A 41110-nucleotide genomic window follows, 5' to 3' on the forward strand; every position below is an offset into this window, starting at 1 on the left:
GCTGGTTTGGCGGGTGCGGATCGCGCGCGGCTCGTCGCACGGTTCCCCGCCCCCCTTGGGCATGCTGTCCTCCGGCGCGTTCTAGCGTTGCCGTATGTCCTACTTCGACGCCGCTTCCAGCGCCCCTCTCCATCCCGTCGCCCGTCAGGCCCTGTTGGCCTCTTTGGATGAAGGGTGGGCCGATCCCGCCCGGCTGTACCGGGAGGGGCGGCGCGCGCGCATGCTGCTGGACGCCGCGCGGGAGGCAGCCGCGGAGGCGATCGGGTGCCGGCCCGACGAACTGGCCTTCACCCCCTCGGGGACGCGGGCCCTGCACATGGGTGCGGCAGGGGCGTTGGCCGGGCGGCGGCGCGTCGGACGCCACCTGATCGTGTCATCGGTCGAACATTCCGCCGTGCTCCATTCGGCAGAGACGCACGAGCGGGAGGGCGGCACGGTCACCCATGTGGGTGTCGGCCGATCGGGGCGGGTGACCCCGTCGGCCTACGCCGCCGCGCTCCGGGAGGACACCGCGCTGGCGTGTCTTCAGTCCGCCAACCACGAGGTGGGGACCGTGCAGCCGGTCGCGGAGGTGGCCGAGGTCTGCCGGGCGGCGGGGGTGCCGCTGCTGGTGGACGCCGCGCAGTCGCTGGGGTGGGGGCCGGTGGAGGGCGACTGGTCCCTGTTGGCGGGGAGCGCCCACAAATGGGGCGGTCCGTCCGGTGTGGGGCTGCTCGTGGTGCGCAAGGGCGTGCGGTTCGCGCCCCAAGGGCCGGTGGACGAGAGGGAGTCGGGGCGGTCCGCCGGTTTCGAGAACATCCCCGCGATCGTGGCGGCCGTCGCGTCCCTGCGGGCGGTGCGGGCCGAGGCGGCTCAGGAGGCCGTGCGGCTGCGGGAGCTGACGGACCGGATCCGGGCCCGGGTGCCGCGGCTCGTGCCGGACGTGGAGGTGGTCGGCGACCCGGCCGGCCGGCTGCCCGGGATCGTCACCTTCTCCTGCCTCTACGTCGACGGCGAGGCCCTGCTGCACGAGCTGGACCGGGCCGGTTTCTCGGTCTCGTCCGGGTCGTCCTGCACGAGCAGCACCCTGACACCGAGCCATGTGCTGAAGGCGATGGGGGTGCTGACGGAGGGCAACGTGCGGGTCTCCCTGCCGATGGGCGCGGTGTCCGAGGACGTCGAGGGATTCCTGGACGTCCTGCCGGAGGCGGTGGCCGCGGTGCGGGAGAAGCTCGGGGCGCAGACGCCTGTGGCGGTCCTGCGCGAGGACGAACTGGTCGTCGACGCCCTGGGCAAGCGCTGCCCGATCCCGGTCATCGAACTGGCCAAGGTGATCGGGGACGTTCCCGTGGGCGGCCGGGTGCGCGTCCTGTCCGACGACGCGGCGGCCCGGCTGGACATCCCGGCGTGGTGCGAGATGCGGGAGCAGGAGTACCTGGGCGAGGAGCCGGCGGACGGGGGAACCGCGTACCTGGTCCGCCGGCTCTCCTGAGTCAGCCCAGGTGGGCCTTGACCTCGTCGGCCGCCTCATGGCCGTACGCCTTGGTGAACCGGTCCATGAAGTGGGCCCGCCGCAGCTGGTACTCCTGGGTGCCCACCGTCTCGATGACGAGGGTCGCCAGCATGCAGCCCACCTGCGCGGCACGCTCCAGCGAGACGCCCCAGGCCAGGCCCGACAGGAAGCCGGCGCGGAAGGCGTCGCCGACACCCGTCGGGTCCGCCTTGCGCTCCTCCTCCGCGCAGCCGACCTCGATCGGGTCCTCGCCGGCCCGCTCGATGCGGACGCCGCGGGCGCCGAGCGTGGTGACGCGGTGGCCGACCTTGCCGAGGATCTCCTGGTCGGTCCAGCCGGTCTTGGACTCGATGAGGCCCTTCTCGTACTCGTTGGAGAAGAGGTAGGTCGCGCCGTCGAGCAGTATCCGGATCTCGTCGCCGTCCATACGGGCGATCTGCTGGGAGAAGTCCGCGGCGAAGGGGATGGACCGGGAGCGGCACTCCTCGGTGTGACGGAGCATCGCCTCGGGGTCGTCGGCGCCGATGGAGACGAGGTCGAGGCCGCCCACGCGGTCTGCGACGGTCTTCAGCTCGATCAGCCGGGCCTCGCTCATGGCGCCGGTGTAGAAGGAGCCGATCTGGTTGTGGTCGGCGTCCGTGGTGCACACGAAGCGGGCGGTGTGCAGGGTCTCGGAGATACGGACCGAGTCGGTGTCGACGCCGTGCCGGTCCAGCCAGGCCCGGTAGTCGTCGAAGTCGAAGCCGGCCGCGCCGACGAGGATCGGTTCCGTGCCGAGCTGGCCCATGCCGAACGCGATGTTCGCGCCGACACCGCCCCTCCGTACGTCGAGGTTGTCGACCAGGAAGGAGAGGGAGACCGTGTGCAGCTGGTCCGCGACGAACTGTTCGGCGAACCGGCCGGGGAAGGTCATGAGGTGATCGGTGGCGATGGAGCCGGTGACTGCGATGCGCACGGCGTAGGACTCCTGAGTGGAGGGGTAATGACAGTCCACGCTACCCGTTGGGCGGGGTTGGCTTGAAGCAGCCGAAACTACCCGATAGTAGATCTTTCTTCGTGAGTGGCATCGTGCATACGGTGCGTCTATGACGAACCTCAAGGCTTCCGTCCCCGCCCCGGCCGATCTGGAGGGCGATCTGGCGTCGCTGCGCGGCGACTGCGCCCGGATGGCCCCCCACTGGGCGGCCCCCGACCGGATCGACTCCCGCCCGGTCTCCCCCTCCAGCATTCACGGAGTACAGGTGCCGCCGGCCTCGGCGCGGCTGCTGGACGCCATGTCGGACTACGGCGACTGAGCCCCGCTCCCCTCCGTCCGGCTCACCCCTCGGGGTGAGCCGGCGCGTCCGAGGGAACCGTGCGCTCCCCCGCTGCGTCTCATCGCCGTCCCCCGAGGTGGGGATGCGGGATACGACCCTCCACAGCAGCAGGAGCGATGCGGTGAACACCGAGCGATCCGACAACCCCGATCGCGACGAGCCCGAGCGCGAGCGCGACGACGACGTCGTCGCGGGTGCGGCCGACGCCGACGCCGAGAACACGGGTGCCGCCGACGGCGCCGATGCCGGTACGGATGCGGATGCCGGTACGGATGCGGATGCCGGTACCGGTACGGATGCGGATGCGGATGCCGGTACCGATGCCGATGCCGGTACCGATGCCGGTACCGATGCCGATGCCGGTACCGATGCCGATGCCGGTACCGATGCCGATGCCGGTATCGGTACCGCTACGGATGCCGGTACCGATGCCGGTACCGATGCCGGTACCGATGCCGTCGGCAGCGTGGGTGCCGGCGGCGGTGCCGATGCCGCCGGCAGCGCAGGCGAGAGCGTGGGCGCGGTCGCCGGTGCCTCCGAGCGGGCCGGTGCCCCGGCCGACGAGGAGCGGCCGGGGCGGCGCCGGCCGTCCCTCGCCGTCGCCTCCGTCGCCGCCGCCGTGCTGCTGGTCGCGGGCGGCGGCGCCTACCTCGCCGCCGCGGCGGCCGGCGGCTCGGACGGCGGCACGTCCTCCGGCGTGCCCGGCGACGACTCCACTCCCCCGCCGCTGACGCTGGACGGCCCCTCCGAGGGCGCCGGGATCGCCCCGGGCGAGCCCGACCCGAACGGTGTCGTCTACAAGGCTTCGGGCACGCTGCCCGACGGCCCGGACTCGGCGCCCGTCCACCGGGCGGAGGGCGAGGTCACCCGGGCCGAGGTGACGAGGCTGGCGGCGGCGCTGGGCATGGAGGGGACGCCGGTGCTCCAGGGACAGTCCTGGCACGTCGGCGCGAAGGACGGCTTCGGCCCGAGCCTCCAGGTGACCCGGCAGGCGCCCGGCACCTGGACCTTCCACCGGTACGCGCCCGGCACGGACAACTGCAAGGACACCCGCGAGTGCCCCCACCGCGGCCCCATGGCCCCGGCCGCCGACGCGGTGAGCGAGGAGGCGGCGAAGAAGGCCGCGGCGCCGGTGCTGAAGGCGGTCGGCCAGGACGACGCGAAGATCGACGCGAGCCAGGTCATGGGCGCTCAGCGGGTGGTGAACGCCGACCCGGTGATCGGCGGGCTGCCGACCTACGGCTGGGCGACCGGCATCGCGGTGGGCGCGGACGGCGAGGTCGTCGGCGGCAACGGCCTGCTCAAGGAACCGGTGAAGGGCGACACCTATCCCGTGCTGGGCGCGCGCGAGACGCTGGACCGGATGAACGCGGACACGGTCGGCCGCGGTTCGGGGGTCGGCGGGTGCGCGAGCCCGGTGCCGCTGGAGGGCGACGAGGGCTCAGGACAGGTGGCGCCGTGCGAGCCGGAGCCGGCCCAGAGGCAGACCGTCCAGGTGCGCGAGGCGGTCTTCGGGCTGGCCTCCCACCAGGTGGACGGGCGGCAGGCACTGGTGCCCTCGTGGCTGTTCGAGGTGCGGACGCCGGGTGCGCAGGACACCTTCACGGTGACGAGTCCGGCGGTCGCACCGCAGTATCTGGCCACGCCCACGGCGGCCGTCCCGCCGCCCGGGGAGCCGACCGCGCCGCCGAGCCCGCGGCCGACCGGGCCGGGCCCGGACGAACCGACCTCCGCGCCGAGCACGCGCGACGTCCAGGTCGAGGCGTACGCCGCCGAGGGCCGGGAGCTGACCGTGCGGTTCACGGGCGGGGTGTGCGCGGACTACGAGGTGAAGGCCGCCGAGAGCGCTGACCGGGTGACGGTGACGGTGACCGAGAAGCCCTGGCCCGACAAGGTCTGCATCCTCATCGCCAAGGTCTTCCACCGGACGGTGCAGCTGGACGAGCCGCTCGGCGGCCGCCCGGTGACCGGCTCGGACGGCCGGGCCGTACCGCTGGAGAAGGCGGGCGCCCGGCTGCCGGAGGCGTCCACGGCGCGCTAGCGGACACGAGGACGGCGGCGGCCCCGATCCGATCGGGGCCGCCGCCGTCCTCGTGTCGCCTCGCTGGGCTGCGGCTCTAGTTGAAGGAGTCGCCGCAGGCGCAGGAGCCGGTCGCGTTCGGGTTGTCGATCGTGAAGCCCTGCTTCTCGATCGTGTCCACGAAGTCGACCGTGGCGCCGCCCAGGTACGGGGCGCTCATGCGGTCCGTGACGACCTTCACACCGCCGAAGTCCTTCACGACGTCGCCGTCGAGCGAACGCTCGTCGAAGAAGAGCTGGTAGCGCAGGCCGGAGCAGCCGCCGGGCTGGACGGCGACGCGCAGGGCGAGGTCGTCACGGCCTTCCTGGTCGAGCAGGGTCTTGACCTTGGACGCGGCGGCGTCGGTCAGGATGATGCCGTCGGTGACGGTGCTGGTCTCGTCCGATACGGACATCTACATCTCTCCCGGTTTGTACGGAGACTGCTTGCCGACGGTTGCAACCGGCGGGGCCTCGGATTCATTCCGGGCCGGTCCTCCTTTTCATGCTCGCACACGCCGCCGCGGGCGGAAAACGACGCATGGGGATTCACGTCACATCGACACAATGGCCATCGTCAAACTGACGTGAAGCGGTTATGATAGATAACGTCATTTCGACGAAAAGGTCGAAGAGTTTGTCCCGCATGTCCCGCCGGTCCGGCCTGCACGGCCCGGCGAGCCGCAGAACAGAAGGTGCGTGTCGTGACCACCGCCCAGTCCCAGGAGCTCGACGTACAGCCGACGCCCCTCGCCCTGCTCCTGCTCGGCCGCGAGGCCGACCCGCGGAGCGAGCGCGGCGTCGAGTGTCCCGGTGACCTCCCCTCGCCGTCCGACCCGGACCTGGTCGAGCGGGCCCGCGCGGCCAAGGAGAAGCTCGGCGACAAGGTCTTCGTGCTCGGCCACCACTACCAGCGCGACGAGGTCATCCAGTTCGCGGACGTCACAGGAGACTCCTTCAAGCTGGCCCGGGACGCGGCCGCGCGCCCGGAGGCGGAGTACATCGTCTTCTGCGGCGTCCACTTCATGGCCGAGTCGGCGGACATCCTGACCTCCGACGACCAGAAGGTCGTGCTGCCCGACCTCGCGGCCGGCTGCTCCATGGCCGACATGGCCACGGCCGAGCAGGTGGCCGAGTGCTGGGACGTGCTGACCGAGGCCGGCATAGCCGGGCAGGTCGTCCCCGTCTCGTACATGAACTCCTCGGCGGACATCAAGGCGTTCACCGGCAAGCACGGCGGCACCATCTGCACCTCCTCCAACGCCCAGCGGGCCCTGGAGTGGGCCTTCGAGCAGGGCGAGAAGGTGCTGTTCCTGCCCGACCAGCACCTGGGCCGCAACACCGCCGTCCGCGACATGGGCATGTCCCTGGAGGACTGCGTCGTCTACAACCCGCACAAGCCCGGCGGCGGACTGACCGCCGAGGAGCTGCGCGCGGCCAAGATGATCCTGTGGCGCGGCCACTGCTCGGTCCACGGCCGCTTCAGCCTGGACTCCGTCGACGACGTGCGCGAGCGCATCCCCGGCGTGAACGTGCTCGTGCACCCCGAGTGCCGGCACGAGGTCGTCGCCGCGGCGGACTACGTCGGCTCGACCGAGTACATCATCAAGGCCCTGGAGGCCGCCCCGGCCGGCTCCAAGTGGGCCATCGGCACGGAGCTGAACCTGGTCCGCCGTCTGGCGAACCGGTTCGCCCCCGAGGGCAAGGAGATCGTCTTCCTCGACAAGACGGTCTGCTTCTGCTCGACCATGAACCGCATCGACCTCCCCCACCTGGTCTGGACCCTGGAGTCCCTCGCCGAGGGCAACCTGGTCAACCGCATCGAGGTCGACAAGGAGACCGAGGCGTTCGCCAAGCTGGCCCTGGAGCGCATGCTCGCGCTGCCGTGACCGGCGGCTCCCGCCCCGCGGACGACAGCGGCCGGGCCGCGCACCTCGAAGGTGCGCGGCCCGGCCGTCCGTCTTCTCCGCTCAGACGCCCGCGGGCTCGGGCTGGGCCGGCACCTCGGCCTTCCTCTCCCGCTTCGCCGCCCGCTTCTTCGCACGGCGCTCCTTGCGGAGCTCCAGCATCGCGTAGAGCGTCGGGACGAGGAGCAGGGTCAGCAGGGTCGAGGAGATCAGACCGCCGATGACGACGACCGCGAGGGGCTGCGCGATGAAGCCGCCCTCCCCGGTGACGCCCAGGGCCATCGGCAGCAGGGCGAAGACGGTCGCCAGGGCGGTCATCAGGATCGGGCGCAGCCGGTGGCGGCCGCCCTCGATCACGGCTTCCACCACACCGTGGCCCTGCCTGCGGTACTGGTTGATCAGGTCGATCAGCACGATCGCGTTGGTGACCACGATGCCGATCAGCATCAGCATGCCGATCATCGCGGGAACGCCCATCGGGGTGCCGGTGACCACCAGCAGGCCGATCGCGCCGGTCGCGGCGAACGGGACGGACACCAGCAGGATCAGCGGCTGGACGAGCGAGCGGAAGGTCGCCACCAGCAGCATGAAGACGATCGCGATCGCGGCGAGCATCGCCAGGCCCAGGTTGGCGAACGCCTCGTCCTGGTCCTGGGAGACACCGCCGATCTCGGCCGTGGCGCCCGCCGGGAGCTTCAGCCCGTCGATCGCGGTCTGGAGGTCGGCGCCGACGGCACCGGTGTTGTCACCGGTCGGGCGGGCCGTGACGGTGGCAGCGCGCTGACCGTCGATCCGGGTCATGGAGACCGGCCCGTCGACCAGCTCCACCGTCGCGATGTCACCGAGCTTCACCGCGCCCAGCGGGAGCGCCCGCAGCTCGGCGAGGGTCTCGGCCGGCTTCGCCGAGCGGATCACGATGTCGCGCTCGGTGTCGTCCAGCGTGGCCCGGGCGGCGGTGGTGCCGCGCACCGCCTGGGTGACGGCGAGGCCCAGCGTCTGGTCGGTGAACCCGGCCGCGGCGGCCTTGTCGCCGGCCTTCACGGAGATGCGCGGGACGCTCTGGGCGAGGTCGCTGGTGACGTCGGTGACGTCGTCGAGCTTCGCGACGGTGGCGCGGACCTGTTCGGCGGCGTCGCGCAGGGCGCCGGCGTCGGCGGCCTTCACGACCACGCTGAGGTCCTGGCTGCCGAAGCCGTCACCGGCCGCGACGGTGGTGGTGCCGATGCCGGAGAGCTTCTTCAGACCGGCCTCGATGCGGTCGGTGACGTCCTCGGAGGAGGCGGACTCCTCCAGCATCACGTTGTACTGCGCCTGGTTGGTGTCCGTGCCGCCGCCGAAGGCCGCCATGAACCCGGACGAGCCGACGGTGACCTGGTAGTCCTTGACGCCCTCGGTGCCGGCGAGCAGCTGCTCGACCTTCTTCGCCTGGACGTCGGTCGCGGCGAGGCTGGTGCCGGGCGCCAGCTCCTGGCGGACGGTGAGCACCTCCTGCTCGCCCTGGTCGAAGAAGTTCGTCTTCAGCAGGGGCGCCATGCCGAAGGTGCCGAACAGGACCACGATCGCGAGGGCCACGCTGGTGAGCCGGCGGCGGGTGGCGAACCGCAGGACGGGGACGTAGAGCCGCTGGAGACGGCTGTTCGCCTCCTTCTCCTCGGCCTTGCGGCGGGCCTCCCCGGCGTCCTCGGGCGTGCCCTTCGGGGCGCGCAGGAACCAGTACGACAGCACCGGCACGACCGTCAGCGACACCAGCAGGGACGCCAGCAGCGCCGCCGTCACGGTGAGGCTGAAGGAGCCGAACAGTTCACCGACCATGCCGCCCACCAGGCCGATGGGCAGGAACACGGCGACCGTGGTGAGGGTGGAGGAGGTGACGGCGCCCGAGACCTCGCGGACGGCGGTCAGGATGGCGGCCTCGCGCTCCTCGCCGTAGCCGAGGTGCCGCTTGATGTTCTCCAGGACGACGATCGAGTCGTCCACGACCCGGCCGATGGCGATGGTGAGCGCGCCCAGCGTGAGCATGTTCAGCGACAGGTCGCGCGTCCACAGCACGATCAGGGCGAGGATCACCGACAGCGGGATGCTGACCGCGGTGACCAGCGTCGAGCGGACGGACGCGAGGAACACCAGGATGATCAGCACGGCGAAGAGCAGACCGAGGGCGCCCTCGGTGGTCAGGCCCTCGATGGACTTCTTCACCGCCGGTCCCTGGTCGCTGACGACCGTGACGGTCGCGCCGGAGCCGAGGTCCTCACGCATCTGCGGCAGCTTGTCCTTCACCGCGTCGGAGATGGCGACCGCGCTGCCGTCGTGGTCCATGGTGACCATCACGGCGAGGCTGGGCCGGCCGTCGGTGCGGGTGAGGGCGTCGGCGCGGGCCTGCTCCTGCTTCACGGCCGCCACGTCGCCGAGGCGCACCGGCCTGCCGCCGCGCTCGCCGGTGATCCTCAGGTCCTCGATCTGCTGCAGCGAGGTGAAGCCGCCGCCGACCTGGACGGTGCGGTTGGCGCCGTCCTCGTCGAAGGAACCGGCCGGGACGGTGGCGCCGCCCGCCTGGAGGGCCTGGGCCAGGGACTGGGTGGTGAGGCCGGCGCGGGCGAGCTTGCGGTCGTCGGGCGTGACGGTGACCTGGAGGTCGCGCACGCCGTCGACGGTGACCTGGCCGACACCGTCGATGTCCTTCAGGTCCGCCACGACCGTGGTGTCGAGCTGGTCGGCGAGGGCCTGCTGGTCCTTGCCGGAGGTGACGGCCAGGACGACGGTGGGCATGTCGTCCGTGGAACCGGCCACGACCTGCGGGTCGACGGAGTCCGGGAGCTGGACGCGGGCCCGGTTGACGGCCTGCTGGACGTCGGCGACGAGCTGCTCGGTGTCGTTGCCGTAGTCGAAGGACGCCATGATCACGGCGTTGCCCTCGCTCGCGGTGGAGGTGACGCCCGTGATGCCGTCGACGGCCTCCAGGTTGTCCTCGATGGGCTCGACGACCTGCTTCTCGACCACATCGGGGGACGCGCCCTGGTACGGCGCGATCACCGAGACCATGGGCAGTTCGATGGTGGGCAGCAGCTGCTGCTTGAGCTGGGGTATGGCGATCGCCCCGAAGGCGAGCGCAATGATCGACATCAGCCCGATCAGGGCCCTCTGGGCGAGGCTGAACCTGGACAGCCAGGACATGGGTCGGGGTCTCTTTCGGTGGCCGGAGCGGGGGGAGCGGCGCATGCGAGCGCCCACCCCACCACCCTGGGCCATCCGCGGGCCGTGGCCCGTAGCCCCCAGGTCCATTTCCTTATCCCGCGCATACTGCGGGTGGAGTAGTGACCTTCTGAGGTCAGTCCACCCTCGGACGTACCAGTCCGGTCTCGTACGCGATCACCACCAGCTGGGCGCGGTCGCGTGCGCCCAGTTTGGCCATGGCCCGGTTGACGTGCGTCTTCACGGTCAGCGGGCTGACGGAGAGGCGCTCGGCGATCTCGTCGTTGGAGTGTCCGCCCGCGACCTGCACCAGCACCTCGCGCTCGCGCACGGTGAGCGCGTCCAGCCGCTCGGAGCGAGCCGGGTCGGTGTCGTCGCCGTCGTCGCCCCGGGCGAGGAAGCGGGCGATCAGTCCTTTGGTGGCCGCCGGGGACAGCAGGGCCTCGCCGCCCGCCGCGACCCGGATCGCGTTCAGCAGCTCCTCCGGTTCGGAGCCCTTGCCGAGGAAGCCGGAGGCGCCGGCGCGCAGCGACTGCACGACGTAGTCGTCGACCTCGAAGGTCGTCAGGATCACCACGCGTACCCGGGCGAGGTCCGGGTCGGCGCTGATCATGCGGGTGGCGGCGAGGCCGTCGGTGCCGGGCATGCGGATGTCCATCAGGACGACGTCGGCCCGCTGTTCCCCGGCGAGGCGTACCGCCTCGGCGCCGTCGGACGCCTCTCCCACGACCTCCATGTCGGGCTCGGAGTCGACGAGCACCCTGAAGGCGCTGCGCAGCAGGGCCTGGTCGTCGGCGAGCAGGACACGGATCGTCATACGGAGTCCTCTGCTGGGCTGGTACGGGTCCTGGCGGGCAGGATCGCATGCACCCGGAAACCGCCTCCGTAGCGGGGGCCGGTGGTCAGGGTGCCGCGTACGGCGGTGACGCGTTCGCGCATGCCGAGCAGGCCGTGTCCGCCCCCGTCGGCGGGGGCGGCGTCGCCGGGGCCGTCGTCGAGGACGCTGATCTCTATGCTCGGCCCGACCCGGACGACGCTGACCTCGGCCCTGGCCCGCTGTCCGGCGTGCTTCTGCACATTGGTGAGGGCTTCCTGGATGACGCGGTAGGCGGCGAGGTCGATCGCGGCGGGCAGGCTGACGCCCTGGTCGGTGCGGGCGACCTCCACATGGAGGCCGGCTGCGCGGAAGGTGCCGACCAGTTCGTCGAGCCGGTCGAGGCCGGGGGCGGGTTCGGTGGGGGCCTCGGGGTCGCCGGACTGGCGCAGCAGGCCGACGGTGGCGCGCAGTTCGTTGAGCGCGGACCGGCTGGCCTCGCGGACGTGCGCGAGGGCCTCCTTGGCCTGGTCGGGACGCTTGTCCATGACGTGGGCGGCGACGCCGGCCTGCACATTGACCAGGGCGATGTGGTGGGCGACCACGTCGTGCAGGTCGCGGGCGATGCGCAGCCGCTCCTCGGCGACGCGGCGCCGGGCCTCCTCCTCGCGGGTGCGTTCCGCCCTCTCGGCGCGCTCCCTGATGGCCTGCACGAAGGCGCGGCGGCTGCGGACAGCGTCGCCGCCGGCCGCGGCCATGCCGGTCCAGGCGAAGATGCCGAGGTTCTCCTGGGCGTACCAGGGCAGGGGCCCGGCGAGCATGGCGGCGCCGGTCAGCACGGTCATGGTGAGCACGCCGACCCGCCAGGTGGTGTGCCGGTCGGTGGTGGCGGCGACGGTGTACAGCGCGATGACCGCGGCCATGGCGACGGGGGCGCGCGGGTCGCCTGTGACGCACTCCACGAGCGAGAAGCCGCCGGTGACGGCGAGGACGGTCCTGGGGGTGCGGCGGCGGAACACGAGCGCGGCCGCGCCGAACGCCATCAGGACCAGGCTGAGGGGGTCGGGGGTGCGCAGGCCCCAGGTGACGCCGTTCTCGCCGCGGGGGTCGACGAAGGAGCCGGCCACCATGCAGACGAGGACGCCGGCCGCCAGGGCCGCGTCCAGCGCCATGGGATGCGCCTTCATGCGGGCGCGGGCACGGTCGATGGGGCTCACGGGTGATTACGGTAACCGGGGCGCACCCCGGCCTGTGACCGCCCGCCCCCGACCTGGGGGCGCACCGGGGGGCGCACGACGGACCGGAAGCGGAGCGCACGACGCGGCCCGCCGGGGCGGCGGGAGCCCGACGGCGCGGACCGCGGGCCGCGGTGAGCCACCCGCCCGGCCGCACACCGGTCCCCGAGGGGGAACGGACCTCCCGCGCACCGGGCCCCGGGGACACGAGGGGCGAGCCCCGGCCGGGAGACAGGAGACAGGAGGCCGGAGGGCGCCGGGGAGCGGGCCACCGGCCGGGAGCGGAGGGCGGACGGGGACGCCGGGGAGCGTGCGCTGCGGAAGGCGCAGCCTGCCGGGACACGGGGCTCGGAGACGCGAGAGGAAGGGCCCACCGGCCGGGAACGGGGCAGCAAGGAAGCGGGCGGCCGTCCGCAGAACGCGGCGGGGCACCTGACCGGCCGGGAAACAGGTGCCGCGGAAGGCCCGGCCCGCCGGGACACGGGGCTCGGAGACGCGAGAGGAAGGGCCCACCGGCCGGGAACGGGGCAGCAAGGAAGCGGGCGGCCGTCCGCAGAACGCGGCGGGGCACCTGACCGGCCGGGAAACAGGTGCCGCAAAAGGCCCGGCCCGCCGGGACACGGGGCTCGGAGACGCGAGAGGAAGGGCCCACCGGCCGGGAACGGAGGGCCGGAGGGCGGACGGGGGCGCCGGGGGGTGTGGCCCGGTCGTGGGGGCGCGGGAGGGGTGCGGGCCGGCTTCGGTCCGGTGACAGGTCTTCGGCCCCGTGGTGGGTCTTCGGCCTTCGGCCCCGTGGTCAGCCGGGGATCAGGCCGTCGTCGCCGAGCATGTCCCGGACCTCGTCCAGCGTCGCGTCCGGTGACGGGAGAATGAGGTCCGAGGGGTCGAGGGAGTCGTCGGGGAGCGGGGCGCCCAGACCGCGGACGGCGTCCAGGAGGGCGCCCAGAGTGCGGCGGAAGCCCTGCTCGTCGCCGCCCTCCAGCTCCGACAGGAGGGCGTCGTCCAGCTTGTTCAGGTCGGTGAGGTGGCTGTCGTCCAGCCTCACCTGCCCCTCCCCCATGATCCGTACGATCATGTCGCCTCCCTCGGCGTGGGCCCCTGCCGTCCGGCTACTGCTTGTCGAGGCGCGGGGTGTCCTGCGGCTGCTGCTGGGACTGCTGCCGGCCCGGTCCGCCCTCGATGGCCTGCCGGTCGGACGAGCCTCCGGCCAGCTCGGCCTTCATGCGCTGGAGTTCCAGCTCCACATCCGTACCACCCGAGAGCCGGTCCAGCTCGGCCTGGATGTCGTCCTTGGCGATCCCGGTGGGGTCGTCGAGGGCGCCGGAGGCCAGCAGCTCGTCGATCGCTCCGGCGCGGGCCTGGAGCTGTGCGGTCTTGTCCTCGGCGCGCTGGATGGCCAGGCCGACGTCGCCCATCTCCTCGGAGATGCCGGTGAACGCCTCGCCGATCCGGGTCTGCGCCTGGGCCGCGGTGTACGTCGCCTTGATCGTCTCCTTCTTGGTGCGGAAGGCGTCGACCTTGGCCTGGAGCCGCTGCGCCGCCAGGGTGAGCTTCTCCTCCTCGCCCTGGAGGGTGGCGTGCTGGGTCTCCAGGTCGGTGACCTGCTGCTGGAGGGCGGCCCGGCGGGACAGCGCCTCACGGGCCAGGTCCTCACGGCCCAGCGCCAGCGCCTTGCGGCCCTGGTCCTCCAGCTTGGAGGACTGCTGCTGCAGCTGGTTGAGCTGGAGCTCCAGACGCTTGCGCGAGGTGGCCACGTCGGCGACACCGCGGCGCACCTTCTGGAGCAGCTCCAGCTGCTTCTGGTACGAGTAGTCGAGGGTCTCGCGCGGGTCCTCGGCCCGGTCCAGGGCCTTGTTCGCCTTCGCGCGGAAGATCATCCCCATCCGCTTCATGACACCGCTCATGGGCTTCGCGCGCCCCCTTCTGACGAACCGGCTCCAGCTCTGCGACAGAACCCACAGTACGGGCCCTGCTTCCATTGACGCACTGTTCCGGGACGGATGCGCTCATCCCCGAGGACGACTGCGGACGTCCCGGCTCCGGCGTAGGGAGTAGGTGGTCCCCGAGGGGACCGAGGGATCTCCAGGAAGGTGCGCACAACGTCCCCTCTGTCCCTCTGACAGACGCCCGGTGTTGCCGGATCGTTCCCCACGGGGCTGGGGTCCATGCGCGGCTACCCCGTACCCTTGGGTTTTGTGTTCCGTAGCCGTGCCAAGGAAGAGAAGGCCCCGACCGCCGACAAGGCGCCGGTGACCGACTCCAATCAGCCCCGTGACCCGCAGGCCCCCAAGGGCCGGCCGACGCCCAAGCGCAGTGAGGCCCAGTCCCAGCGCCGCAGCGTGGCCCATACGCCCACGACGCGCAAGGAGGCCGCCAAGCGGCAGCGCGAGGAGCGCCGTGCCGCGCTGGACCGTCAGCGCCAGGCGCTGGCGGGCGGCGACGAGCGCTATCTGCCGGCGCGCGACAAGGGGCCCGTGCGCCGCTTCGCTCGCGACTTCGTCGACTCGCGCTTCAACATCGCCGAGTTCTTCCTGCCGATGGCCGTGCTCATCCTCGTGCTGAGCGTGATCCGGGTGCAGAACATCCAGACGCTGGCGCTGCTGCTGTGGCTCGTCGTCATCGTGCTGATCGTGCTCGACTCGGTCTCCACCGGCTTCCGTCTGCGCAAGCGGCTGGCCGAGCGCTTCCCGGACGAGAACCGGCGCGGCGCGGTGGCCTACGCCCTGATGCGCAGCCTCCAGCTGCGTCGGCTCCGGCTGCCCAAGCCGCAGGTCAAGCGCGGAGAGCGGCCCTGAGCACAACTGCATTCACCGGGGGGGCGGCCGACGCCTGGCTGAACAGGCTGGGCGGGCTGCGGGATGTCGTACGGCAGGAGCTGGTGGCCCGGCAGCTCGACGAGCAGATAGCCGGGCGGTTCCCGGTCGGGCAGCGGCTGCGGGTGCTCGACGTCGGGATGGGCCAGGGCACGCAGGCGCTGCGGCTGGCCCGCATCGGGCACAAGGTCACCGGTGTCGAGCGCGACTCCACCATGATCTCCGTGGCCCGTGAGGCGCTGTCCGCCGAGCCCGAGGGCATCCGGGAGCGGGTGCGGATCGTGCAGGGCGACGGCCGGGACACCGGCGTGCACTTCCTGCCGGGCGCCTTCGACGTGGTGCTGTGCCACGGCGTGCTGATGTACGTGGAGGAGCCGGACCCGCTGCTGGCCGGGCTCGCGCGGGTGCTGGCGCCCGGCGGGCTGCTGTCGCTGCTGGTGCGCAACGCCGACGCGCTGGCCCTGCGGCCGGGGCTGTCCGGCGACTGGGCCGGGACGCTGACCGCCTTCGACACCACCGCCTACCGCAACCGTCTGGGCCTGGACGTACGGGCCGACCGTCTGGAGACGCTCTCCGCGACGCTGGGCGGCATCGGGACGCCGCTGCACGCCTGGTACGGGGTGCGGGTCTTCACCGACACCGCGCCGGACGGGGCGGAGATCCCCGACGACGTCGAGCGGCTGCTGGCGTGCGAGGAGCGGGCGGGGCGCACGGACCCGTACCGCGCGGTCGCGGCGCTGCTGCATCTGTGCGGAGTGCGCGGCTGACCTCCGCGCGGCCCCGGCCGGCTCTTCCGTCCGGGGCCGGTTCAGGGGCGGCCCCGGCGACGGCCGCCCCCTCGGTTCACGCCTCGCCGGCGTGCAGGCTCATCGGGCCGTAGATCGCCGTGGTGTCCTCGAACAGGTGCACCTGGTCGGCGCCGCCCGCGAGCAGGTCCTTCCAGTGCTCGCCGATCCAGGACTCCGCGTCGCCCTGGGTGGTGAACTCCTCGGGCTGCACCGCGGGCTGGACCTCCGTCCCGTCGGTCTTCTCGAACCGCCACGTCCATGTCGCCATGCAAGCCTCCCTGGTGATCCTCGGTTCGGGGACGAGCCTAGGGGGTCGGCCGGGGTTGCAGAAGAAGATCGCGCCCCGCGGGGCGTCCCCGCGTGGGCGTGATCAGTGGTGAGCGGCGAGAATCGGTCCGTGGAACTGACTCTGCTCGGCACCGGCGCCCCTGCCGGACTTCCCCGTCCCGGCTGTCCCTGTGCGGCGTGTGCCGCCGCCCTCGCGACGAACGCGCGTGCCGCGACCGCGCTGCTGGTCGACGGGGCGCTGCTGCTGGACCTGACGCCTGGGGCGGCGTTCGCCGCGGCGCGGGCCGGACGGTCGCTGAGCAGCGTGGCGCAGGTGCTGCTGTCGCATCCGCACGACGGGCCGGCCGTGGAGGTGCCGGCGGGTCTGCCGCAGCCCGTGCGGGTGCCGGACGGGCGAGAGCTGACGCTGCTGACCGGGCATCGGGTGCGGGCGGTGCCGACGGACGCGCCGGGCACGGGGTACGCCGTGACGGGGCCGGAGGGCCTGCGGCTGCTGTATCTGCCGCCGGGCGGGGCACCGGCCGGGCTGGAGGAGGGCACCTGGTCCGGCGAGCCGTACGACATGGTGCTCGCGGACGTGGTGGGGCGGCCGGACGCGCTGGCCCGGCTGCGGGCGGTGGGTGCGGTGGGGCCGACGACCGACGTGGTCGCCGTGCATCTGGACCACGACGTGCCGCCGGGCGCTGAGCTGCACCGGCGGCTGGCCGCGGCGGGCGCGCGGGCGGTGCCGGACGGGACGGCGCTCACGGTGGGGACCTACGAGGACGTGCCCGACGTGCCGCGGCGGACGCTGGTGCTGGGCGGGGCGCGGTCGGGGAAGTCGGTCGAGGCCGAGCGTCGGCTGGAGTCCTTCCCCGACGTGCTGTACGTGGCGACCGGGGGGACACGGGGCGGGGACACCGAGTGGGCGGCACGGGTGACGGCCCACCGGGAGCGGCGGCCGGGGTCGTGGCGCACGACGGAGACCTGCGACCTGGTGCCGCTGCTGAAGGACGACGGGCCGCCGCTGCTGGTCGACTGTCTGTCGCTGTGGCTGACGGACGCGATGGACGCGGTGGGGGCGTGGGACGACGCCGAGTGGGCCGGCGGGGGCGAGCGTGCTCTGCGGGAGCGGGTGACGGAGCTGACGGACGCGGTGCGCGAGGCCCGGCGGGTCGTCGTCGCGGTGTCGAACGAGGTGGGGTCGGGGATCGTGCCGGCCACGGCCTCGGGGCGCCGCTACCGGGACGAACTCGGGCGGCTCAACGCGGCGTTCGCGGGCGAGTGCGAGCAGGTGCTGCTGGTGGTGGCGGGCCAGGCCATGGTGCTGCGGGGCTGACCCCCCTCGGCGGGGGCCGGGCGGAACCGGCGTCCTCACACAGGGCCGGGCGCCCTCACACGGATCTGCGCGCGATCATCCGGTACGCCCGGGTCAGCCGGGAACGGGTGAGCAGGGTGGGGTCCGGGGACGTCACCAGTTCGCAGCCCTCCGCCTCCAGTTCGGTGCGCAGGTTGGACGGGGGCAGCAGGTGCGGGAGACGGGGCAGGGGCAGCCTGCGGGGGTCCGTCGACTCGATCAGGATGTGTCCGCCGGGGCGCAGGGCGGCGAGGGCGGCGCGGAGTTCGCCGCGGGGGTCGCGGGTGCGCTCCAGATGGTGCAGGAGACTCACCACGTCGTAGCGGGCCCGCAGCCGGGCGAGGACGGCCGGGGCGGTGAGGGTGCCGACGTGGGCCTCCTCGACGCGGCCCGCCGCGCGGGCCCGTTCGACGCGGGGTGTGGCGTCCACGCCGTCGAAGGCCGTGTACGGGAAGTAGGCGCGGGCCGTCTCGGGGAAGTCGGCGTGGCCGGTGCCGACGTCCAGCCAGCTCTCGGGTTCGGGGAAGGGGAGCATCGCGCGGGCGGCGAGGCGGTGCCTCAGGCGGGTGACGGCCGCACGGACCCGGTCCACCCGTACGCCGTCCCCTCGTACCGCGTCCCCCCGCACGCCGTCGGGCCGCACGCCGTCCGGTCGTGCGCCGTCCGGTCGTGCGGCTTGCGCGCCCGGGGCCTGCCGGCCCGGAGCGTCCGGGCGCACGGCGGCACGGGTTTCGGGAGCGTGACGCGGGTTCTGGAAGACATGGGCGCAGTCGCGGCACTCGTCGACGGCGAGCGTGCCCGGCTTGGTGCGGGTGCGCAGGCTCGGGGAACCGCACCAGGGGCAGTCGTCACGGCGCGGATCGGTCGGGACGGAGGGCATCGGCGACTCCCAGGGGACGGCCGGGACGGCGGACAGCGACGCACGACAATCCGCCGCAAAAGGAACGTATGGGATCTGGATCTTGGGTGCAACGACGTCACGGGGGTGTGGGGGCCATGTGGCGGCGTCCTGTTCGACCGGTGCCGGTACTGTTCGGCGAATGAGCTCGCTGAATCTCGACGACTTCACCGATCTGATCGAGCGCCCCGACGGAGGGGTGCGCCGCGACGCGGAGGCACGCCGGGAGCGTCGGATCGTGCCGCCCGGATCGCTGGGACGTCTGGACGATCTGGGTGAGTGGCTGGCCGCGGCGCAGGGCGCGGTACCGGTGCGGCCGATCGAGCGGCCGCGGGTGGTGCTGTTCGCCGGCGACCACGGGATCGCCGGGCTCGGTGTGTCCGCGCGGCCCGCGGGCAGCGCCGTGGACCTGGTGCGCGAGGTGCTGGAGGGCGCCCGTCCGGTGTCGGTGCTGGCCCGGCGGCTGGACGTGCCGGTGCGGGTGGTCGACATGGCCCTGGACTGCGACCCGGACACGCTCCCCCGGGACGTCGTGCGGCACCGGGTGCGGCGCGGCAGCGGGCGGATCGACGTCGAGGACGCGCTGACGCAGGAGGAGGCGGAGGCCGCCTTCCGCGCCGGTACGGCGGTGGCCGACGAGGAGGCCGACTCCGGTACGGATCTGGTGGTGCTCGGCGATCTGAGCGTGGGCGGGACCACGGCGGCGGGCGTGCTGGTCGCCGCGCTGTGCGGCACCGACGCCTCGGTGGTGACCGGGCGCGGCGGGACGGCGATCGACGACCTGGCGTGGATGCGCAAGTGCGCGGCGATCCGTGACGCGCTGCGGCGGGCGCGGCCGGTGCTCGGCGAGCAGCTGCAGCTGCTGGCGGCGGTGGGCGGGGCCGATCTGGCCGCGATGACGGGTTTTCTGCTCCAGTCGGCCGTACGGAAGGTGCCGGTCGTGCTGGACGGTGTCGTCGGCGCGGCGTGCGCCCTCGTGGGGCAGCGGATCGCCTTCCGGGCACCCGACTGGTGGCTGGCCGGACAGCTCAGCGGCGAGCCCGCGCAGGCGAAGGCGCTGGACCGGATGGCCCTGGAGCCGCTGCTGGACCAGGGCGTGACGGTGGGTGAGGGCGTGGGGGCGCTGCTCGCGCTGCCGCTGGTGCGGTCCGCGGCGGCGCTGGCGGCGGAGCTGCCGGAGCGGCCCGGGGAGAAGCCGCAGGAGGAGCTGCCCGGGGCCTGACGCGCCGGGAACAGGTGTGCCGCCCCTCCCCGGCCTGTCACGGACCGCGGGGCCCGGAACCCCTTCCGCGCGGGCGGGCCGCCCGGATCCTCGGCCCGGTGCCCGCCGGACCGGCGCCGGCGCCGCCCGCGAGCCGTCGTCGCGGTCCTCCCCGGGGGCGGTGGCGTCAGCGGACGTCGCGGGGCGGCGCCGGGTCGGGTCTGCCGCCGATCCAGTCCTGGAACCGCCGGCCCCGGCTCGCCCAGCGCCGGTCGTGGCGGTAGGCGCGCAGCCCCGCGCGGGCCCGGGCGCGGGGGCGGCGGCCGTAGAAGCGCCTGGCCCACGGGGAGCCGGGGCGGGCCAGACGGATCGCGCCGACGAGGGCGACGACCGGGATGATCACCCCGAAGACGGCCGTGCGGGTCTTGCCCTTGTCGAGGGCGATCAGGGCGATCAGGAAGTTGAGGGCGATCGTCCCGAGCGCTGCACCCCGGTTCTGGACCTGGTCGTCGGTGAGCCCGTCGACCCCCAGCGGCGAGAAGCCGATCAGCATCAGCCCGACCAGCGCGGCGGTGAGCACCACCATCTCCACGCTCTTGCGTCCGGCCTCCGTCCAGTAGACGTCGTCCAGGTGGAGGATCAGCGCGAACTCGTCGAGGACCAGGCCCGCGCCGACGCCGAAGATCACCGCGGCGAGGGACGAGCCGAAGCCGTGGCGGCCCCCGGCGACCGCGGCGAACCCTCCGACGACGGTCAGGACGACACCGGGCACGACGTGATGGATGTGCAGACCGCCCGCCTTGACGTTGCCGAAGGGGCCTTTGCCCGCGCGGATGAGGCGGGTGATGACGCGGGTGACCAGGAACGTCACCACGAAGGCGAGCAGGGCCAGCAGCAGGGGCAGCTTGCCGGGTTCGATGATGTTGCGGTGGAACCAGTCGCCCATGTCCGCAGTGTGCGCCGGTACGGACGCGGCCGCCTGCCGGACCGGGCCGTCGCGTAGCCTTCCGCCGTGCCTTCGATACCCTCCTCGCCCGGCCTCCGCTTCGCCTTCGGCACGCTGTCCGTGCTGCCCGTGCGGGTGACGCGCTGGGACCGGGGGGCGGCCCGGGGCGGAATGCTGTGCGCTCCGCTCGTGGGGGTGGTGCTGGGATCGGCCGCCGGGGCCGCCGGACTGGTGCTGCTGGTGCTCGGGGCGGGGCCGCTGCTCGCCGCCGTCGCCTCCGTGGCGGTGCCCGCGGCGCTGACCCGGGGACTGCACCTGGACGGGATCGCCGACACCGCCGACGGGCTCGGCAGCGGGAGACCTGCCGAGGACGCGCTGCGGATCATGAAGCAGTCGGACATCGGGCCGTTCGGCGTGATCACGCTGCTGTTCGTGCTGCTCGCGCAGGTCGCGGCGGTGGCCGAGGTGTTCGGCGGGTCGGGGGCGCGGGGGGCGTTCGCCGTCGTCGTCTCCGCGGTGACGGCGCGGCTCGCGCTGACGTCGGCCGCACGCACGGGGGTGCCCGCGGCGCGGCCGGAGGGGCTGGGGGCCGCGGTCGCGGAGGTGGTCCCGGTACGGGCCGCCTACGGCGTCTGCGCGGGGGCCTCGCTGCTGGCGGGCGTCGTCGGAGGACTCGTCCTCGGGCCGGCGGACGGGGTGCGCACGGGTGCGGCGGTGCTGCTGGGGCTCGCCGCGGCCGAGGGGCTCCTGCGGCGCTGCGTGCGGCGGTTCGGCGGGGTGACCGGGGATGTGTTCGGGGGGCTCGCGGAGACGGCCGCGACGGTTTCGCTGGTGGTGCTCGCGCTCGGCTGACGAGGTGCGGCTCGGCGTCCTGTGCCGGGTGCGGCACCGTCGTGGCCTGTCGCGCAGTTCCCCGCGCCCCTCGAAGCGCGGCGCCGTCGTGGCCTGTCGCGCAGTTCCCCGCGCCCCTCGAAGCGCGGCCACCCGCGCGGCGGAGCCACCTGGCCCTTCGTGTCGTGCGGCGAGCGTGCGTGCCGGGCGTCGCGACGCCGCGGAGATCCGTCAGAAGGGCCCTAGGGGCACGGCTTGCGCCAGGTTCCCAGTTCGTATTTCTTCAGCATCGAGCTCAGGCCCAGTTCGCGGGCCTGAGGGCAGAAGCGTGCGGTCGGCAGTTCGTACTCCACGTGGAAGACCGCCTTGTCCGCCTCGACGAAGGGCGTGAGCGTGTCGCACTCGCCGTACTGGGCGCACTGCTCGTTGACCGCGAAGTCGAACTCCCCCACCAGCTGCGGGATCTGGTCCAGGTCGTTCTTCAGGCCGACCGCGAGGCCCCGGTCGTGGGCGAGACGGGCGATCAGCCGGTTGTAGCGGAGCTGGTCGGCCGCGGTGAGGGGGAAGCCGGTGTCGTTGGCGTAGCCGTCCATGTTGTCCGGCTCGACGGCGTCGAAGCCCTTCTGCCGGCACAGGTCCATCCGCGCCGCCATGAGGGGCTCCAGGACGTCGGTGCGGCGGATGTCGAGCCAGCGTTCGCCGTCCCAGCCGTTGCCGCGGCCCAGCAGGGCCTTCGGGAAGTCGCCGGCGTCCGGGCGCCAGTCCTCCCAGGCGCCGGTGGACAGGTAGCAGATGACCTTGCGGCCGTCGTCGTGCAGGCCTGCGACCGTGCCGGCGTCGTGGTCGAAGCCGTCGATGTCGTACACCGGTACGTCGACGGAGGTGTCGAGACGGCCGCTGAGCTGCCACTGCCAGGCCGTGCCGGGGCGTGGCTGCCAGCGCTTCCCGGGGGAGGGCTTCCCCTCGGGGTCGTCGGGGGCGGAGGTGCAGGCCGCCAGCAGGAGCAGCAGGACCACGAGAAGGAGGGGGCGTCTCATCGGGCGGGCTCCAGGGCGGTCGGCAACGTACCCCAAGGATGATCCCCCGTGCCGGGCACCGCGCAGTGCAGGTCGGCGCCCCGGGCCCGGACCTCGGCGGCTGGATCGGCATCCGCGGGGACGCCGTGCACCAGGTGGCACACCCGGGTCCCGGCCCCGTAGGGGAGCGCGGGCGGCGAGGCGAGGTAGGTCTCCCAGGTGCCCTCGAAGGTGACCAGCACGTCGGCGATCCTGGCGTACGCCGGATCGGGCGGGGTCCCGTGGTTGAGGACGACGGTGGAGCAGCCGGCGGCCCAGGCGGCGGAGGCCAGGCGGCGGTAGTACGGCAGCCGGTCGGGGCCCGAGGCCGCCTGGTCCAGGAAGGCGCCGTCGATGTCGTACCAGGCACGGTGGCGGGCCAGGTCGCGGACGACGTCCGCGTGCGGACGGCGGCCGTAGTCGGTGTCGGCGTAGCCGAGGACGCGGGCGCCGCCCGCCGCCCGCAGCCGGGCCGCGGTCTCGGCGAAGGCCGGGTCCGGGCCCTCGCCGGGGCCGCTGGCCGGGTTGAGGACGACGCCGTACAGGCCGGGCGCGGCGGCGAGGACCGCGGCCCATTCGACGGGGCGGACGCCGGGGTGTTCGTAGTACGGGACGAGCAGGGTGTTCATCGGTGGGCCGTCGCCCTTCCCAGCAGGACGCAGGCGAGGGCCGTCTGGGCCGCCGCCGCGACGCCGTACACCACCGGGCCCGTCCAGCGCGGGTCCCCGGTGTGGGTGAGCAGGAGCAGGGTCTGGGCGAGCGCCGCGGCGCAGGACACCGAGGCGGCGCCGGCTATCGCGCCGAAGGACTGGAGCAGCAGCCCCGTCCACACCACCACCCCGAGCAGCAGCAGCCCGGTGAGGCGGGGCCCGTCGAGGTCCGGGGAGTGCGGCCACACGGCGGCGGTGGACAGCGCGAGCGCGAGCAGGACGGCGAGGTAGCCGGCCAGGCAGCGGGTGACCGTGAGGGTGGTGGCCCGGCGGAAGGCGCTCGCGGTGCCGGTGGAGCGCAGCCCGGCGAGGCTGCCGCTGCGGAAGCGGTGCAGCAGCCATTCGGCGGGGCCCATGCTGAGGGTGAGCGCGACCGCCGCGGGGGCCGCGACCGCCCCGGCCGTCCCGTCGGCGAGCACGTCCCCGAGGGCGGCGTACAGCACGAGCACCCCGCTGCCGAGGCCGAACACGGCGTACGGGACGGAGGCCGGCAGCCGGGGGCCCGGGGCCGGCCGCGCAGCGCGTACGGCCCCGGGCCCCTTCAGGGCGCCCGGGGCGGGCGCCGCTTCACGCAGGGCGAGGGCGGCGAGGACGGCGACGGCGGCGAGGGAGCCGAGCAGCAGCGCGTACCGGACCGGTGCCGGGAGCGCCGTCAGGGGTGTGACGGCGGCACCCGCGGCCATCGGCAGCAGCGCGTACAGCAGGGGCCGTTCGCGGCCGGTCACCAGCAGGACGGTGGCCGCGCCCAGGTAGCAGGACTGCCCGGCGGCGAAGGCGAGGGCTCCCGGACCGGCGGCGCCCGAGACGGCGAGGGCGCACAGCGCGCCGAGCAGGGCGCCGGCGGGTGCGCCGAGGAGCAGACAGCGCAGGGCGGCCGCGCGGTCGCCGAGGCCCAGCCAGGAGTAGGCGCGGTGGGACAGGCCCTGGTTCCAGGTCCAGCCGACGAGGGCGCCCGCGAGCAGCGGGACCGTTCCCGCCGGGAGACCGGGCCCGTCCCGGGGGCCCGCGAGGAGCGGCGCGCCGAGGACGTAGGCGAGGCCGGGCAGGGCGAAGACGACGCCGCGGACCAGGCAGCCGAGCAGGCCGGCCCGCCAGGGGTCGTGGGCGGGGCCCTCGGGTTCGGGGTGGCGGCGCTCGACGCGGTCGTAGAGCTCCTCGGCGAGCGCGAAGGAGCTCTTCACCCCGTACGTCTCGCGTATCCGGTCGTCGGACATGCCGTCGGACTCCAGCAGGGCGGCGATCTCGTCCGGGTGGACGGCCGCGGCGACGAAGTCCTCCAGGCGGTCGGCGAGTTCGTCGACGGGGTCGGGGGCGGCCCAGCTCGGTGTGCGCCGGCGCGGGACCGACGGCATGACGTCGGCGCGCGCGCCCGGCGGCAGCCAGACGCTTCCGCTCACCGGTCCGCCCCTTCCGTCGCGACGGCCGCGTACCAGGGGTCGCGCAGTTCCAGGGTCCAGTCGGTGACCGTCTCGACGGTCGGCTCGTAGACCTCGGGGAGGCCCGCGAGTTCCTGGTAGATCGTGCGGAAGTGCTCCACGCAGCGGCGCAGTGTGAACCGGTCGATGACCCGCTGCCGGGACAACTCGGCCAGCCTGAGCCGCCGTTCGTCGTCCTTGAGCAGGGTGAGCGCGGCGGCGGCCATCTTCTCCGGCTCGCGCGGCGGCACGACGAGCCCGGTGTCGCCGACGGCCTCGCGGACCCCGCCGACGTCGGTGGAGACGGTCGTACGACCGCAGGACATGGCCTCGATGATGGAGAACGGGAAGCCTTCGGAGATCGACGACAGCATGACGACATGGCCGGCCGCGTAGGCACGCCGTACCTCGCTGATGCGGCCCTCGAAGGTGAGACCGTCGGTGACGCCGAGTTCGGCGGCGAGCTTCTCCAGCCGGGTGCCGTACGCCTCGCCGCCGGGCGGGACCGGGCCGAACAGGCGCAGCCGGGTCTCGGGGAGCTCGGCGCGGACCATGGCGTAGGCGCGGATCAGGGTCTCCAGGTCCTTGATCGGGTCGACGCGGCCGCACCAGGTGAGGGTGGGCACGTCGGGTTCGGGCCCGGCGTGCGGGAAGGCGGCGGGGTCGACGCCGTTGTAGACCGTGCGGATGCGGCCGGGGTCGGCGCCTCCGCGCTCCTCCCAGCGGCGGTTGTACTGGTTGCACGGTGTGATCAGGTCGGCGGACCGGTAGCCGTACGAGTTGAGCTCGCGGTAGAAGGCGAGCATGAACGCCTTCACGGGCCAGCGCTGGGCGTCCTTGCGGTAGCCGAGGTAGCGCTCGCGCAGGTAGATGCCGTGCTCGGTGAGCAGAAACGGTACGCCTTCCAGTGCGCGGGCGGCGAGCGCCGGCAGGGTGGCCAGACCGCTGCTGACGGCGTGCGCGACGGAGTCCTCGGGGATCCGGGTGCCGAGCGGACGCAGGGCGTGCTCCAGCAGGTCGGTGGCGGTGAGCGCGTCGTGCACGGTGGGCCGGGCGGCCGCGGTCGGCAGATGAGGCATGGTCCAGATCCACATCAGCGAGCGCAGCGCGGACTCGGTGCGCAGCGCCGCCGACAGCCGGCCGTCGCGGGCGAGCAGCGCCAGCTCGGTCAGCGCCTCTCCGAAGTCGCAGCCGGACTGCGGGTCCAGGAAGGACAGCAGCAGCCGCTCGTAGGCGTCGGTGAAGCGGCGGCGGGCCCTGCCGTACGGGGCGCGGGCGCGGCCCGGGCGGGGTCCCCAGGTGGGGACGGTGGCATGGCCGCGGACGTTGGGCGGCAGCTCCCAGGTGACGGGCTCCCGGCCGCTGCCGGTGATCGAGACGAGGTGGAAGTCCACCTCCGGCATGCCTTTGACGAGCTGGTCGCACCAGGTGCTGACGCCGCCGTGGACATGCGGATAGGTGCCTTCGGTGAGCATGGTGACGTGACGGCCTGAGCGCATCGCTGCGTGACCCCCCTGCTGGTTCGGAAATGCGTGCGGGGAACTGCCGCCCGTCGCCCGGCCGCGGGCCATGACGGGCTGGTCGTGCAGTTCCCCGCGCCCCTCGGGGCACCTGGCTTCAGGGCAGTTTCAGAGTGACTGCCGACCGGAGCGGCTCCGGCACGGTCCAGGCCGAGCGCCGGCCCGCGTACGGGGTGCCGAACGCGCTGGTGCCGAGCAGGAGTTGCTTGCGCGTTCCCTCGGGGACGGTCACCGGGACCTGCACACCGGAGGGCGCCGTGACGGTGACCGTCCTGCCGACCCGGTAGGCGGTGACCCGGCCCTGGGCGAGTGCGGACTCCCAGGCCGCGCGGCGCTTGAACTCGGTGCCGACGGCGCTCTGGCGGAGGTTCTCCAGCGGGGCGCTGTCGGCGAACAGGGCCCGGTAGTCGGCCAGCACCCTGTCCATGACCGGGTACAGGATCCGGTCCTCGGCCAGGTTGGACTGGTGGGCGTAGTGCGGGCGCGGGTCGTTGGAGATCACGTGCCCGAGGGCGGTACGGGCCTCCTGCGGGACGATGTGCGCGTCGTAGCCGGTGGCGGGGTCCAGCGGCGCGGGCAGGCAGGTGGAGGTGGGGTTGTTCTCGCAGATGCCGCTGCCGCCGTCGGCCGCGGAGGTGTAGATCCAGTTGTACTCGTCGGCCATCTCGGCCTCGGTGCCCGCGTTGTAGTACACGTTCATCGGGTGCCGCGGCACGGTCGACGCGGCGCCGACGGCCCGCTGGGCGGGCTCGCGGGAGTTGTCCGAGGCGATCCACTTCACCCCGTTGTCGGCGAGGGCGCCCGCCAGGCCGGGGTTGTCGGAGGGCTGCTGCGGCAGCGTCCTCAGTCCGGAGTGCTCGCCGGTGACCAGCTCGGTGCGGTCCACGGGCAGGCCCTTGCGCGAGGCCCAGTCGTTGTTGTCGCGGATCTGCGCGGAGATCTCGGAGCGGCTCATGTACCTCGTCGAGCCGTCGGCGTTCTTCGCGCAGGTCCACGGCACGGTCGAGGTGTCCTGCACACAGCCCAGGAAGGGGTGCGTGTAGGTGTGGTTGATCCAGCGGTACTGCGCCTTGTCGGCGAGCAGCCGGGCGGCGAGCGCGTCGGTGCCGCCGTGCTCGGCCTTCCACTCCTCGCCCGAGCCCGCGTTGTAGACCATGTCCATGGTGAAACCGCGCTCGCGCTGCCACTGGGCGGCGTAGGCGGCGTCCTCGGCGGTCATGCGGATCGACCCGGCGTCCCCGGCGTCGCCGCCGCCGGCGCAGTCGATGTCGCCGGGCGTGCAGTTGCGCTCGCTGTCCCAGCGGGCGTCGGGGGCGAAGACGTCGTCCACGTGCACGGCGAAGTAGTTGCGGTCCCGGCCCAGATGGATGCCGTCGGTCAGCCACTCGACGATGCCGCGGGCCAGCAGCCGGAACTGGCGCTGGTGCTGGTTGTAGGCGAAGGTGACGACCAGTTCGCGGCGCCCGTCGTGGGTGTACTCGCCGACCAGGCTGCCGCGGCCGGTGCCGCCGGGCACGGCGATGTCGACGTAGGACGTGAAGCCTTCGCGCGGGCGGGCGGCGTAGCCGTAGCTCTCCTGGACGCCCGGGTCGTTGTCCTCGAAGGCGAAGGCGCCGTCCAGGTAGCCGAAGAGGCCCGCCCGGCCCGCGGCGGTGACCGATGCCTCCGTGCCGTCGAGGGGGCCGGCCCAGCCGCCCTCGGTGGTGTAATCGAGGCCGACCCCGGGATGCGCCCAGGTGTAGGCGTCGACCTGCGGGATGCCGTACGTCCGCTCGTAGTTCTCCAGCGCGGTCTGCTCCGCGGAGCCCGCGCCGAAGGGTGCCTCGTACGGCAGGACGACGCCCTGGAACTTCGCACGGGGCGTGCCGCCCGCGGTGTCGCTGAGGAAGGCGGCGTCCACGGTCGGCCGGCCCGGGTCCGTCAGGTCGACGGTGGTGTACGGGATGCCCGTGCTCCTCAGCTGTGCGGCGATCGCGCCGACCGCGCCGTCGCCGTTGTCGACGACCAGCACCCTCAGGTCGATGCGCGGTGCCGTGGCGGCCGACGCCTGCGGTGCCCCCACCCCCAGGGACAGCAGGCCGGCCGCCGTCAGAGCCGCGGCCGCGTTTCTCCAGATGTGCGCGCTCTGCGCCATTGATGGTCCTCCCCCCAGAAGATCCCCCGTTGCTCATTACACGGAGGATCATGGGAAATCATTCAAAGCGGCACGCCCGGCACTGGTACGAACGCGACGAGTGTGGCTCAAGTCACCAGGTGTGAGGATCGGGAAACAACCACGACGCCACCCGCCGGTGAACGTACGGAGGAATGAGCGAACGCTCGGCACGCGCGTAGTCTCGTCCCAGGCATGCGCCGCACGGTGAGGGCCCCGGTGGGGAGCACAGACTCACCCCGGTTCTAGGGTCGGCTGTCGGGCCCGGCCGACCCACACCGTTCGGCCACAGCAACTTCACATCGGAAGCGAGATTTCACCACCGTGACTGCTCTCACTCTCAGCACGTCCGCGGCACCCAATCTGAGGGCCGACGCGATCGTGATCGGTGTCGCCAAGGGCGCCAAGGGCCCTGTCGTGGCCCCGGGCGCCGAGGCCGTGGACAAGGCGTACGACGGCAAGCTCGCCGGCGTCCTGGAGACCCTCGGCGCCTCCGGTGCCGAGGGCGAGGTGACCAAGGTGCCGGCCCCGGCCGGCTTCAAGGCCCCGCTCGTCGTGGCGGTCGGCCTGGGCGCCGCGCCGGAGAAGGACGCCGACTACGGCACCGAGGCGCTGCGCCGCGCCGCCGGTGCGGCCGCCCGCGCCCTCGCCGGCACCAAGAAGGCCGGCTTCGCCCTGCCGCTCGCCGACTCCGGCGACGCGGGCGCGATCGCGGAGGGCGCGCTGCTCGGCGCGTACTCCTTCGACGCCTACAAGGGCAACGGCAAGGACGCCCGGGCCAAGAACGGCAAGGGACCGCTGGCGGAGATCGCCCTGCTGGGCGGCAAGGCCCGCGACAAGGCCCACAAGGCCGCCGTCGAGCGCGCCACGGCCGTCGCCGCGGAGCTGAACCGTGCCCGTGACCTGATCAACACCCCGCCGAACGACCTGGACCCGGAGGCGTTCGCCGCCGTCGCGCAGGCGGCCGGCAAGGAGCACGGCATCAAGGTGCAGGTGCTCGACGAGAAGGCGCTCGCCAAGGGCGGCTACGGCGGCATCCTCGGCGTCGGCGCCGGCTCGGCGTCGGCCCCGCGCCTGGTCAAGCTGTCCTACACCTCCTCCAAGGCGAAGAAGCACCTGGCCCTGGTCGGCAAGGGCATCACCTACGACTCGGGCGGCATCTCGCTGAAGCCGGCCGGTCACAACGAGACCATGAAGTGCGACATGAGCGGTGCCGCCGCCGTGTTCGCCGCCGTGGTCGCGGTCGCCCGGCTCGGCCTGGAGGTGAACGTCACCGCGTGGCTGGCCCTGGCCGAGAACATGCCCTCCGGTTCCGCCACCCGCCCGGGTGACGTGCTGCGCATGTACAGCGGCAAGACGGTCGAGGTGCTCAACACCGACGCCGAGGGCCGGCTGGTGCTGGCCGACGCCCTGTGGGCGGCCTCGCAGGAGAAGCCGGACGCGATCGTGGACGTGGCCACGCTGACCGGGGCCATGGTGCTGGCGCTGGGCAACCGCACCTTCGGTGTCATGGCCAACGACGACGCGTTCCGCTCGGCCGTCGTGGAGGCCGCGGAGGAGGTCGGCGAGGAGTCGTGGCCGATGCCGCTGCCGGAGCACCTGCGCAAGGGGATGGACTCGCCGGTCGCGGACATCGCGAACATGGGCGAGCGGATGGGCGGCGGCCTGGTCGCCGGTCTGTTCCTCCAGGAGTTCGTGGGTGAGGGGATCACCTGGGCGCACCTGGACATCGCGGGACCGGCCTTCAACGAGAGCGGGCCGTTCGGCTACACCCCGAAGGGCGGCACCGGGTCCTCGGTGCGGACGCTGGTCCGGCTGGCCGAGCTGACGGCCGCGGGCGACCTGGGCTGAGACCCGTTCGACGGGACCTCGTTTGCGGGTAGAGCGGGGTCCCGTCCTCTTTCCCTCTTTCTCCCCTTTTCCTCTTCTCCCCTTTCCCCGGAGCCTGCCGCTCACCGGCGGGCGGGGTGATGTGCGGTGGTTCGCGCGGTTCTCCGCGCCCCCGGGTGACCCGACGTGCTGCGTCTCACACAGCAGCCCGGCGTCTCGTTCGGTTCGGACAAGTGCGAAGATGGGGCACGGCAGGACAGGGCCCCCACCTAAGGGCCGAAGAACGAGCGGCCGGACACCAGCCGCCGACCGGTCACTGGAGACCGGCGTGGCGCACATGCATGGAGGACGTGACGTGGCGAACGACGCCAGCACCGTTTTCGACCTAGTGATCCTCGGCGGTGGCAGCGGTGGTTACGCCGCGGCCCTGCGCGGGGCGCAGCTGGGCCTGGACGTCGCCCTGATCGAGAAGGACAAGGTCGGCGGTACCTGCCTGCACCGGGGTTGCATCCCCACCAAGGCCCTGCTGCACGCGGGCGAGGTCGCCGACCAGGCTCGCGAGAGCGCCCAGTTCGGTGTCAAGGCCACCTTCGAGGGCATCGACATCGCGGGTGTGCACAAGTACAAGGACGATGTCATCTCGGGCCTGTACAAGGGTCTGCAGGGCCTCGTCGCCTCCCGCAAGGTGACCTACATCGAGGGCGAGGGCCGGCTGTCCTCCCCCACCTCCGTGGACGTGAACGGTCAGCGCGTCCAGGGCCGCCACGTCCTGCTGGCGACCGGCTCCGTGCCGAAGTCGCTGCCGGGCCTGGAGATCGACGGCAACCGCATCATCTCCTCCGACCACGCCCTCGTCCTGGACCGCGTGCCGCAGTCCGCGATCATCCTGGGCGGCGGTGTCATCGGCGTCGAGTTCGCCTCGGCGTGGAAGTCCTTCGGCTCCGACGTGACCGTCATCGAGGGCCTGAAGCACCTCGTCCCGGTCGAGGACGAGAACTCCTCCAAGCTCCTGGAGCGCGCGTTCCGCAAGCGCGGCATCAAGTTCAACCTGGGCACCTTCTTCTCGAAGGCCGAGTACACCCAGAACGGTGTCAAGGTCACCCTCGCCGACGGCAAGGAGTTCGAGGCCGAGGTCCTGCTGGTCGCCGTCGGCCGCGGCCCCGTCTCGCAGGGCCTGGGCTACGAGGAGCAGGGTGTCGCGATGGAGCGCGGCTACGTCCTGGTCGACGAGTACATGCGCACCAACGTCCCGACGATCTCGGCCGTCGGTGACCTGGTCCCGACCCTCCAGCTCGCGCACGTCGGCTTCGCCGAGGGCATCCTGGTGGCGGAGCGTCTGGCCGGTCTGAAGACCGTCCCGATCGACTACGACGGTGTCCCGCGGGTGACGTACTGCCACCCGGAGGTCGCCTCCGTGGGCATCACCGAGGCCAAGGCCAAGGAGATCTACGGCGCGGACAAGGTCGTCGCTCTGAAGTACAGCCTCGCGGGCAACGGCAAGAGCAAGATCCTGAAGACCGCGGGCGAGATCAAGCTCGTCCAGGTCAAGGACGGTGCCGTCGTCGGCGTCCACATGGTCGGCGACCGTATGGGCGAGCAGGTCGGCGAGGCCCAGCTGATCTACAACTGGGAGGCGCTGCCGGCCGAGGTCGCCCAGCTCATCCACGCCCACCCGACGCAGAACGAGGCGCTCGGCGAGGCCCACCTGGCGCTGGCGGGCAAGCCGCTGCACGCGCACGACTGACCGTCCCCTCGGGCGAAACACGTCGCGACGACACAGACTTCCGCAATTCGTAAGGAGCAACAGAAACCATGCCGGTTTCCGTAACCCTTCCGGCGCTCGGCGAGAGCGTCACCGAGGGCACCGTCACCCGCTGGCTGAAGGCCGAGGGTGAGCGCGTCGAGGCCGACGAGCCGCTGCTGGAGGTGTCGACCGACAAGGTCGACACCGAGATCCCGGCCCCGGCCTCCGGTGTCCTCGCCTCCATCAAGGTCGCCGAGGACGAGACCGTCGAGGTGGGCGCCGAGCTGGCGATCATCGACGACGGCACGGGCGCCCCGGCCGCGGCTCCGGCGCCCGCCGCCGAGCAGGTGGCCCCGCCGGCCCCCGAGCCCGCCCCGGCCGCCCAGCCCTCCACCGAGCAGGCCGCCCCGGCTCCGGCGCCCACCGCCGAGGCCACCGCCGGCGCCGGCTCCGCCCAGGGCACGGACGTGGTCCTGCCCGCGCTCGGCGAGTCCGTCACCGAGGGCACCGTCACCCGCTGGCTGAAGTCGGTCGGCGACTCGGTCGAGGCCGACGAGCCGCTGCTGGAGGTGTCGACCGACAAGGTCGACACCGAGATCCCGGCCCCGGTCTCCGGCGTGCTGCTGGAGATCACGGTCGGCGAGGACGAGACCGCCGAGGTCGGCGCCAAGCTCGCCGTCATCGGCGCCCCGGGTGCCGCCCCGGCCGCCGCCCCGGCCCCGGCCGCCCCGGCCCCCGCCCCCGCCGCCCAGACCCCGGCCGCCCCCGCGGCTCCGGCCCCGGCCCCGGCCCCCGCCGCTCCGGCCGCGCCCGCCGCCCCGGCTCCGGCCCCGGTGGCTCCGGCCGCTCCGGCTCCCGCCCCGGCCCCGGCCCCGGCTCCGACCCCGGTCACCCCGGCCCCGGCCGCCCAGGCCACCGACGAGGGCGCCTACGTCACCCCGCTGGTGCGCAAGCTCGCCGCCGAGAACGGTGTCGACCTGGGCTCCGTCAAGGGCACCGGCGTCGGCGGCCGTATCCGCAAGCAGGACGTCCTCGCCGCCGCCGAGGCCGCGAAGGCGCCCGCCGCCGCTCCCGCCGCCGCTCCGGCCGCCGCCCGCAAGGCCCCGGCGCTGGAGGTCTCCCCCCTCCGCGGCCAGACCGTCAAGATGCCGCGCATCCGCAAGGTCATCGGCGACAACATGGTCAAGGCGCTGCACGAGCAGGCCCAGCTGTCGTCGGTCGTCGAGGTCGACGTCACCCGCCTGATGAAGCTGCGCGGCCAGGCGAAGGACTCCTTCGCCGCGCGTGAGGGCGTCAAGCTCTCCCCGATGCCGTTCTTCGTGAAGGCGGCGGCCCAGGCGCTGAAGGCCCACCCGGTCATCAACGCCAAGATCAACGAGGCCGAGGGGACCATCACCTACTTCGACTCCGAGAACGTCGGTATCGCGGTGGACTCCGAGAAGGGCCTGATGACCCCGGTCATCAAGCACGCGGGCGACCTCAACATCGCCGGCATCGCCAAGGCCACGGCGGAGCTCGCGGGCAAGGTCCGCGCCAACAAGATCACGCCCGACGAGCTGTCCGGCGCGACCTTCACCATCTCCAACACCGGTTCGCGCGGTGCGCTCTTCGACACGATCATCGTGCCGCCGGGCCAGGTCGCGATCCTCGGCATCGGCGCGACGGTCAAGCGTCCCGCCGTGATCGAGACGGAGGAGGGCACGGTCATCGGCGTCCGCGACATGACGTACCTGACCCTGTCCTACGACCACCGCCTCGTGGACGGCGCCGACGCCGCCCGCTACCTGACGGCCGTCAAGGCCATCCTGGAGGCCGGCGAGTTCGAGGTCGAGCTGGGCCTGTAAGGGCGACGCCCGAAGGCCGGAACCGAATGCCCCCATCCCGGAGACACGGGTGGGGGCATTCGTCCGTCCTCCCGGGGGCGGGGAACCGGGCGAGACGGCCCAAGGCGGCCCGCCGGCCGCGGCACGACGGTGCACAGCGTGGCCGGTGCGCGGTGTAAGTCTCGTCTCACCTGCGGAGAAGCACCCGCGTGAGCATCCCCCGAAGCGCGTCCCAGCTCTATTGTCTAAAGGTCAGCCGCGCCCTAAGGAGCCCTCATGACCGCCCCCGTCATCCACTCGCTGCGCGAACAGATCCGCGAGCACATCCTGGAGGGGATCATCAGCGGGCGCTGGCAGCCGGGCGAGCGGATCGTGGAGCGGCGCATCGCCACCGAGCTGGAGGTCAGCCAGACCCCGGTGCGCGAGGCCCTGCGCGAGCTGGAGTCGCTGCGCCTGATCGAGTCGGCCCCCAACAAGGGTGTCCGGGTCCGCAACCTCACCGCGGCCGACCTGGAGGAGAGCTATCCCGTGCGGGCCGGCCTGGAGGCCATCGCGGCCGAGCTGGCGGCCGACCGCCTCGCCCAGGACTGCTCGGCCCTGGAGTCGCACGTCACGGCCCTCTACGAGGCCGACAGCAAGGCGGACGGCACCGCCCAGGTGCGTCACACGGTCGGCTTCCACCGCGAGCTGGTGCGCGCCGCGGGCAACTCCGTGCTGCTGCACACCTGGGAGGGCCTCGGCATCGAGGTGTTCACGGCGCTGTCCATCCGCTGGCTGGGCACCGTGCAGCAGTCGTACGCCGAGGAGCACCACGAGCTGGTGGAGGCGTTCCGGCGCCGCGACCCGCGGATCGCGGATCTGGTGAAGGCCCATGTGCTGGGCTGCGCACCCCGCCACGAGACCTGAGCGGCCCCTCGCTCAAACGTGCTCCCACCTGGGGGAATCCTTCGAAAACCAGGCACCCGGTGTCTCCGTCCGAGGCACCGCGTGCCTACTTTCTTGTGATCAAGAGGTTTTCGTCCCGAACCCTTTGATCGATCATCGATCAGGGGGTTAAAGTCGCCGACGGGCTCGCACCCGAGCCTCAGCCCTGTCCTGCCAAAGACCAAGGGCACCCCCGAACCCTTACCGATGAGGGAACCCCCTTCGACTGAGGAAGGCGGCGACATGACCGACCCCAACGCCATCCAGCCCAGCGAGCTCGACCAGCTCCCCGACCGTGACCCGGAGGAGACCGCCGAATGGCGGGCCTCCCTGGACGCCGTCGCGCAGGCTGCGGGCCCGCACCGCGCGGCGTACCTGATGCGCCGCACGCTGGAGAGCGCCGAGGGCGCCGGTGTGGTACTGCCGAAGCTCCTCGAGACCGACTACGTCAACACCATCCCGACCGCCGCCGAGCCGGCCGTCCCCGGTGACGAGGCCATGGAGGCCCGGATCACCGCGTGGAACCGCTGGAACGCGGCCGCCATGGTGACCCGCGGCAGCAAGTACGGCGTCGGCGGCCACATCGCCACCTTCGCCTCCGCCGCGTGGCTGTACGAGACCGGCTTCAACCACTTCTTCAAGGGCAAGGAGGGCGACGGCTCGGGCGACCAGCTCTACATCCAGGGCCACGCCTCCCCCGGCATCTACGCCCGCGCCTTCCTCGACGGGCGGCTGACCGAGACGCACCTGGACAACTTCCGCCAGGAGTCCGGCGGCAACGGCCTGCCCTCCTACCCGCACCCGCGCCGCCTGCCGTGGCTGTGGGAGTTCCCGACGGTGTCCATGGGCCTCGGCCCGCTGTCGGCCATCTACCAGGCCCGCTTCAACCGCTACCTCACCAACCGCGGCATCAAGGACCTCTCGTCCTCGCACGTGTGGGCGTTCCTCGGCGACGGCGAGATGGACGAGCCGGAGTCGACGGCGGCCCTCGCCCTGGCCGCGCGTGAGGAGCTGGACAACCTCACCTTCGTCATCAACTGCAACCTCCAGCGCCTCGACGGCCCGGTCCGCGCGAACTTCAAGATCGTGCAGGAGCTGGAGGCCCAGTTCCGCGGCGCCGGCTGGAACGTCGTGAAGACGCTGTGGGGCACCGCCTGGGACGAGCTGTTCGCGCTCGACACCACCGGCGCGCTCGTACGCCGGCTGCGCCAGGTACCGGACGCGCAGGTCCAGACGTACCAGACCCGTGACGCCGCCTACATCCGCGAGAACTTCTTCGGGTCCGACCCGGCGCTCGTGGAGATGGCGAAGCTGCTGAGCGACGACAAGATCCTGGAGTGCTTCCGCCTCTCGCGCGGCGGCCACGAGGCCCGCAAGGTCTACGCCGCGTACCGGGCGGCCCTGTCGCACAAGGGCGCGCCGACCGTGATCCTCGCCCAGACGGTCAAGGGCCACACCCTCGGTGAGGGCTTCGCGTCGAAGAACGCCAACCACCAGATGAAGAAGCTGTCGGTGGACGAGTTCAAGGTCATGCGTGACCTGCTCGACCTGCCGATCAAGGACAGCGACTTCACCGACGGCCAGGTCCCCTACGGTCACCCGGGCGCCGGCTCCGCCGAGGTCCGCTACCTCCAGGAGCGCCGCGCCGCCCTCGGCGGTCCGGCCCCGGCCCGCCGCGTCCACCCCGTCGCGCCGCTGCCCGCGCCCGCCGAGAAGGCGTTCGCCTCCTTCGACAAGGGCTCCGGCTCGCAGAACGTGGCCACCACCATGGCCTTCGTCCGCCTCGTCAAGGACCTGGTCCGCGACAAGGAGACCGGGAAGCGCTGGGTGCCGATCGTCCCCGACGAGGCGCGCACCTTCGGCATGGAGTCGCTGTTCCCGTCGCTCGGCATCTACTCGCCAAAGGGCCAGACGTACGAGCCGGTCGACCGCGACCAGCTGATGTACTACAAGGAGGCCAAGAACGGCCAGATCCTCAACGAGGGGATCACCGAGGCCGGTTCGATGGCCGACTTCATCGCCGCTTCCACCGCGTACTCCACGCACGGCGAGGCGATGATCCCGTTCTACATCTTCTACTCGATGTTCGGCTGGCAGCGCACGGCCGACCAGATGTGGCAGCTCGGCGACCAGCTCGGCCGCGGCTTCCTGGTCGGCGCCACCGCCGGCCGGACCACGCTGACCGGTGAGGGCCTCCAGCACGCCGACGGCCACTCCCCCGTCATCGCGGCGACGAACCCGGCGGCGCTGACGTACGACCCGGCGTTCGCCTACGAGGTCGCGGCGATCGTCAAGGAGGGTCTGCGCCGGATGTACGGCGAGGCCGCGCCGGGCGAGGACCAGGACGTCTTCTACTACCTGACCGTCTACAACGAGCCGATGCCGCAGCCGGCCAAGCCGTCCGTGCCCGGCATCGACGAGGGCATCGTCAAGGGCCTGTACCGCTTCAACACGGCGGAGACGGCCGGCCTGGACGTGGCCGCGGCGAACGCCCCGCGCATCCAGCTGCTGGGCTCCGGCACGGCGATCCACTGGGCGCTGAAGGCGCAGAAGCTGCTCGCCGAGGAGTGGGGCGTGGCCGCCGACGTGTGGTCCGCGACCTCCTGGACGGAGCTGCGGCGCGACGCGCTGGAGGCCGACGCGGCCCTGCTGCGCGGCGAGGAGCGGGTGCCGTTCGTCCGCCAGGCGCTCCAGGGTGCCGAGGGCCCGGTGCTGGCGGTGTCGGACTACATGCGCCAGGTCCCGGACCAGATCGCGCAGTGGGTCGAGCAGGACTGGTCCTCGCTCGGTGCCGACGGCTTCGGTCTGTCCGACACCCGTGACGCGGCCCGCCGCCACTTCGGTGTCGACGCCGAGTCGATCGTGGTCGCGGCGCTCGCCCAGCTCGCCCGGCGCGGCGAGGTGAAGGCGACCGCGGTGAAGGAAGCGCGGGCGAAGTACGGCCTGTAGGCCCACGGGCAGGTCACGCGGGGAGGCCCCTCACTTCGGTGGGGGGCCTCCTGCATGATGGGCTCATGCGCGCGGCCCGGCTGATCAAGATGGTGCTCCTCCTCCAGTCCCGGCCGTCGATGACCGCGGCCGAGCTGGCGCGGGAGCTGGAGGTGTCGGAGCGGACCGTCACCCGGGACGCGCAGGCGCTGTCGGAGGCGGGCGTGCCGGTGTACGCCGACCGGGGCCGGGCCGGCGGGTACCGGCTGATCGGCGGGTACCGGACACGGCTGACGGGACTGGCGCGCGGCGAGGCGGAGGCGCTGTTCCTGTCGGGGGTGCCGGGGGCGCTGCGGGAGATGGGGCTGGAGGACGCGGCCTCCGCGGCCCGGCTGAAGGTGTCCGCGGCGCTGCTGCCGTCCCTGCGCGACGCCTCCCGTACGGCGGCGCAGCGGTTCCATCTGGACGCGCCGGGCTGGTTCAGCGAGCCGGAGACGCCCGCGCTGCTGCCGGCGGTCGCCGGGGCGGTGTGGGACGACCGGCCGGTCACCGCGCGCTACCGGCGCGGGGACGCCGAGGTGGAGCGGGTGCTGGAGCCGTACGGGCTCGTGCTGAAGGCGGGGCTCTGGTACCTGTGCGCGCGGGTGGTCGCCGAGGAGGGGGGCGGGTCCTTCCGGACGTACCGGATCGACCGGTTCACGGAGGTCGAGCCGTCCGGGGAACGGTTCTGCCGGGACGAGGAGTTCGATCTGCCCGGGTTCTGGGCGGAGCAGGCCGAGCGGTTCGCGCGGTCGATCCTGCGGGCCGAGGTGGTGCTGCGGCTGTCGGCGCGGGGTCTGCGGATGCTGCCGCACGCCGTCGACCCGCCGGCCGCACGGGACGCCCTGGCGGCGGCGCGCGCGGCCGACGCGCAGGGGCGGGTCGTGCTGACGCTGCGGGTGGAGTCGGAGGACGTGGCCCACACCCAGCTCACCGCGCTCGGGCCCGAGGCGGAGGTGCTGGCCCCGGCGTCGCTGCGGGCCCGGTTCGCGCGGGACGCCCGCCGGCTGGCGGAGCTGTACCGCGAGCCGTGAACCTGCGCTTTCCGCGTGCGTCGCCCCGGTGGAGGCAGGATGCTGGACCCGTGATGGACGAGACGGAGTTCTGGGAGCTGGTGGACACCACCCGCGAGTCCGCCGAGGGTGATCCCGAGGACCAGGCCGATCTGCTGGTGGAGCGGCTGACCGGGATGGACCCCGAGTCCGTGCTCGACTTCGCCCGGCACTTCGAGGCCCGCTACAACCGCGCCTACCGCTGGGATCTGTGGGGCGCGGCCTGGGTGCTGCTCGACGGGGCCAGCGACGACGCCTTCGACTTCTTCCGCTGCTGGCTCATCGGGCAGGGCAGGGAGGTGTTCGAGGGGGCGCTGCACGATCCGGACGCGCTCGCCGAGCTCCTGCGGGAGGACTTCGACGAGGAGATCGACGGCGACGGCGAGGAGCTCGGCTACGCCGCGGACGAGGCGTACGAGCAGCTCACCGGCACCGTGGCCCCCGACCTCGGCATCCCGTCCGCGGCGGCCGAGCCCGAGGGCGCCCCGCTGAACCTGGAGAGCGAGCAGGAGCTGTCGGCCCGCTACCCGCGTCTGTGGGACCGCTTCAAGGAGTGAGCCGGCCCTGGAGGCGGGCGGCGAGCTGCCGGATCTGCGGGAGCAGGGCCTTGAGGGCGGCGCCGGGGCAGCTGGTCATGAAGGCGTCGGTGTGCCCGGCGAGGGCGGGCAGGGTGACGGAGGTGCCCGCGCTGAAGCGGCTGCGGCTGTTGCTGGAGACCAGCCGCACCGTCGCCCGGGGGTCGGTGTCCGACAGGCCCAGTTTCCAGGCGGCCAGCGCGGCGATCGCGTCGGTCATCACGCGCGGCACCTCGGCGCCCGCGGTGAAGGTGCCGATGGCGGCGATGCCCGCGGTGCGGTGGTTGAAGCCCTGGGTGTGGGCTCCGGTGACGGCGCGCTCGATGCCGCCGGCCCGGCCCTCGTAGATCACGCCGCAGCGGTCGACGAGGAAGTTGTAGCCGATGTCGTCCCAGTCCCGGGCGCCGGTCTGCCCCGCGTACAGGTAGCGGATGATGCGGGGCGTCTCCGTGCAGTCGTAGGCGTTGGGCGAGTCGGTGTGGTGCACGAAGACCGCCAGCACGCGGTCGTCGTAGCGCGGCGGCGGGGGGTGGTCCGGGGCGCCGTCCCCGGTCAGCCAGACCGAGCGGGGCACGATGGACGGCCGGGGTGCGGTGTGGACGCCGGGGACGGGGCGCACGGCGACGGGGCGGGCCACGGGCCGCTCGACCCCGCCGGCGCACAGCACCAGCACGACGGCGGCCGCCACGCCGGGCAGACAGCCGAGGGCCACCAGGGCCGGTCCTGGTATCCGCACGGCGCGACAGTGGCGTACGGCCACCGCGGTCCTTCGCCGGACCGCTCGCAAGGCACACATGATCCCACTCTCGGGCCGCCGCGTTCCGCCCGCGATGTGTGCTGTGCCACCCGGTGGAACCATCGTCCCGGTCCGGGACGTTTTCCGGGGTACACGCACGAAGGGCTGATCACTGGGCCCGTCCCCCACGTACCAAGGGGTCCGAGAGAAAGGCGGCTCCGTGGACCTGCTCGACATCCTTCTGCTGCTGGCGATCCTGGTCTATGCCGGCGCCGGGTACCGGCGCGGCCTGGTGGCCGGCTGTGTCTCGCTCGCGGGGTTCGTGGGCGGTGCGGTGGTCGGTGTGTGGGTGCTGCCCTGGGTGATGGAGCTGGTGACGCCGGGGACGACGGCGGCCACGGTGACGGCGGTGTGCACGGTGCTGCTGCCCGCGGTGGTGGGGCACGAGCTGGCGGGCCGGCTGGCCCTGCGGCTGCGGCGGGAGCTGGACCGGGGGCCGCTCAGAGTGGCGGACGGCATCGGCGGCGCGGTGGCGAACTCGGTGGCCGTGCTGATCGTGGCGTGGGTGGCGGCGAGCGTGCTGGCGGCGTCCTCCTCGCCCCTGCTGACCGGGGCGATCCGTGACTCACGGCTGCTGGGGACGGTGCAGGAGGCGATGCCCGACACCACCCCGTCGTGGTTCTCGCGGGCCACGGCGGCGCTGACCGAGGCGGGCTTCCCGCAGGTGTTCAACCCGTTCGAGAACGAGTCGACGGCCGAGGTGGCGCAGCCCTCCGGCGACAACGTCACGCCGGCGGCGACGGCGGCCGCCCGGCGCAGCACCGTCAAGATCGAGGGTGCCGTGGGCACCCAGGGCCGCGAGGGCAGCGGGTTCGTGTACGCGCCGGAGCATGTGATGACCAACGCCCATGTGGTGGCCGGCATCGACGAGCCGGAGGTGCGGGTCGGCGGGGTCGGGGAGCCGTACGAGGCGCGGGTGGTGCTGTTCGACGCGGACAAGGACGTGGCCGTGCTGTACGTGCCGGGGCTGCGCGCGCCGGTGCTGCGGTTCGACGACGAGGCCGGGCGAGGGGACGCGGCCGTGGTGGCGGGCTATCCGCAGGACGGCGGCCTCGACCTCCAGGCGGCCACGGTCGCGAGCAGGCTGCACGCGACCGGGCAGAACATCTACAGCGACGAGGCGGTCACCCGGGAGATCTACTCGATCCGCTCCACGGTCCGGCCCGGCAACTCCGGCGGCCCGCTGCTGACCACGGAGGGCCGGGTGTTCGGCGTGGTCTTCGCCCGCTCCACGTCGGACGCCGAGACGGGCTACGTCCTGACGGCGGCCGAGGTCGCCCCGGAGGCGAGGCGCGCGGCGGACGCGACGGCACGCGTGGACACGGGCGAGCTGATCACGTCCTAGGTGTATTGACCCGCAGGGTTGTTGACACGGCTGATCGGGGGCTTGCCTCCGAGTGCGGTGTGGCTGCGGTGGTGGTTGTAGGTGTGCAGG

General features: G+C 73.1%; 33 protein-coding genes. 17 read left to right on the plus strand and 16 right to left on the minus strand.

Annotated features, from left to right (window positions below; genetic code table 11):
• The first annotated feature begins 94 nt into the window (after positions 1-94).
• A complete protein-coding gene (locus ACIQGV_RS24890; protein ID WP_402497548.1) occupies positions 95-1471 on the plus strand; it encodes a cysteine desulfurase/sulfurtransferase TusA family protein in 1377 nt (458 codons plus the stop codon).
• A gap of 1 nt (position 1472) precedes the next feature.
• On the opposite strand, the gene ACIQGV_RS24895 is transcribed toward ACIQGV_RS24890, so the two are convergent.
• Positions 1473-2447 carry a carbohydrate kinase family protein gene (locus tag ACIQGV_RS24895; RefSeq protein WP_402497550.1) on the minus strand — a complete coding sequence of 325 codons (975 nt, stop codon included), beginning with the start codon at positions 2445-2447 and terminating at the stop codon, positions 1473-1475.
• A 130-nt stretch (positions 2448-2577) separates the two neighbouring features.
• On the opposite strand from ACIQGV_RS24895, the gene ACIQGV_RS24900 reads away from it, so the two are divergent.
• Both ACIQGV_RS24900 and ACIQGV_RS24905 read left to right on the plus strand, forming a co-directional pair.
• Entirely contained in the window at positions 2578-2787 is a 210-nt protein-coding gene (locus ACIQGV_RS24900) for a hypothetical protein (RefSeq protein WP_402497552.1), read from the plus strand.
• A gap of 142 nt (positions 2788-2929) precedes the next feature.
• Positions 2930-4849 carry a hypothetical protein gene (locus ACIQGV_RS24905; RefSeq protein ID WP_402497555.1) on the plus strand — a complete coding sequence of 640 codons (1920 nt, stop codon included), beginning with the start codon at positions 2930-2932 and terminating at the stop codon, positions 4847-4849.
• A gap of 76 nt (positions 4850-4925) precedes the next feature.
• Here the strand turns inward: ACIQGV_RS24905 and ACIQGV_RS24910 are convergent, their stop codons facing one another.
• Complete coding sequence (locus ACIQGV_RS24910) at positions 4926-5282, minus strand: HesB/IscA family protein (protein ID WP_402497558.1); 357 nt, start codon at positions 5280-5282, stop codon at positions 4926-4928.
• Between the two features lie 288 nt (positions 5283-5570).
• Here ACIQGV_RS24910 and nadA point away from each other — a divergent pair, with 288 nt between their 5' ends.
• The gene (nadA, locus tag ACIQGV_RS24915; RefSeq protein ID WP_402497561.1) at positions 5571-6755 is read left to right on the plus strand and encodes a quinolinate synthase NadA; all 1185 of its coding nucleotides are present in this window, start codon (positions 5571-5573) and stop codon (positions 6753-6755) included.
• A gap of 81 nt (positions 6756-6836) precedes the next feature.
• Here nadA and ACIQGV_RS24920 read toward each other — a convergent pair whose 3' ends face one another.
• The 5 genes from ACIQGV_RS24920 to ACIQGV_RS24940 form a co-directional block, all read right to left on the minus strand.
• A complete protein-coding gene (locus ACIQGV_RS24920; RefSeq protein WP_402497563.1) occupies positions 6837-9944 on the minus strand; it encodes an efflux RND transporter permease subunit in 3108 nt (1035 codons plus the stop codon).
• Between the two features lie 154 nt (positions 9945-10098).
• Positions 10099-10779 carry a response regulator gene (locus tag ACIQGV_RS24925; RefSeq protein ID WP_402497565.1) on the minus strand — a complete coding sequence of 227 codons (681 nt, stop codon included), beginning with the start codon at positions 10777-10779 and terminating at the stop codon, positions 10099-10101.
• Positions 10776-11993 carry a sensor histidine kinase gene (locus tag ACIQGV_RS24930; protein ID WP_402497567.1) on the minus strand — a complete coding sequence of 406 codons (1218 nt, stop codon included), beginning with the start codon at positions 11991-11993 and terminating at the stop codon, positions 10776-10778. The genes ACIQGV_RS24925 and ACIQGV_RS24930 overlap by 4 nt, the downstream gene beginning before the upstream one ends.
• Positions 11994-12807: 814 nt before the next feature.
• Complete coding sequence (locus tag ACIQGV_RS24935; RefSeq protein WP_402497569.1) at positions 12808-13086, minus strand: hypothetical protein; 279 nt, start codon at positions 13084-13086, stop codon at positions 12808-12810.
• A gap of 34 nt (positions 13087-13120) precedes the next feature.
• Positions 13121-13915 (minus strand): PspA/IM30 family protein, encoded by a 795-nt coding sequence (locus ACIQGV_RS24940; protein ID WP_402497571.1) that lies wholly within the window; start codon positions 13913-13915, stop codon positions 13121-13123.
• A gap of 261 nt (positions 13916-14176) precedes the next feature.
• Here ACIQGV_RS24940 and ACIQGV_RS24945 point away from each other — a divergent pair, with 261 nt between their 5' ends.
• Positions 14177-14806 (plus strand): DUF3043 domain-containing protein, encoded by a 630-nt coding sequence (locus tag ACIQGV_RS24945; RefSeq protein WP_402497573.1) that lies wholly within the window; start codon positions 14177-14179, stop codon positions 14804-14806.
• An 83-nt stretch (positions 14807-14889) separates the two neighbouring features.
• Entirely contained in the window at positions 14890-15591 is a 702-nt protein-coding gene (locus ACIQGV_RS24950) for a class I SAM-dependent methyltransferase (protein ID WP_402497574.1), read from the plus strand.
• Between the two features lie 76 nt (positions 15592-15667).
• Here ACIQGV_RS24950 and ACIQGV_RS24955 read toward each other — a convergent pair whose 3' ends face one another.
• Complete coding sequence (locus tag ACIQGV_RS24955; protein ID WP_402497576.1) at positions 15668-15880, minus strand: hypothetical protein; 213 nt, start codon at positions 15878-15880, stop codon at positions 15668-15670.
• A gap of 129 nt (positions 15881-16009) precedes the next feature.
• Between ACIQGV_RS24955 and ACIQGV_RS24960 the strand changes: the two genes are divergently transcribed.
• Entirely contained in the window at positions 16010-17218 is a 1209-nt protein-coding gene (locus ACIQGV_RS24960; protein WP_402497578.1) for a bifunctional adenosylcobinamide kinase/adenosylcobinamide-phosphate guanylyltransferase, read from the plus strand.
• A 55-nt stretch (positions 17219-17273) separates the two neighbouring features.
• Here the strand turns inward: ACIQGV_RS24960 and ACIQGV_RS24965 are convergent, their stop codons facing one another.
• Positions 17274-18116, minus strand: a complete 843-nt coding sequence (locus ACIQGV_RS24965) for a class I SAM-dependent methyltransferase (RefSeq protein ID WP_402497580.1) — start codon at positions 18114-18116, stop codon at positions 17274-17276.
• A gap of 160 nt (positions 18117-18276) precedes the next feature.
• Between ACIQGV_RS24965 and cobT the strand changes: the two genes are divergently transcribed.
• On the plus strand, positions 18277-19356 hold the full coding sequence (gene cobT, locus ACIQGV_RS24970) for a nicotinate-nucleotide--dimethylbenzimidazole phosphoribosyltransferase (protein WP_402497582.1): 1080 nt from the start codon (positions 18277-18279) through the stop codon (positions 19354-19356).
• 166 nt (positions 19357-19522) lie between these two features.
• Here cobT and ACIQGV_RS24975 read toward each other — a convergent pair whose 3' ends face one another.
• Complete coding sequence (locus ACIQGV_RS24975) at positions 19523-20281, minus strand: hypothetical protein (protein WP_402497585.1); 759 nt, start codon at positions 20279-20281, stop codon at positions 19523-19525.
• Between the two features lie 66 nt (positions 20282-20347).
• Here ACIQGV_RS24975 and ACIQGV_RS24980 point away from each other — a divergent pair, with 66 nt between their 5' ends.
• Complete coding sequence (locus ACIQGV_RS24980; protein WP_402497587.1) at positions 20348-21133, plus strand: adenosylcobinamide-GDP ribazoletransferase; 786 nt, start codon at positions 20348-20350, stop codon at positions 21131-21133.
• Positions 21134-21354: 221 nt separating this feature from the next.
• On the opposite strand, the gene ACIQGV_RS24985 is transcribed toward ACIQGV_RS24980, so the two are convergent.
• From ACIQGV_RS24985 to ACIQGV_RS25005, 5 genes are all read right to left on the minus strand, one after another.
• A complete protein-coding gene (locus tag ACIQGV_RS24985; RefSeq protein ID WP_402497589.1) occupies positions 21355-22149 on the minus strand; it encodes an endo alpha-1,4 polygalactosaminidase in 795 nt (264 codons plus the stop codon).
• Positions 22146-22796, minus strand: a complete 651-nt coding sequence (locus tag ACIQGV_RS24990) for a spherulation-specific family 4 protein (RefSeq protein ID WP_402497591.1) — start codon at positions 22794-22796, stop codon at positions 22146-22148. The genes ACIQGV_RS24985 and ACIQGV_RS24990 overlap by 4 nt, the downstream gene beginning before the upstream one ends.
• The gene (locus ACIQGV_RS24995) at positions 22793-24274 is read right to left on the minus strand and encodes a hypothetical protein (RefSeq protein WP_402497594.1); all 1482 of its coding nucleotides are present in this window, start codon (positions 24272-24274) and stop codon (positions 22793-22795) included. Before ACIQGV_RS24995 ends, ACIQGV_RS24990 begins: the two co-directional genes overlap by 4 nt.
• Positions 24271-25791 (minus strand): GT4 family glycosyltransferase PelF, encoded by a 1521-nt coding sequence (gene pelF, locus ACIQGV_RS25000; protein WP_402497596.1) that lies wholly within the window; start codon positions 25789-25791, stop codon positions 24271-24273. Before pelF ends, ACIQGV_RS24995 begins: the two co-directional genes overlap by 4 nt.
• 118 nt (positions 25792-25909) lie before the next feature.
• On the minus strand, positions 25910-27946 hold the full coding sequence (locus tag ACIQGV_RS25005) for a hypothetical protein (protein ID WP_402497599.1): 2037 nt from the start codon (positions 27944-27946) through the stop codon (positions 25910-25912).
• Positions 27947-28288: 342 nt separating this feature from the next.
• Between ACIQGV_RS25005 and ACIQGV_RS25010 the strand changes: the two genes are divergently transcribed.
• The 7 genes from ACIQGV_RS25010 (at position 28289) to ACIQGV_RS25040 (ending at position 38861) form a co-directional block, all read left to right on the plus strand.
• A complete protein-coding gene (locus ACIQGV_RS25010; protein ID WP_402497601.1) occupies positions 28289-29815 on the plus strand; it encodes a leucyl aminopeptidase in 1527 nt (508 codons plus the stop codon).
• 334 nt (positions 29816-30149) lie between these two features.
• Positions 30150-31538, plus strand: coding sequence for a dihydrolipoyl dehydrogenase (lpdA, locus tag ACIQGV_RS25015; protein WP_402497603.1), 1389 nt, complete (start codon positions 30150-30152; stop codon positions 31536-31538).
• A gap of 68 nt (positions 31539-31606) precedes the next feature.
• Positions 31607-33382, plus strand: coding sequence for a 2-oxoglutarate dehydrogenase, E2 component, dihydrolipoamide succinyltransferase (sucB, locus tag ACIQGV_RS25020; protein WP_402497605.1), 1776 nt, complete (start codon positions 31607-31609; stop codon positions 33380-33382).
• 255 nt (positions 33383-33637) lie between these two features.
• A complete protein-coding gene (locus ACIQGV_RS25025) occupies positions 33638-34267 on the plus strand; it encodes a GntR family transcriptional regulator (protein WP_402497607.1) in 630 nt (209 codons plus the stop codon).
• A 261-nt stretch (positions 34268-34528) separates the two neighbouring features.
• Complete coding sequence (gene aceE / locus ACIQGV_RS25030) at positions 34529-37234, plus strand: pyruvate dehydrogenase (acetyl-transferring), homodimeric type (RefSeq protein WP_402497609.1); 2706 nt, start codon at positions 34529-34531, stop codon at positions 37232-37234.
• A gap of 65 nt (positions 37235-37299) precedes the next feature.
• On the plus strand, positions 37300-38286 hold the full coding sequence (locus tag ACIQGV_RS25035) for a helix-turn-helix transcriptional regulator (protein WP_402497611.1): 987 nt from the start codon (positions 37300-37302) through the stop codon (positions 38284-38286).
• A gap of 53 nt (positions 38287-38339) precedes the next feature.
• Positions 38340-38861 (plus strand): DUF4240 domain-containing protein, encoded by a 522-nt coding sequence (locus tag ACIQGV_RS25040; RefSeq protein WP_402497645.1) that lies wholly within the window; start codon positions 38340-38342, stop codon positions 38859-38861.
• Here the strand turns inward: ACIQGV_RS25040 and ACIQGV_RS25045 are convergent.
• Positions 38851-39609, minus strand: a complete 759-nt coding sequence (locus ACIQGV_RS25045) for a peptidoglycan recognition protein (RefSeq protein ID WP_402497647.1) — start codon at positions 39607-39609, stop codon at positions 38851-38853. The genes ACIQGV_RS25040 and ACIQGV_RS25045 overlap by 11 nt on opposite strands.
• A gap of 226 nt (positions 39610-39835) precedes the next feature.
• Here ACIQGV_RS25045 and ACIQGV_RS25050 point away from each other — a divergent pair, with 226 nt between their 5' ends.
• A complete protein-coding gene (locus tag ACIQGV_RS25050) occupies positions 39836-41020 on the plus strand; it encodes a MarP family serine protease (RefSeq protein ID WP_402497613.1) in 1185 nt (394 codons plus the stop codon).
• The last annotated feature ends 90 nt before the right edge of the window (positions 41021-41110 follow it).

It is taken from the genome of Streptomyces sp. NPDC093094 (assembly GCF_044754345.1).
GTDB lineage: Bacteria > Actinomycetota > Actinomycetes > Streptomycetales > Streptomycetaceae > Streptomyces.

Coding starts and splice junctions, on each gene's coding strand:
- ACIQGV_RS24890 (WP_402497548.1), top strand. CDS start 95: ATGTCCTACTTCGACGCCGCTTCCAGCGCCCCTCTCCATCCCGTCGCC.
- ACIQGV_RS24900 (WP_402497552.1), top strand. CDS start 2,578: ATGACGAACCTCAAGGCTTCCGTCCCCGCCCCGGCCGATCTGGAGGGC.
- ACIQGV_RS24910 (WP_402497558.1), bottom strand. CDS start 5,282: ATGTCCGTATCGGACGAGACCAGCACCGTCACCGACGGCATCATCCTG.
- ACIQGV_RS24920 (WP_402497563.1), bottom strand. CDS start 9,944: ATGTCCTGGCTGTCCAGGTTCAGCCTCGCCCAGAGGGCCCTGATCGGG.
- ACIQGV_RS24925 (WP_402497565.1), bottom strand. CDS start 10,779: ATGACGATCCGTGTCCTGCTCGCCGACGACCAGGCCCTGCTGCGCAGC.
- ACIQGV_RS24935 (WP_402497569.1), bottom strand. CDS start 13,086: ATGATCGTACGGATCATGGGGGAGGGGCAGGTGAGGCTGGACGACAGC.
- ACIQGV_RS24940 (WP_402497571.1), bottom strand. CDS start 13,915: ATGAGCGGTGTCATGAAGCGGATGGGGATGATCTTCCGCGCGAAGGCG.
- ACIQGV_RS24945 (WP_402497573.1), top strand. CDS start 14,177: ATGCGCGGCTACCCCGTACCCTTGGGTTTTGTGTTCCGTAGCCGTGCC.
- ACIQGV_RS24955 (WP_402497576.1), bottom strand. CDS start 15,880: ATGGCGACATGGACGTGGCGGTTCGAGAAGACCGACGGGACGGAGGTC.
- ACIQGV_RS24965 (WP_402497580.1), bottom strand. CDS start 18,116: ATGCCCTCCGTCCCGACCGATCCGCGCCGTGACGACTGCCCCTGGTGC.
- cobT (WP_402497582.1), top strand. CDS start 18,277: ATGAGCTCGCTGAATCTCGACGACTTCACCGATCTGATCGAGCGCCCC.
- ACIQGV_RS24975 (WP_402497585.1), bottom strand. CDS start 20,281: ATGGGCGACTGGTTCCACCGCAACATCATCGAACCCGGCAAGCTGCCC.
- ACIQGV_RS24985 (WP_402497589.1), bottom strand. CDS start 22,149: ATGAGACGCCCCCTCCTTCTCGTGGTCCTGCTGCTCCTGCTGGCGGCC.
- ACIQGV_RS24990 (WP_402497591.1), bottom strand. CDS start 22,796: ATGAACACCCTGCTCGTCCCGTACTACGAACACCCCGGCGTCCGCCCC.
- pelF (WP_402497596.1), bottom strand. CDS start 25,791: ATGCGCTCAGGCCGTCACGTCACCATGCTCACCGAAGGCACCTATCCG.
- ACIQGV_RS25005 (WP_402497599.1), bottom strand. CDS start 27,946: ATGGCGCAGAGCGCGCACATCTGGAGAAACGCGGCCGCGGCTCTGACG.
- sucB (WP_402497605.1), top strand. CDS start 31,607: ATGCCGGTTTCCGTAACCCTTCCGGCGCTCGGCGAGAGCGTCACCGAG.
- ACIQGV_RS25025 (WP_402497607.1), top strand. CDS start 33,638: ATGACCGCCCCCGTCATCCACTCGCTGCGCGAACAGATCCGCGAGCAC.
- aceE (WP_402497609.1), top strand. CDS start 34,529: ATGACCGACCCCAACGCCATCCAGCCCAGCGAGCTCGACCAGCTCCCC.
- ACIQGV_RS25035 (WP_402497611.1), top strand. CDS start 37,300: ATGCGCGCGGCCCGGCTGATCAAGATGGTGCTCCTCCTCCAGTCCCGG.
- ACIQGV_RS25040 (WP_402497645.1), top strand. CDS start 38,340: ATGGACGAGACGGAGTTCTGGGAGCTGGTGGACACCACCCGCGAGTCC.